This window comes from Pseudorhizobium sp. NPDC055634 (genome assembly GCF_053618655.1).
Window position 1 is genome coordinate 56,026 of the sequence record NZ_JBSHHW010000011.1, and the last position, 56,896, is coordinate 112,921.

At 65.2% G+C, this 56,896-nt stretch carries 51 protein-coding genes (2 of these 51 running past the window's edge); 29 read left to right on the forward strand and 22 right to left on the reverse strand.

Translation table 11 applies throughout. The features are described from left to right. Nucleotides 1-1,352: the 3' portion of a putative bifunctional diguanylate cyclase/phosphodiesterase gene (locus tag ACWGPT_RS17145; protein WP_452606842.1), read on the forward strand. It extends 1 nt beyond the left edge of the window; the window shows 1,352 of its 1,353 coding nt (coding positions 2-1,353); its start codon straddles the left edge of the window (only 2 of its three bases are visible, at nt 1-2); it ends in the stop codon at nt 1,350-1,352. Between the two features lie 93 nt (nt 1,353-1,445). Here the strand turns inward: ACWGPT_RS17145 and ACWGPT_RS17150 are convergent, their stop codons facing one another. Next, complete coding sequence (locus ACWGPT_RS17150; protein WP_452606843.1) at nt 1,446-2,096, reverse strand: PRC-barrel domain-containing protein; 651 nt, start codon at nt 2,094-2,096, stop codon at nt 1,446-1,448. A 182-nt stretch (nt 2,097-2,278) separates the two neighbouring features. Further along, nucleotides 2,279-3,163, reverse strand: a complete 885-nt coding sequence (locus ACWGPT_RS17155; RefSeq protein WP_452606844.1) for an SMP-30/gluconolactonase/LRE family protein — start codon at nt 3,161-3,163, stop codon at nt 2,279-2,281. A 253-nt stretch (nt 3,164-3,416) separates the two neighbouring features. On the opposite strand from ACWGPT_RS17155, the gene ACWGPT_RS17160 reads away from it, so the two are divergent. The 9 genes from ACWGPT_RS17160 (at nt 3,417) to ACWGPT_RS17200 (ending at nt 12,013) form a co-directional block, all read left to right on the forward strand. Further along, the gene (locus tag ACWGPT_RS17160; protein ID WP_452606845.1) at nt 3,417-4,148 is read left to right on the forward strand and encodes a helix-turn-helix transcriptional regulator; all 732 of its coding nucleotides are present in this window, start codon (nt 3,417-3,419) and stop codon (nt 4,146-4,148) included. A gap of 318 nt (nt 4,149-4,466) precedes the next feature. Further along, nucleotides 4,467-5,639, forward strand: a complete 1,173-nt coding sequence (locus ACWGPT_RS17165) for an Mrp/NBP35 family ATP-binding protein (RefSeq protein ID WP_452606846.1) — start codon at nt 4,467-4,469, stop codon at nt 5,637-5,639. Between the two features lie 265 nt (nt 5,640-5,904). Beyond that, complete coding sequence (locus ACWGPT_RS17170) at nt 5,905-7,806, forward strand: potassium transporter Kup (RefSeq protein ID WP_452606847.1); 1,902 nt, start codon at nt 5,905-5,907, stop codon at nt 7,804-7,806. Between the two features lie 140 nt (nt 7,807-7,946). Further along, nucleotides 7,947-9,092, forward strand: a complete 1,146-nt coding sequence (locus tag ACWGPT_RS17175; RefSeq protein WP_452606848.1) for a cell wall hydrolase — start codon at nt 7,947-7,949, stop codon at nt 9,090-9,092. Nucleotides 9,093-9,357: 265 nt separating this feature from the next. Continuing rightward, entirely contained in the window at nt 9,358-9,711 is a 354-nt protein-coding gene (locus ACWGPT_RS17180; protein ID WP_452606849.1) for an AtpZ/AtpI family protein, read from the forward strand. Between the two features lie 54 nt (nt 9,712-9,765). After that, nucleotides 9,766-10,518, forward strand: a complete 753-nt coding sequence (locus ACWGPT_RS17185) for a F0F1 ATP synthase subunit A (RefSeq protein ID WP_452606850.1) — start codon at nt 9,766-9,768, stop codon at nt 10,516-10,518. A 69-nt stretch (nt 10,519-10,587) separates the two neighbouring features. Further along, nucleotides 10,588-10,815, forward strand: a complete 228-nt coding sequence (locus ACWGPT_RS17190; protein ID WP_010026583.1) for a F0F1 ATP synthase subunit C — start codon at nt 10,588-10,590, stop codon at nt 10,813-10,815. A gap of 82 nt (nt 10,816-10,897) precedes the next feature. After that, nucleotides 10,898-11,524: a F0F1 ATP synthase subunit B gene (locus tag ACWGPT_RS17195; protein ID WP_452606851.1), complete on the forward strand. Its 627-nt coding sequence runs from the start codon at nt 10,898-10,900 to the stop codon at nt 11,522-11,524. 3 nt (nt 11,525-11,527) lie between these two features. Further along, the gene (locus ACWGPT_RS17200) at nt 11,528-12,013 is read left to right on the forward strand and encodes a F0F1 ATP synthase subunit B (RefSeq protein WP_452606852.1); all 486 of its coding nucleotides are present in this window, start codon (nt 11,528-11,530) and stop codon (nt 12,011-12,013) included. 88 nt (nt 12,014-12,101) lie between these two features. Here ACWGPT_RS17200 and ACWGPT_RS17205 read toward each other — a convergent pair whose 3' ends face one another. Continuing rightward, nucleotides 12,102-12,767, reverse strand: a complete 666-nt coding sequence (locus ACWGPT_RS17205) for a ribonuclease HII (RefSeq protein WP_452606853.1) — start codon at nt 12,765-12,767, stop codon at nt 12,102-12,104. A 154-nt stretch (nt 12,768-12,921) separates the two neighbouring features. Beyond that, entirely contained in the window at nt 12,922-14,079 is a 1,158-nt protein-coding gene (locus ACWGPT_RS17210) for a PA0069 family radical SAM protein (RefSeq protein WP_452606854.1), read from the reverse strand. 130 nt (nt 14,080-14,209) lie between these two features. Here ACWGPT_RS17210 and ACWGPT_RS17215 point away from each other — a divergent pair, with 130 nt between their 5' ends. Further along, nucleotides 14,210-14,728, forward strand: a complete 519-nt coding sequence (locus ACWGPT_RS17215) for a glycosyl transferase (protein ID WP_452606855.1) — start codon at nt 14,210-14,212, stop codon at nt 14,726-14,728. Nucleotides 14,729-14,731: 3 nt separating this feature from the next. Here ACWGPT_RS17215 and moaB read toward each other — a convergent pair whose 3' ends face one another. From moaB to ACWGPT_RS17235, 4 genes are all read right to left on the reverse strand, one after another. Then, nucleotides 14,732-15,280 carry a molybdenum cofactor biosynthesis protein B gene (gene moaB / locus ACWGPT_RS17220; protein ID WP_452606856.1) on the reverse strand — a complete coding sequence of 183 codons (549 nt, stop codon included), beginning with the start codon at nt 15,278-15,280 and terminating at the stop codon, nt 14,732-14,734. 1 nt (nt 15,281) lies between these two features. Further along, the gene (locus ACWGPT_RS17225; RefSeq protein ID WP_452606857.1) at nt 15,282-16,193 is read right to left on the reverse strand and encodes a 4-(cytidine 5'-diphospho)-2-C-methyl-D-erythritol kinase; all 912 of its coding nucleotides are present in this window, start codon (nt 16,191-16,193) and stop codon (nt 15,282-15,284) included. A gap of 5 nt (nt 16,194-16,198) precedes the next feature. Continuing rightward, on the reverse strand, nt 16,199-18,028 hold the full coding sequence (locus ACWGPT_RS17230) for a tetratricopeptide repeat protein (protein WP_452606858.1): 1,830 nt from the start codon (nt 18,026-18,028) through the stop codon (nt 16,199-16,201). Nucleotides 18,029-18,126: 98 nt separating this feature from the next. Beyond that, the gene (locus tag ACWGPT_RS17235) at nt 18,127-19,143 is read right to left on the reverse strand and encodes a polyprenyl synthetase family protein (protein WP_452606859.1); all 1,017 of its coding nucleotides are present in this window, start codon (nt 19,141-19,143) and stop codon (nt 18,127-18,129) included. 98 nt (nt 19,144-19,241) lie between these two features. Between ACWGPT_RS17235 and ACWGPT_RS17240 the strand changes: the two genes are divergently transcribed. The 9 genes from ACWGPT_RS17240 (at nt 19,242) to glyS (ending at nt 28,128) form a co-directional block, all read left to right on the forward strand. Beyond that, nucleotides 19,242-19,472 (forward strand): putative signal transducing protein, encoded by a 231-nt coding sequence (locus tag ACWGPT_RS17240; RefSeq protein WP_452606860.1) that lies wholly within the window; start codon nt 19,242-19,244, stop codon nt 19,470-19,472. Next, the gene (locus ACWGPT_RS17245; protein ID WP_452606861.1) at nt 19,469-20,248 is read left to right on the forward strand and encodes a tRNA1(Val) (adenine(37)-N6)-methyltransferase; all 780 of its coding nucleotides are present in this window, start codon (nt 19,469-19,471) and stop codon (nt 20,246-20,248) included. The genes ACWGPT_RS17240 and ACWGPT_RS17245 overlap by 4 nt, the downstream gene beginning before the upstream one ends. A gap of 77 nt (nt 20,249-20,325) precedes the next feature. Then, the gene (locus tag ACWGPT_RS17250) at nt 20,326-21,183 is read left to right on the forward strand and encodes a S49 family peptidase (RefSeq protein WP_452606960.1); all 858 of its coding nucleotides are present in this window, start codon (nt 20,326-20,328) and stop codon (nt 21,181-21,183) included. A gap of 28 nt (nt 21,184-21,211) precedes the next feature. Beyond that, on the forward strand, nt 21,212-21,406 hold the full coding sequence (locus ACWGPT_RS17255; RefSeq protein ID WP_452606862.1) for a hypothetical protein: 195 nt from the start codon (nt 21,212-21,214) through the stop codon (nt 21,404-21,406). 123 nt (nt 21,407-21,529) lie between these two features. Continuing rightward, complete coding sequence (locus ACWGPT_RS17260) at nt 21,530-22,087, forward strand: TRADD-N-associated membrane domain-containing protein (RefSeq protein WP_452606863.1); 558 nt, start codon at nt 21,530-21,532, stop codon at nt 22,085-22,087. 125 nt (nt 22,088-22,212) lie between these two features. After that, nucleotides 22,213-23,169 (forward strand): glycine--tRNA ligase subunit alpha, encoded by a 957-nt coding sequence (locus ACWGPT_RS17265; RefSeq protein WP_452606864.1) that lies wholly within the window; start codon nt 22,213-22,215, stop codon nt 23,167-23,169. A 74-nt stretch (nt 23,170-23,243) separates the two neighbouring features. Next, complete coding sequence (locus tag ACWGPT_RS17270; RefSeq protein WP_452606865.1) at nt 23,244-23,795, forward strand: LemA family protein; 552 nt, start codon at nt 23,244-23,246, stop codon at nt 23,793-23,795. Between the two features lie 12 nt (nt 23,796-23,807). Further along, complete coding sequence (locus ACWGPT_RS17275; protein WP_452606866.1) at nt 23,808-25,730, forward strand: DUF2207 domain-containing protein; 1,923 nt, start codon at nt 23,808-23,810, stop codon at nt 25,728-25,730. A 115-nt stretch (nt 25,731-25,845) separates the two neighbouring features. After that, on the forward strand, nt 25,846-28,128 hold the full coding sequence (gene glyS, locus ACWGPT_RS17280; RefSeq protein ID WP_452606867.1) for a glycine--tRNA ligase subunit beta: 2,283 nt from the start codon (nt 25,846-25,848) through the stop codon (nt 28,126-28,128). Nucleotides 28,129-28,223: 95 nt separating this feature from the next. On the opposite strand, the gene ACWGPT_RS17285 is transcribed toward glyS, so the two are convergent. Continuing rightward, entirely contained in the window at nt 28,224-28,664 is a 441-nt protein-coding gene (locus tag ACWGPT_RS17285; protein WP_452606868.1) for a plant virulence effector HPE1-like domain-containing protein, read from the reverse strand. Between the two features lie 88 nt (nt 28,665-28,752). After that, a complete protein-coding gene (gene purD / locus ACWGPT_RS17290; RefSeq protein WP_452606869.1) occupies nt 28,753-30,021 on the reverse strand; it encodes a phosphoribosylamine--glycine ligase in 1,269 nt (422 codons plus the stop codon). A 145-nt stretch (nt 30,022-30,166) separates the two neighbouring features. On the opposite strand from purD, the gene ACWGPT_RS17295 reads away from it, so the two are divergent. The 3 genes from ACWGPT_RS17295 to ubiA all read left to right on the forward strand — a co-directional run bounded on the left by ACWGPT_RS17295 (nt 30,167) and on the right by ubiA (nt 34,928). Further along, nucleotides 30,167-32,473 carry a Tex family protein gene (locus ACWGPT_RS17295; RefSeq protein WP_452606870.1) on the forward strand — a complete coding sequence of 769 codons (2,307 nt, stop codon included), beginning with the start codon at nt 30,167-30,169 and terminating at the stop codon, nt 32,471-32,473. 154 nt (nt 32,474-32,627) lie between these two features. Then, nucleotides 32,628-33,884, forward strand: coding sequence for a class I SAM-dependent methyltransferase (locus tag ACWGPT_RS17300; RefSeq protein ID WP_452606871.1), 1,257 nt, complete (start codon nt 32,628-32,630; stop codon nt 33,882-33,884). A gap of 90 nt (nt 33,885-33,974) precedes the next feature. Continuing rightward, nucleotides 33,975-34,928: a 4-hydroxybenzoate octaprenyltransferase gene (gene ubiA / locus ACWGPT_RS17305; protein WP_452606872.1), complete on the forward strand. Its 954-nt coding sequence runs from the start codon at nt 33,975-33,977 to the stop codon at nt 34,926-34,928. Nucleotides 34,929-34,987: 59 nt separating this feature from the next. Here ubiA and ACWGPT_RS17310 read toward each other — a convergent pair whose 3' ends face one another. After that, on the reverse strand, nt 34,988-35,554 hold the full coding sequence (locus tag ACWGPT_RS17310; protein ID WP_452606873.1) for a DUF6101 family protein: 567 nt from the start codon (nt 35,552-35,554) through the stop codon (nt 34,988-34,990). Nucleotides 35,555-35,830: 276 nt separating this feature from the next. On the opposite strand from ACWGPT_RS17310, the gene ACWGPT_RS17315 reads away from it, so the two are divergent. Further along, nucleotides 35,831-38,155, forward strand: coding sequence for a DUF1217 domain-containing protein (locus ACWGPT_RS17315; protein ID WP_452606874.1), 2,325 nt, complete (start codon nt 35,831-35,833; stop codon nt 38,153-38,155). A 27-nt stretch (nt 38,156-38,182) separates the two neighbouring features. Here the strand turns inward: ACWGPT_RS17315 and ACWGPT_RS17320 are convergent, their stop codons facing one another. Genes ACWGPT_RS17320 through ACWGPT_RS17330 form a run of 3 tightly spaced genes read right to left on the reverse strand, consistent with a single transcriptional unit; the run spans nt 38,183 to nt 41,259 of the window. Continuing rightward, a complete protein-coding gene (locus ACWGPT_RS17320) occupies nt 38,183-39,616 on the reverse strand; it encodes an FAD-binding oxidoreductase (RefSeq protein ID WP_452606875.1) in 1,434 nt (477 codons plus the stop codon). Nucleotides 39,617-39,629: 13 nt separating this feature from the next. Beyond that, on the reverse strand, nt 39,630-40,607 hold the full coding sequence (locus ACWGPT_RS17325) for an L-threonylcarbamoyladenylate synthase (protein WP_452606876.1): 978 nt from the start codon (nt 40,605-40,607) through the stop codon (nt 39,630-39,632). A gap of 46 nt (nt 40,608-40,653) precedes the next feature. Beyond that, entirely contained in the window at nt 40,654-41,259 is a 606-nt protein-coding gene (locus tag ACWGPT_RS17330; protein ID WP_452606877.1) for a DUF6656 family protein, read from the reverse strand. A 151-nt stretch (nt 41,260-41,410) separates the two neighbouring features. On the opposite strand from ACWGPT_RS17330, the gene ACWGPT_RS17335 reads away from it, so the two are divergent. From ACWGPT_RS17335 to ACWGPT_RS17350, 4 genes are all read left to right on the forward strand, one after another. Continuing rightward, nucleotides 41,411-41,908: a BA14K family protein gene (locus tag ACWGPT_RS17335; RefSeq protein WP_452606878.1), complete on the forward strand. Its 498-nt coding sequence runs from the start codon at nt 41,411-41,413 to the stop codon at nt 41,906-41,908. Between the two features lie 157 nt (nt 41,909-42,065). Continuing rightward, a complete protein-coding gene (locus ACWGPT_RS17340; protein ID WP_452606879.1) occupies nt 42,066-42,536 on the forward strand; it encodes a BA14K family protein in 471 nt (156 codons plus the stop codon). Between the two features lie 183 nt (nt 42,537-42,719). Continuing rightward, nucleotides 42,720-44,501, forward strand: a complete 1,782-nt coding sequence (locus ACWGPT_RS17345; RefSeq protein ID WP_452606880.1) for an acyl-CoA dehydrogenase — start codon at nt 42,720-42,722, stop codon at nt 44,499-44,501. Between the two features lie 11 nt (nt 44,502-44,512). Beyond that, nucleotides 44,513-45,268, forward strand: a complete 756-nt coding sequence (locus ACWGPT_RS17350; RefSeq protein WP_452606881.1) for a crotonase/enoyl-CoA hydratase family protein — start codon at nt 44,513-44,515, stop codon at nt 45,266-45,268. Between the two features lie 47 nt (nt 45,269-45,315). On the opposite strand, the gene ACWGPT_RS17355 is transcribed toward ACWGPT_RS17350, so the two are convergent. From ACWGPT_RS17355 to ACWGPT_RS17365, 3 genes are all read right to left on the reverse strand, one after another. Further along, the gene (locus ACWGPT_RS17355) at nt 45,316-46,896 is read right to left on the reverse strand and encodes a peroxidase family protein (RefSeq protein ID WP_452606882.1); all 1,581 of its coding nucleotides are present in this window, start codon (nt 46,894-46,896) and stop codon (nt 45,316-45,318) included. Between the two features lie 128 nt (nt 46,897-47,024). Then, complete coding sequence (locus ACWGPT_RS17360; RefSeq protein ID WP_452606883.1) at nt 47,025-48,269, reverse strand: class I SAM-dependent RNA methyltransferase; 1,245 nt, start codon at nt 48,267-48,269, stop codon at nt 47,025-47,027. Beyond that, a complete protein-coding gene (locus ACWGPT_RS17365) occupies nt 48,266-49,018 on the reverse strand; it encodes a TlyA family RNA methyltransferase (RefSeq protein ID WP_452606884.1) in 753 nt (250 codons plus the stop codon). The genes ACWGPT_RS17360 and ACWGPT_RS17365 overlap by 4 nt, the downstream gene beginning before the upstream one ends. 198 nt (nt 49,019-49,216) lie before the next feature. Between ACWGPT_RS17365 and ACWGPT_RS17370 the strand changes: the two genes are divergently transcribed. Next, a complete protein-coding gene (locus ACWGPT_RS17370; RefSeq protein WP_452606885.1) occupies nt 49,217-51,292 on the forward strand; it encodes a methyl-accepting chemotaxis protein in 2,076 nt (691 codons plus the stop codon). Between the two features lie 81 nt (nt 51,293-51,373). Here the strand turns inward: ACWGPT_RS17370 and dxs are convergent, their stop codons facing one another. The 5 genes from dxs to ACWGPT_RS17395 form a co-directional block, all read right to left on the reverse strand. Then, nucleotides 51,374-53,293 (reverse strand): 1-deoxy-D-xylulose-5-phosphate synthase, encoded by a 1,920-nt coding sequence (dxs, locus tag ACWGPT_RS17375; RefSeq protein WP_452606886.1) that lies wholly within the window; start codon nt 53,291-53,293, stop codon nt 51,374-51,376. A 90-nt stretch (nt 53,294-53,383) separates the two neighbouring features. Continuing rightward, complete coding sequence (locus ACWGPT_RS17380; protein WP_452606887.1) at nt 53,384-54,307, reverse strand: pirin family protein; 924 nt, start codon at nt 54,305-54,307, stop codon at nt 53,384-53,386. A gap of 65 nt (nt 54,308-54,372) precedes the next feature. Then, the gene (locus ACWGPT_RS17385) at nt 54,373-55,479 is read right to left on the reverse strand and encodes a hypothetical protein (RefSeq protein ID WP_452606888.1); all 1,107 of its coding nucleotides are present in this window, start codon (nt 55,477-55,479) and stop codon (nt 54,373-54,375) included. A gap of 79 nt (nt 55,480-55,558) precedes the next feature. Next, a complete protein-coding gene (locus tag ACWGPT_RS17390) occupies nt 55,559-55,954 on the reverse strand; it encodes a DUF1850 domain-containing protein (RefSeq protein WP_452606889.1) in 396 nt (131 codons plus the stop codon). After that, nucleotides 55,951-56,896 carry the end of a TRAP transporter permease gene (locus ACWGPT_RS17395; protein WP_452606890.1) on the reverse strand. The gene runs 1,163 nt beyond the window's last position, so 946 of the gene's 2,109 nt are visible here — the last part of the coding sequence; its start codon lies off the right edge, out of view; its stop codon occupies nt 55,951-55,953. Before ACWGPT_RS17395 ends, ACWGPT_RS17390 begins: the two co-directional genes overlap by 4 nt.

The following is a 56,896-nucleotide window of genomic DNA, read 5'->3' on the forward strand; positions in this document are numbered from 1 at the left end:
TGACGTCGGCCGGGAAGCTGTTGCCGCAGGCCAGCCAGAATGAACTGCAGGCAATGGCATACAGCGATCCGCTTACGGGCCTCGGCAATCGGTACCGGTTGCGCGACAAGGTCCGCCTGCTGGCCGCCGAACGCGCCCAGGATCCGGCCCCCTTCACCATCTGCATCGCAAACCTCGACGGTTTCAAGCCGATCAACGACCTATTCGGCGTCAATGCCGGCGACGAGATCCTCTGCCAGGTGGCCCATCGGCTGAAGGCCTGCATTCCGGAAGGCGCCACCGTCACCCGTCACGAAGGCGACGAGTTTGCCTTCGTCCTGCCGCTGGTCTTCGAGAGAACCGGCGCGGAGCGGATCGGGCAGATGATCAGGGACGTCCTGTCGGCACCCTACGACCTCGGTGACCGGAACGTGCGCCTTTCGGCCTCCTTCGGCTTCGCCATCTACCCCTTCGCGGGCGAAGAGTTCGAGGACCTGCTGAAAAGCGCCGAGACCGCGCTCTATCGCTCGAAGCGCCGGGGCAGGGGGCAGATCACCGTCTATTCCCAGGAGATCGCGCTCGAGATGAAGCGTGCGACGCAGCTGGAACAGGCACTGCGCACGGCCGTCATCGCCGATGCGGTCGACGTGCATTTCCAGCCGATCGTCCGGCTGGAGGATGGTGCGGTCCTCGGCTTCGAGGCGCTCGCGCGCTGGATAGACGCCGACCTCGGCTTCGTCTCGCCGGCCGTCTTCGTGCCGCTCGCCGAGGAACGCGGCTTCATCGACGCCCTTTCCGAAACCCTGTTGAGGAAGGCGGCGGAGGCGGCGCTCTCGTGGCCGCGCGACCTCTTCCTGTCGTTCAACCTTTCATCCGTGCAGCTCATGGACCCCGGCACGACCGATGTCGTTCTCTCCATCCTCAATCGGGTCGGCCTTCATCCCGCCCGGCTCGAACTGGAGATCACCGAGACCGCTATGATGACGTCGGCCGAAACCGCCCACCGGATCATCACCGATCTCCGGGCGGCGGGCGTGAAGATCTCCCTCGACGACTTCGGAACGGGACAGTCCAGCCTGGGCCGTCTTCGCGAGTTCACCTTCGACAAGGTGAAGATCGACCGGGCCTTCGTCTCGCAGATCACCACCGACCGTACGTCGGAGCACATCGTCAAGGCGATCATCGCCATGTGCGACGGGCTGGACCTGCAGGTCGTGGCGGAGGGTATAGAGGAGCAGGCCGACGCGGAGAAGCTGAGGACTCTTGGCTGCGGAATGGGGCAGGGCTATTACTACGGCAGGCCCGCCGATAGTGCCGCGACCCAGCGCTACCTGCAGGAGCAGGAACGGCACCTGGCCGTTGCGCGGCGGTGATTCTCACATCCGTTGGATCGGATCGCCGACGAAAAAAGGCGGCACCGCGGTGCCGCCCCTTCTTGATGCCTCAATGCGTCACACGCTCCGGGCTTAGTTGTCTGCAGCCGTCGGCGGGTTAGTCGCATCGCCGGGCAGCGGCTTCGGCTCGCCCGTGGAAGAGGTGGTGGTCGTATCGGTCACCGCGGAGTCGGCAGCAGCCTGCTGGTCGTCAAGGGTCTGGAACTCCGGTGCTGCACCGAGTGATTCAGCGGTTTCCGTGGTCGTCAGGCGAACTTCGTTGTTGTTTTCGACGTCGGTCGTCATGGTGATGTTTTCCATCGGAACCGCGACGTCCTTCTCGCCGATGCCGAGGAAGCCACCGACGCCGATCACGGCTGCAACGATGCCGCCATCCTTCTCGAGGATCAGGTCATTGATGTCGCCAACGCTCTCGTCCGCCGAATTGTAGACCGGCTTGCCGATATAGTCGTTTGCGCTGATCTGGGTTTCCGACTGCTCGGTCAGGTAAGCACCGGGAGCAGCGGCAACGTCACCGGAAGTATCGGCGGTCGGTGCGGCTGCACTGTCCGGCGACCCGACGGGTGCGGCATCACTGCCGGTCATCGGCTTCATGGCCGGATCTGCCGGAGCAGCCGGGGATGCCGGCGAAGCCGGATCGGTCGTCTGGGCCATGGCCGGTGCGAGTGCAGTAGAGGCCATCAGGACAGCTGCGGCGGCCATCGTGCTGAGAGTCTTCTTCATGTCGTACCTACCTTCCTATTGTTATCGATGCTGAACGCGCAGCCCGTGTTTCGGCCACGCCGGTTCGATCAGACAATGGATCGGCGGCAGGTTTAGTTCCCCTGCAATTGCCATTTATGGGGTCGATTCCTCCGCAGCCGCGCCTCAAAAGGGCTTCCGGAAGGCCGGGCAGCCAGGAGTTTTCAGACCCGGAATGCGGGCTCGGGAATGCCGACGGCGCCGGTCGCCAGGGCGAAGAGACGACCGGCCTGAGGGTCCCGCTCGCGTTGTTCGGTGCTCAATCCTTCCCAGGCGGAGGTTACCGCCAGCCGATCCCGGGCCGGCCCGAAGAAGACCGGGCAGGTCGTCTGTTTCGCCGGCACTCGGTGGCGTTTGAGAAGGGTTCCGTCGGGCGCGTAGCAATCGACCGACCCGGCGCCCCATCGCGCGTTCCAGATATTGCCCTCGCGATCGCAGACCGATCCATCCATTCCGCCGGCCTGGTCGCTCGTATCCGCAAGCACCATGGGCTCCCCGGTCGGCAGGCCCGTCCCTGCATCGAGGGTAACCCGCATCAGCAGGTTCTTGGTCGTATCCACGAAATAGCCGGTCGATCCGTCCGGCGAGAAGCAGATGCCGTTGGGAATGCTGATGCCGCCGTAGAGCCGGGTCACGGTCTTCCCCGCCACGTGATAGATCGCGCCGGCGCCTTCCTCGGCGCGCTTGCCCATCGTCCCGATCCAGAGGCTGCCGCTCGGATGAAGCCGCCCGTCATTGGACCGGTTTGCCGTGTTCCCCGGCTCCAGCTCGCAATAGGGGGAAAGCGAGCCGTCCCGCCGCTCGCGAATGTAGAGCCCCAGTTCGGTGGCCAGGATCTGCCGTTGCGAATCGATGCGCGCCACGACGCTCGCCATGAACGGCAATGGGTGGTGCCGCTCGTCCCCGGTCGCCATGTCCCGCTCGTGGAGCGTTTTCCCCAGGATATCGAACCACCAGATCGTATTCGTCTCCGCTTCGAAACTGGGCCCCTCTCCGAGCTCGCAGACGGTGTCGGACAGGAAAAAAGCCTCGGACGTCGTATCGTGCATGGTGAACTCCGGAAGAAGGGTTGGGCAGGGCTGGTGAAGCGCCGCAGGGGGCGCGATGCCGTTCTGACTTAGTCTCACAATGGCGATTGCGTTTGCTGCGGTTTCGTCATACCTGTCTAAATCATCCTATGTGAGGACAAGATTCAACTGTCGGTTCGTGTAAGCCGGCAGGCCCACTCCGGAGCATCGAACTGCTCCATCTGGAACCGCCCAGTTACTTCGTGCCACGCTAGGAAATCGAGAAAATCGCCCTATGCCGCTTGTGGAAAAGAGCTTCGATAACGGTTCGACCGGAGAACAGGCACTGGAGATCAAGGGACTGAAGACGCAGTTTGACGTCTTCCGGTTCATGAAGCGGATTACCGAGGCCTATGGTGCCCGCGCCTTCATGGTGCTCAATATGCCGGGGCCGACCTCCCTGACGCTGTCGAGCCATACGGTCATCACCAACTGGCCGGCGGATCTCATCACCCACTTCGACCGGCAGGGGCTCCTTGCCTCAAGCCCCATCTTCCGGCAGCTGCGCGAAACCGTGCTGCCGACCCAGTTTGAAGTCGAGGCCTTGAACAAGGAACGCGGCAATACCGTATCCTCGGACCTGTTCCTGCCCTACCGCATGGTTCGCGGCGCCTATTTCCCCGTTCACGACAGCACCGGCATGCGCGGCACGCTGTCCTTGTGCGGCGACGGAGCCCCCTTCACCCATCAGCAGATGATGGAACTGACCTATCTCGCCATCCACGTCTACGAGCGGCTGGGGCAGATTCGCACCCTGACCACCCGCACCGTCGAGACGCTGACCGAGCGTGAACTCGACTGCATCACCTGGACGGCCGCCGGAAAAACCTCCGCCGAGATCGCCGAAATCCTCGGGCTGTCTGAGCATACGGTGAACCACTACCTGAACCGGGCAGCCAGGAAGCTGGACAGCGTCAACCGCACGCAGGCCGTGGCCACTGCCTTCCGGCTGGGCCTGATCTGCTGAAGGCTCAAGGCGGGGACGGGTCGCTGCCCATTAAGTGACCAGACCGCCTCCGGAAACATCTCCCGAACATCTATAGAGTATCTCGCAACCCTGTCAGGCCCGCCGTCGGCGATCTGGCACGGTCCATGCATTCCAGATTGTCGGTCCAGAGGGGACTGAAAGCGTCCGACAGAGACGCGATGGGAAACAATGCTGCCCGGGTGGCCGTCAGGCGGGCCCGGGCGGCATTGTTATTCGATGTTGCAGCATCCGCCGGCCAACTCCTATAAAGGCTGCCGAACCGTCGCCCGCGACCGGTTCGCCACAGGAGTATGACCGATGACGGACGTGACCAAGGAACAGGTTCTGGCGGCGCTGGCCAAGGTTCGGGGTCCGGACCTCGACAGCGACATCGTCTCGCTGAAGATGGCTTCCGACGTCTTCATCTCCGACGGCAAGGTGTATTTCTCCATCACGGTGCCGGCCGAACGCGCCGAGCAGCTTGAGCCTCTGCGGGTTGCGGCGGAGCGAACGGTCAAGGCCGTGCCGGGCGTCAAGGGCGCGCTGGTGACCCTGACGGCCGATCGAAAGGCCGGCGCTGCCCCTGCCGCCCCCGCTACCCCTCCGGCTCGTCCGCAGCCTGCCGCTGCACCCCATGCCCATGCCCATTCTCACGCCAACGCCCCCGCCGCCCCGGCCCGTCCGGCCAAGGCGGGCGTGCCCGGCGTGGGTGCCATCATTGCGGTCGCTTCCGGAAAGGGCGGGGTGGGAAAATCCACGACCGCCGTCAACCTCGCCCTCGGCCTGCAGGCGATCGGGTTGAAGGTCGGCATCCTGGATGCCGACATATACGGGCCGTCCGTCCCGAGGCTCCTTAAGATTTCGGGTCGGCCGCAGCAGATCGAGAACCGTATCATCCGCCCCATGGAGAATTACGGCCTCAAGGCCATGTCCATGGGCTTCCTCGTCGATGAGGAAACGGCAATGATCTGGCGCGGGCCGATGGTCCAGTCCGCGCTGCTGCAGATGCTGCGCGAAGTCGCCTGGGGCGAACTCGACGTTCTGGTCGTCGACATGCCGCCCGGCACCGGCGACGTGCAGCTCACCATGGCGCAGCAGGTGCCGCTCGCCGGTGCCGTGATCGTTTCGACCCCGCAGGACCTGGCGCTGATCGATGCCCGCAAGGCGATCGCCATGTTCCGCAAGGTCGAGGTGCCGCTCCTCGGCATCATCGAGAACATGAGCTACTTCGTGGCCCCCGATACCGGCGCGCGCTACGACATCTTCGGCCACGGCGGCGCCCGCGACGAGGCGGCGCGGATCGGCGTGCCTTTCCTGGGCGAGGTGCCCCTGACGATCGACATCCGCGAAAAGTCGGATGCCGGTACCCCGGTCATGATCGCCGATCCGGAGGGCGCGACTGCGAAGATCTATCGGGACATCGCCGCCGCCGCCTGGGCGCAGCTTCAGGGGCAGACGACGCGGCCGGCCCCGGCCATAGTCTTCGACTAAAGTCTCGGCGCGCGAGGCCTGCCGCACAGCTTGAAGCGGCGGCGGAGCTCACTATATGCCCTTGCCGCTAAGGTCGAGGGCCTGACGAGGCGGAACCCGGGACGAGGTTCGGCGTTCAGGCGGAGAAACTCGCCCAACCATGGAGCCAGAAGGGGCGTATCCTGATCGCCCTTGCGCCCGGCCGACCCCATCCAGTGCGTCGGCAAGCATCAGACCTCTTACATCATCGTTGCTAGAAAGGCTGGCGCACGCGCCAGGCGCAGCTATGGCAATTGCAACCGATACCGATTCCTCTCCCGCTTCCTCCCGGCAGAAACTGTTCGCACTCGCGCTCGGCTCCGTCGGCGTCGTCTACGGCGACATCGGCACCAGCCCCCTCTACGCCTTCCGGGAAGCGCTGAAGCCGCTCGGCAGCGACGGGGTCACGCGCACCGAGGTCATCGGGGTGATCTCGCTGATAATCTGGTCGCTGACCATCGTCGTGACCCTCAAATACGTGCTCTTCCTGCTGCGTGCCGACAATGATGGCGAGGGTGGAACGCTGTCGCTACTGGCCCTCCTTACGAAGGGTGCGAGCAAGCACCGCGCGGGACTGATGGTGCTCGGGCTGATCGGCGCCGCCCTCTTTCTCGGCGATGCGATGATCACGCCGGCACTTTCCGTCCTTTCGGCCGTCGAAGGCCTGAAGCTGGTGGCGCCGGCCACCGAGCCGATCATCGTGCCGCTCGCCGTTGCCATCCTCGCCGCGCTGTTTGCGATCCAGTCGAAGGGAACGGGGCATGTCGCGCGGTTCTTCGGCCCCATCACCGCGCTCTGGTTCATCGTCATGGGCGCGGGCGGCATCGTCCACATCTCCGACGACTTCGGCATCCTCGCCGCCTTCAATCCGCTCTATGCGGCTGAGTTCATGATCCGCGAAGGGTTCCTCGGTATCGTGGTGCTGGGGGCGGTTTTCCTGACCGTGACGGGCGCCGAGGCGCTCTATGCCGATCTCGGCCATTTCGGCCGCAGGCCGATCCAGTGGGCGTGGTTCACCCTGGTCTTTCCGGCGCTGACGCTCAACTACCTGGGGCAGGGGGCTCTCGTCCTCAGCCATCCGCAGGCCATGTCCGACCCGTTCTACCTCATGTTCCCCAGTTGGTTCCTGCTCCCCGTGGTGCTGCTAGCCACCGCCGCGACGATCATCGCCAGCCAGGCCGTCATCACCGGCGCGTTTTCTCTCGTCCGGCAGGCGATCCACCTGAGGTACCTGCCGCGCATGCAGATACTCTTCACCTCCGAAACCAATACCGGGCAGATCTTCCTTCCCTCGGTCAACTCGCTGCTCTTCATCGGCGTGATCGGCCTGGTGATCAGCTTCGGCAGTTCCGAGGCGCTCGCCACCGCCTACGGCATCTCGGTGACAGGCGCGATGGTAGTCACCACCATGATGGCCTTCGAGCTGGTGCGGCTTCGCGGAAAATGGCCGCCATGGGCCGCCTACGCACTGCTCGTGCCCCTGCTTGCGCTGGAGCTCGTCTTCCTCGGCGCCAATCTCCTGAAGCTGCAAGACGGCGGCTATGTCCCTGTGCTCCTTGCGGCGGGCTTCACGATCATCATGTGGACATGGAGGAGAGGCAGCACGATCCTCTTCGAAAAGACCCGCAAGGTCGATGTGCCGCTGGAAACCTTCGCCCCGATGATCGAGCGCAAGAGCAAGAACGGACCGGTCTTAGTCCCGGGCGTCGCCATATTCCTGACCAGCGATTCGCAGACCGCGCCGGCGGCGCTCCTTCACAACATCAAGCACAACCACGTCCTTCACGAGAAGAACGTGATCCTCACCGTGCAGACGGTGAAGCAGCCGCGCGTCGCCGCGGAAGAGCGCTTCCGCATCACCCGGCTGTCGGAACGCTTCACGCTCGTCGAGCTGCGCTTCGGTTTCATGCAGAGCCACAATGTCTCGCAGGCGCTGGCGCATCTGCGCAAGAACGGCGTCAAGTTCGACATCATGGCGACCTCCTTCTACCTCGGCCGCCGCAAGCTCGTCCCGGGGGCCGAGTCGGGCATGCCCATGTGGCAGGACCGGCTGTTCATCGCGCTCGCGAGCTCCGCCGCCGATCCGTCGGACTATTTCCGCCTGCCTGTCAATCGTGTCGTCGAACTGGGCTCGCAGGTGATCATCTGACATTTATGTGAAGTCGCTAAATTCTCCGGCGATACGGGGATATGGCGGGCGCCTGTTAACCGCCCATCAAGGTTAATGATCAATTCTCCACGGGTCCCTTATTGCCCGTGGAGTCTTCCGTTTTGCGTTCGAGATTTGTTTTGAGTCGCAAGTCCCGCATTCGCCTCAATGCCTGGACTGCACCTGTCCTTTTCGGACTGACGTCCTGGCTGGCCTTCCCCTCGGCGGCCGCCCACGGTGACCTTTCCGCTCTCCTCTCGGGACTTGACGCAAGCCATAGGTGGCGCGTTGTCCTCACCGCATCTCCGGCCGGGTCGATCCACGCATCGGAAATCGCCTTCCCGGAGATGGAGAGGCTGATGCCGGTCAATGCCGGCGTCGTGCTGCCCGATGGCGAGAAGGTGGCGTTCGCGCGCGGTACGGCCGGCGACGAGGTGACGCCGGACGAGGACCGGGTCAACCGCAAGGCGAAGAAGGGCCGCATCGTCGCCGTCGAGCCGATGCAGCCTCCCAGGGCGTTCACCGCCGGCTCGGTCCTGCAGCGCCACAGCGCCCTGACGCTGCCGCCGCAGGGCGGGCAGGAGCTTGCGGGCTTCACCAAGGCCGGAAAGGCCGCCAGGGAAGTCGAGCTGGCCTCCTTCTATTTCCGCAAGGAGCAGAAGCACGACACCGGCGTTTCCCCGATGATCGCCAATCTCGTGACCAATGACAGGCCGGATGTCCTGGCGACCGCCTACGCCCCGCCGGAGCCGGATTTCGCGCGCGTATCGCCCTTCGACGCCATCCTGAAGAAGCCCGAAGCCGGCCGGTTCATCCCGCCGATCGGCAGCGACGATCATGCATGGGCCGCAACCCCGCTGCCGGCGGAAGCCTTTTCGGCCCGCGAGCAGCAGTGCCTCGCCTCCGGCATCTATTTCGAGGCCCGCGGAGAATCAGCCCGCGGGCAGGCCGCGGTGGCCCAGGTGATCCTGAACCGCGTCCGCAACCCGGCCTATCCGGGCACGATCTGCGGCGTCGTCTACCAGAACGAAGACTGGCGCAACCGCTGCCAGTTTTCCTTTGCCTGCGACAACATCCGTGACCGTGTCCGCTCCCAGTACCACTGGAAAATGGCCCGGGAAGTCGCGATGGCCGTCACCGCCGGCAAGATCTGGCTGAAGGAGGTCGGATCCTCCACCCACTACCACGCGGTCTACGTTCGTCCCAAGTGGGCCCGGTCGATGAAGAAGGTCGGGCGCATCGGCCTTCACATCTTCTATCGCACCTACGGAGGCGGCTGGAGCTGATGCGGCCATGCGCCGCTGCCGGTGATTCCGTCGGAAGTTTACGCCGATAGTAGTGGAATGCTCCTAAATATGTGGAATTTATAGGGAAAATGCCTGAGCCGCATATCGCCCCTACGCCTTGACTATGCAGGCGCTCAAAACTATGTTGCGCCCGACTTGAAAACGGGCCGGAAGGCGCGAAATCCCTAGCAGTCAGCATGTTTCGCATACGGATCGGACGGTCGATGCACCGTGGGATACGCGAAGACGGCAAGGGAGGACGCGAATGACGGACAATCGGGACGAGAGTCTGGAGCAGCGCCGCAGGCGCCTTTCCGCCGCCCTGGCGGAACGGGATGCCGATGAAGCGGCGGAAGCAAAGAGGGATGCGCAGAGCGAGGAAAGCCGTCGTGGGATGGCTCTCGGCCTGAAGATCTCCTCGGAGTTCATCGCCGCGATCGCGGTGGGTGCAATGCTCGGCTATCTTCTCGACCGTTTTGCCGGTACGGGGCCATGGGGCATGATCATCCTGCTCCTGCTCGGCTTCTGCGCCGGCATACTGAATGTCCTGCGTGCCGTGGGGATGGTTGCAACGCCGCCGTCCCTTGTTGGTGGCCGGAATAAGAAGCGAAAGCCCTGACGGGCGCCTGAGCGGCGATTGTCTGGGCGAATGTAGGAAGAAAGAAGGTAGACGGTGGCCAACGATCCGACCCATCAGTTTCAGATCAGCAAGATCGTCCCGATCGAAATCGGCGGCATCGACTTCTCCTTCACCAATGCATCGCTCTTCATGGTCGCGACGGTAGCGTGTGCAACCGGCTTCCTCTATTTCGCCACGTCGCAACGCGGGCTGATCCCGGGCCGGGCCCAATCCGTCGCCGAAATGTCCTACGAGTTCATTGCCGGCATGCTGCGCGAAGGCGCCGGTAGCGCGGGAATGAAGTTCTTCCCGCTGGTCTTCACGCTGTTCATGTTCGTCCTGACGGCGAACATGCTGGGCATGTTCCCCTACTTCTTCACCGTGACCAGCCAGATCGTCGTCACCTTCGCGCTCGCGCTGCTGGTGATCGGCACGGTTCTCGTCTACGGCTTCTACAAGCACGGCTTCCACTTCCTGAGCGTGTTCGTGCCGAGCGGCGTTCCGGGCGTGCTTCTGCCGCTCGTCGTCGCGATCGAGGTCATCTCCTTCCTTTCCCGTCCGATCTCGCTGTCGGTGCGTCTCTTCGCCAACATGTTGGCAGGGCACATCACGCTGAAGGTCTTCTCGGGCTTCGTCGCCTCGCTGGGCGCGCTCGGCGCACTCGGCATCGGTGGCGCCATCCTGCCTCTCATCATGACCGTCGCATTGACGGGTCTCGAATTCCTCGTCGCCTTCCTCCAGGCCTACGTATTCGCGGTGCTGACTTGCATGTACCTGAATGACGCGGTCCATCCGGGCGGGCACTAAGGAATATCCACATTGGCGCCCGCGGGCGCCAGTCATCTGCCGCAACAACCATTTCGAAGGAGTTCATTCATGGAAGCGGAAGCAGCAAAGTTCATCGGCGCAGGTCTCGCTTGCTTTGGTATGGCCGGCACGGCTCTCGGCCTCGGCAACATCTTCGGCAACTACCTGTCGGGTGCCCTGCGCAACCCGTCCGCCGCTGACAGCCAGTTCGGCCGTCTGGTATTCGGCTTCGCCGTTACGGAAGCTCTGGGCATCTTCTCGCTGCTCGTTGCTCTCCTTCTCCTGTTCGCCGTCTAATTTCGGCATCGGGTACGGGATCACGGCCGTCTCCAATGACGTGCCGTGATCTTTCGCATTTGATATCCCCTTGGAGGTGATGATGTTCGTGACTTCGGCACTTGCGCAGACCGCGCCGGAAGCCACAGAGACGCATGAAGCACCGGGCGCAGCGCCCGCGGGCGAAGTGCACACGGAAACCGGTGTCGCTCACGACGACGCGCACGCCACGGGGCCTTTCCCGCCTTTCGACGCATCGACCTACCCGTCGCAGCTTCTCTGGCTGGTCATCACCTTCGGCCTCTTCTACCTTCTGATGAAGAGGGTCATCGTGCCGCGCCTGGGAGGAATCCTCGAGCAGCGCCACGACCGTATTGCCCAGGACCTCGACGAGGCCTCCAGGCTGAAGTCGGAGGCCGATGCGGCCGTCGAAACCTATGAACGCGAACTGGCCGCGGCCCGTGCCAAGGCGCACACGATCGGCGAGACGGCCCGCGAGGCTGCCAAGTCGAAGGCTGCCGGCGACCGCGCCGCCATCGAGGCCGAGCTTGCCGACAAGCTCTCGGCTGCCGAGGCCCGCATAGGCGACATCAAGGCTCAGGCCTTCGCCCAGGTCGGCGCCATCGCCGAAGAAACGGCATCCGCCATCGTCAATCAGCTGATCGGCGCCAAGGCCAATGCCGAGGAAATCAAGTCCGCCGTTGTTGCGGCATCTCCGAAGGAGGCCTGATCCATGGCTTTGGACGCCACTTTCTTCGCCCTCGTCGGCCTCATCCTCTTTTTCGTCCTGCTGGCCTACCTGAAGGTGCCCGGCATGGTCGCCAAGTCGCTCGACCAGCGCGCCGAAAACATCCGCAGCGAACTGGCGGAGGCCAAGCGCCTTCGCGAGGAAGCGCAGCAGCTGCTGGCCGAATACCAGCGCAAGCGCAAGGAAGCCGAGGCGGAGGCAGCGCAGATCGTTGCTGCCGCTGAACGCGAGGCAGCCATGCTCACCGAGGAAGCTCGCCAGAAGACCGAGGAATTCGTCGCACGCCGCAATGCCCTGTCGGAACAGAAGATCAGGCAGGCCGAGGCCGACGCGATCTCCGCTGTTCGCTCCGCAGCAGTCGACCTCGCGGTTGCCGCCGCAGAGAAGGTGATCGCGAAGAAGGCCGATACCGGCACGCAGGAAGCCCTGTTCAAGGATTCGGTTGACAAGGTTCAGACACGCCTGAACTGAGCGGCAAAAGCCCGGATACAATCGGAATAGAATCAAAAGGGCCGTGCATCGCGCGGCCCTTTTTTCGTGCGCCGGTTATGCTTTCGGACTATTCGGCGGCCTCATCCCTGCGGAGCGGGCGAAAGCTCATCCGATGGAGCAGGCAGGGTCCATGGGCTTCGATCCCGGCGCGATGCTGCGGCGTCGCATAGCCGGCATGGCTGTCGAAGCCGTAGAGCGGGAAGACCTGGTGGGCGCGGGTCATCATCCGGTCGCGCGTCACCTTTGCGATGATCGATGCGGCGGCAATCGATACGGACCGCGAATCGCCCTTGATGACCGCCCGGCCGGGGCAGCAGAGACCCTGGGGCACATCCCGTCCGTCGGCGAGCACATACGCGGGCAGGATGGAAAGCCCGGCCACGGCTCGGCGCATGGCGTCGAGGCTTGCGCGCAGGATGTTGCGTTCGTCGATATGGCGTGGACCGGATGCGGCGATCGAGACTTCGGCGGTCGCCATGATGACCTCGAAGAGCTCCTCCCGGCGCGCCGCCGTCAGTTGCTTGGAATCGTTGAGGCCATCGGGAATGTTGTCCGGATCGAGGATCACGGCTGCGGCGACCACGGGACCGGCGAGCGGCCCGCGGCCCGCCTCGTCGGTTCCCGCGACCGGCCAGTGGCCGGCCTTGCGGGCGACAAGTTCCAGGCTGAAGTCCGGGACGAGCGGGACGTCATCGAACAGCATCGGAGAATCGGGGGACGTGCGAGCCAACATGGCGGCAGACTCGCACGTCCGCCCGACTTCCTGCAAGCCCCGGCCGGTGTGATGCGGCACACTGTCCCGCCACGGGGAGGCGGGGCCGGGGCGTTTCGGTCGCGGGGGAGGCGGTACCCGCGCCGAAATCCTGGATGGGCCAGGAACGCGATCGCTAGAGCAGCGAAAGCTGGATGCCGCCACCATCCGGGCGGACAAAGAGATCATCGCGAAGCGGCAGGCCGCGCCGGCCCATTCCGAGCCGCTTGGTGGTCATCTCGAAACGGCGGCCGATCTGCCATGCATAGGGGCCGGAGCCCTTCATCCGCTTGCCGAACTCGGCGTCGTAGTCCTTGCCGCCGCGCATGGAGCGCACCAGCGACATGACGTGCCGGTAGCGATCGGGATAGTTGCGAAGCAGCCAGTCGCGAAACAGCGGGCTCACCTCCAGCGGCAGGCGGAGAAGGACGTAGCTCGCCTCCCGCGCACCGGCCGCGTGACCGGCGTCCAGGATGCGCTCGAGTTCGTGATCGTTGAGCGCGGGGATGATGGGGGCGACCATGACGGCGGTCGGCACACCCGCATCGTTGAGTGCCTTGATCGCCTCCAGGCGCCTGGTCGGCGTCGAGGCGCGCGGCTCCATGGTGCGCGCCAGCTTCCGGTCCAGCGTGGTGACGGAAATGCCGACCTTCGCCAGCCCCTTTGAGGCCATGTCGGAGAGAATGTCGAGGTCGCGCATGATCAGCGCCGACTTCGTTACGATCGCGACCGGATGATTGGCCTTCTGCAGCACTTCGAGGATCTGCCTCATGATGCGCCATTCCCGCTCTATCGGCTGGTAAGGATCGGTATTGGTGCCGATCGCGATCGCACGGACCTTGTACTCCGGGCGGCTGAGTTCGCGCTCCAGAAGCTTCGGCACGTCGGGCTTTGCGAAAAGCTTGGCCTCGAAGTCCAGGCCCGCGGAAAGGCCCATGAAGCTGTGGGTCGGGCGCGCAAAGCAATAGATGCAACCGTGCTCGCAGCCGCGATAGGGATTGATGGACCGGTCGAAGGAAATGTCGGGAGAGTCGTTGCGGGTTATCGCGGTGCGAGGCTTTTCCACCTGCACTTCCGTCCGGAACGGCGCCAGCTCCTCCAGGGTCTGCCAGCCGTCGTCGAACACCTCGCGGCGCTCCCCTTCGAAGCGCCCGCTCGGGTTGAGGCCCGCACCACGGCCACGCCGCCGGTCGATCTCGATGCGGAGACCGGAGGACTTTACCAGGCAATCGGCAATATCAGCCGTATGGGCAGGCGCCAAGGCATCCTGCCGCAGATGGGTCAGCTCATTCATGTGACGCTCCGAAGGTGACCTTGCTCCCGGTCTCCTGATTAAATTCCTAGGCCAGAAAAGAGAACATTGCAAGAACAAACTTGGGGAGTGCGCTGTGGAAAAGCAAGCCGCAATGCGATAGAAGCGGATCATGCTGACTGTCGTGATGGAATGCAGGGACAACGAGGCCGAACTGGCACAGACCCTTTCCGGCCTTGTTTCGGGCGCGGTGGAAGGGCTCGTCAGCGATGTCGTGGTTCTCGACCGGGGCTCGTCCGACGGTTCTGCGCGGGTTGCCGATGCGGCCGGATGCAGGTTCTACCGCGAGTGGACGCTGTCCGATGTCCTCAAGGGGGCGAGAGGCGAGTGGATCCTCGTCATCGAGCCGGGCGCACGCCTGCAGAAGGGATGGATCGACGAGGTGATGGAGTACGTCGCGACCGGCAACAGGCCCGCACGCTTTTCCCCCGCCCGCCATTTCCGCCCGCCGTTCCTGAAGCGCATGTTCGCGAGGAGAAAGCCGCTCGAGCACGGCGTCCTGCTGACGAAGCGGCTGGCGCTGGAGGCTGCAGGGCCGGACATGGATTTGGCGGCCCTGGTGGCGGGGCTGAAGGCGGTCACGCTGTCGAGCGAGGTCATCCCCGCCCGGTTCATGCGGTCGCCGGGCTGAGGCTCAGCCGCCGCCCCGTTTCAGGTGCTCGTCGAGCCGCGCCATGATCTCGATGAAGTTGCAGGGCATGTGCCGGTAGTCCAGCTGCGCCTGCAGAATCCCGTCCCAGGCATCCTTGCAGGCACCCGGTGATCCCGGCAGGACGAAGATGAAGGTGGCGTTCGCCACGCCGCCGGTCGCCCGGGACTGGATGGTCGAGGTGCCGATCTTGTCGTAGGATATCCGGTGGAAGACCTCGGAAAACCCGTCCATGCGTTTTTCGAAGAGCGGCTCCAGGGCCTCGGGCGTCACGTCCCGTCCGGTAAATCCGGTGCCCCCCGTGGTGATGACGACGTCGATCTGTGGATCGAGCGTCCACGCCCGAACCTGGGCCGCGATCTTCTCCTTGTCGTCGCTGACGATGGCGCGGGCCTTCAGCACGTGGCCGGCCTTCTCGATCCTCGCGACCAGCGTATCGCCTGACCGGTCGTCCTCCGGCGTGCGCGTATCGGAAACCGTCAGCACGGCGATGCCGACGGGAATGAAGGGGCGGTTTTCGTCGATGCGGTTCATGTCAGGATCCGGCAACCGTTTGTGTCGAGGCGAAGTACCAGTTCGGTCTCGCAGCCTGCAAAGCCGCGGTGGCGCGATCCGCGCTGTCCATGGATGTGAATATGCCAAAATACGTGGCGCCTGACCCCGACATGCGTGCCAGCAAGGCGCCGTAGTCCCGAAGGAGGTCGCAGAGCACGCGGATATCCGGCACCAGTTCGCAGGCGGGGCGTTCCAGGTCGTTGCGAAGGCCGGCAAGCATGGACATCCAGTCGCCGGTCGCGGGCAGGGCGATCCCGGGATTGTTCCGGGAGACGAGCCGCGAAAAGACCTCGGGCGTCGAGACGCCCCGAAGCGGGTTGCCGAGCACCATCGAAAATCGCGGCATGTCCGGCAGGGGCGACAGCTTCTCGCCGATCCCGCCGGCGATCGCCGGCCGGCCGGCAAGGCACATCGGCACATCCGCGCCGAGCGACAGCGCCAGCGTTTCGATTTCGTCCCTGGCGAGATCGCCGGCATTCCAGAGGCGCAGGAGCCCCCGCAATGTCGCAGCCGCGTCCGCGGAGCCGCCGCCGATGCCCGATGCAACCGGCAGGTTCTTCTCCAGATGAATGGCGACGGACGGGGTCTTGATGCCTCGCGCCTGAAGGAGTGCCCGCAGCCCGTCGCGCGCCCGGGCTACGAGATTGTCCGACCCGCCGCCGATGGCGCCGGAAAAACGCCCGGAAAGCGTCAGCCGGTCCTCGTCGGCGGGCCGGAACTCCAGTCGGTCGCCCATGTCGGCAAAGGTGACGATGGTCTCGAGCAGGTGGTAGCCGTCCGCCCGCTGCCCGGTCACGTGAAGCGCGAGGTTGATCTTTGCCGGCGCGAGCTCGCGGACGGGCAGGATCGCTTCATCCTGCCCGGTGTCCGAGGCCTGCGGGAAAGCGTCCACGGCTGTCAGGATTTGTTATTGGCCGGCGCGGGGGCGGGGGCAGGGGCCGCGGGCTCCGGCGAACGGGTGTCGGCGGTAGTCGCGGTCGGATCGAGAGGCGGCAGCCCCTTCTCGATCTTCGCCTTGATCTGGTCGCGGTTGACGTCCTCGCCCTCGGAGATCAGTGCCCGGTTCCACTGATAGACGGCTTCGAGCTTTCGTCCGACCCGCCAGTAGGCATCGCCCAGGTGGTCGTTGATCGTCGCGTCGCCGGCGCGCAGCTGGACCGCGCGCTCCAGTTCGGTCACCGCATCCTCGAATCGTCCCATGCGGAAATAGGCCCAGCCGAGCGAATCGACGATATAGCCGTCGTCCGGCCGAAGCTCGACCGCGCGGCGGATCATGTCGAGGCCTTCCTCGAGGTTGCGGTTCATGTCCACCCAGGAATAGCCGAGATAGTTCAGCACCTGCGGCTGCTCCGGATTGAGCTCCAGCGCCTTCTTGAAGTTCGGCTCGGCCTGATCCCATTTCTTCAGCCGCTCATAGGCGATCGCGCGCTGGAAGAAGATCGTCCAGTCCTTCTGCTTGGGAACGGGGCCGATGATCTCGACAGCCGTGTCGTAGTTCGCCGCCATCTCCTCGTAGTCCTTGGCGTCGGACAGGACGCTGCCATAGGCGAGGTAGCTGCGGATGTCTGAGGGATCGGCCTCGATCAGCGCCTTCAGGTGCTCGCGCGCCTCCTCGGTCTTCTCCGAGCCGGCAAGCGCCAGGCCGAGCTGGAGCTCCGAGATCCGCCGCATCGGCGAGCCCGTCGGCACCTTTTCATAGTAGCTGATCGCCCTTTCGGGCTTTTCCAGCTTCTCGGCAATGCCGCCGAGGAGGATCAGCGTGTCGGCGCTTTCCGGATCAAGCGCGTGCGACACCTGCAGGTAGAGGGAGACCATGTCCTCCGCACCCTGCCGGTTCAGCGCCGCACCGATGGAAAACAGCACGGAGGCGGCGCCCTGCGACGCATCCGTGATCTGCTGGGCGGGCTTCTCGCCCTTCGATATGCTCTCGCGCAGCGCCTTGAGCGGGGCGTAGTTGCTGATCATCCCGTCGCCGACGGAAATGGCGTCGAGCGCCTTCTGGATATTGCCCTCGGAAGCCTCGAGCCGCGCGAGCGCCATGACGGCGCGCATGAATGTGTCCGGCGCCGTTGCGACCGCTTCCTCGTTGGTGATGGCAGCCGTCAGATGCGTGCGGGCAGCAGAGTTATCGCCGGAAACAAGCGCCATCATCCCGAGCTGATAGTCCGTGAACACCTTGAACCAGTCGGGGCCAGTCATTTCCCTGACGGTCTTCAGGGCCTTCTTCTCGTCCCCGGCGCCCACGTCGGCCCAGGCGGAAATCAGCGTATGCGTCAGCTTGTCGAGATCGTTCGGCCCGTCATAGGCGAGCATTTCCTTGGCTTCGTCGAACTGACCGTCCCGGATCGCATCGAGCCCGCGCACGATCGTGGTGATGCGCTCGACCGCCTCATCATCCTTCAGGGCTTCGGCCTCGGCGAGCCCTTCCTCGAACTGGCCGTTCAGGAGGAGCGCGATCATCAGCCGTTCGCGGATTTCCAGGTTGGCCGGATCGAAGTCCAGCGCCTTGCGGTAAAGGGTGATCGCGGTCGGATAGTCATGGTCGACGTCGGCGGTGCGGGCGGCGAGGAAGGCGCCCGCGAACGACTGTACCTTGGCCGGCTCGAAGCTGACCGGCTCCTCGGCGGGCTTTCCCTCGGGCGTCGCCGCATTCGGCGCGGCCGCAAGGAGCAGGGCCGCGGCCAGCGCGGTGCCGCAAAGCAGGGAAAGCTTGGAAATTTGCCGCATTGAGGTGCCTTTCATCAACGTCCTGCATCGAGTGATTCACCGACAGCATGGCTTTTTTGGTACCGGACCGCAATAAAGCCTGCTTTGCGGCGGGCCGCTCAATTCACGCGCTGGATGGAGAAATCGATCACTTCCAGGAGAGCCGCCTTGTGGGGCGATGCGGGCAGGGGAGCGAGCGCGTCGCGGGCGATCGTGCCGTAATGGAGGGCCCGCGCGATCGTGTCGTTCAGCGCGTCGTATTTCTTGATAAGCTCCATCGCCTGCTGGAGGTTTTCCTCCGAACTGTCGCCGCCTTCGATCGCCTTGCGCCAGAATTCCCGTTCGCCGGGCGTGCCGCGGCGATAGGAAAGGATGACCGGGAGCGTGATCTTTCCCTCGCGGAAGTCGTCGCCGACATTCTTGCCGAGATCGGCCGCCGTTCCGCCATAGTCCAGCGCGTCGTCGACCAGCTGGAACGCGAGGCCGAGGTTCATCCCGTAGGACTTCATGGCATTGCGGCCGGCCTTGTCGGCCTCCGCGACGATCGGGCCGACCTCGGCCGCTGCCGCGAAGAGTGCCGCGGTCTTGGCGCGGATGACGGCCAGATAGTCGTCCTCCGTCGTCTCCATGTTCTTGGCGACGGAAAGCTGCAGCACCTCTCCCTCCGCGATGACCGAAGCGGCGGTGGACAGGACGTCGAGCGCATCGAGGGAGCCGACATCGACCATCATGCGGAAGGCCTGGCCGAGCAGGAAGTCGCCGACCAGCACGCTCGCCTGGTTGCCCCAGATCGTCCGGGCCGTCGACTTTCCGCGGCGAAGGTCGCTTTCGTCCACCACGTCGTCGTGGAGGAGCGTCGCGGTATGCATGAATTCGACGCTGGTCGCGAGCTTCACGTGGGCTTCGCCCTCGTAGCCGAACATCGAGGCGGCCGCCAGCGTCAGCATCGGCCGCAGGCGCTTGCCGCCCGAGGAAATCAGGTGGTTCGCGACTTCGGGAATCATCTGGACGTCGGAGCCCGCCTTGGACAGGATCAACTGGTTGACCCTCTCCATGTCGCTCTTGGTAAGATCGACGAGTGGTTTGACGGAAGCCGGCTTCTTCTTGCCTTCTTCAAGCGGTACGACGACGCCCAAGGTTCCGGTCTCCTGTTCAAATTCCCTGATGATCTGTAGAACTGGCCTATACCGTTCCGCGAACGAATTGCCAAACATTCAAATGTGAACAGGGATCAATGCAGGAACTCATCCGCACCAACGATGTCGTGCTTCTCTCCTATGCCGAAAGCCTGATCCGCGACGCCGGCATCCACTGCATGATCGCCGACCAGACCATGAGCATTCTCGAAGGATCGCTGGGGCTGCTGCCGCGCCGTTTTCTCGTCGAGGCGGACCGGGCCGACGAGGCGAGACAGATCCTTAGCGACGCGGGCCTCGGCGGGGAGCTGCGGGAGCCGCAGGCATGAAGGAGACAGTCGACGCGTTTCATCGCGGCCGTTTTCATGTCGTGCAGCCCAAGGGCATCGGGCATCGGTCTGGCGTGGATGCCATGCTGCTTGCGTCCCTGGTCGACGCGGATGGTCCGGTAAGCGTAGTGGATTTCGGTGCGGGCGCCGGCGCGGCGGGCCTTGCCGTCGCCTCCAGGCTTTCGCAGGCGACCGTCCTGCTGGTCGAACGCTCCGAACTGATGGCGTCCTACGCCCGCAAGACGCTTTCCCTGCCGCAGAACGCCATGTTTGCTCCGCGGGTGAGCGTACTTGAGGCGGACGTGACCAGCCGCGGAAAGGCGAGGGTGGCCGCCGGACTGGCGGACGACGCCCATGACCATGTCATCATGAACCCGCCCTTCAACGATCCCTCCGACCGCACCACGCCCGATTCGCTGAAGGCCGAGGCCCATGCGATGGATGAGGGGCTCTTCGAGGGGTGGATCAGGACCGCCGGCGCGGTCTTGAAACCGGGCGGACAGCTGTCGCTGATCGCCCGTCCGCAATCTGTCGCGGAGATCATCGCCGCCTGCGGCCGGCGCTTCGGCGGGCTGGAAATTACCGTCGTCCATCCGCGGCCGGGCGCCGATGCGACGAGGCTTCTCGTGACGGCGATCAAGGGTTCCCGCGCGCGCCTTCTGTTTCGTGCCCCGCTCCTCCTGCATGGAGACGACGGGCATGCCTTCACGGCCGAAGCGGACGACCTGAACAACGGTCGTCGCGTGATCGCCCGCCGAGGGCCCTCCAGGCGCTGAATTACCGGCCCTGCCATTGTGTTTCGCCGAACCGGTCATACATCTGCGACAGTATTGTCATGAACGAAGGGTCTGAAATGGTCGGTCTGTTGTCGCGCGTCTTGCCCAAGCGATTCCGCAAGGAAGGTATCGCCATCCCCGTCGTCCGGCTCCAGGGCGTCATCATGACCGGCGGCAGCCAGCTTCGCCCGACACTGAACCTCGCATCCGTAGCGCCGGTGCTTGAGAAGGCCTTTTCGAGGAAGGACGCCCCGGCGGTCGCGATATCGATCAACTCGCCGGGCGGTTCGCCGGTCCAGTCGCGGCTCATCTACCAGCGCATCCGCGCGCTCGCCGAGGAAAAGAACAAGAAGGTGCTGATGTTCGTCGAGGACGTCGCGGCTTCGGGCGGCTACATGATCGCGCTTGCCGGTGACGAGATATTCGTCGACCCGACATCCATCGTCGGTTCGATCGGCGTCGTGTCGGGCGGCTTCGGCTTCCCCGAACTCCTGCGCAAGATCGGCGTGGAGCGCCGCGTCTATACCGCGGGCGAGAACAAGGTGATTCTCGACCCCTTCCAGCCCGAGAAGGAAGGTGACGTCGAATACCTGAAGACGCTGCAACTGGAGATCCACAAGGTCTTCATCGACATGGTCAAGGCCCGCCGCGGCAGCCGGCTTGCCGATGACGACACGATCTTCTCCGGCCTGTTCTGGACCGGGGTGAAGGGCCAGCAACTCGGGCTCGTCGACGGGATGGGCGAGATGCGGGACACGCTGAAGCGCCGCTACGGCCCCAAGACGCGGTTGGAACTGATCGGCGGCGCCCGCAATATCTTCGGCCGCAGGCTCCCCGGTGTCGTATCCGGCGCGGGCGAGATGGGTGCCGGCGCGGTGGCCGGTCTTGCCGAAACGCTCGAGGAAAAGGCATTGTGGAGCCGATACGGCCTCTGAGAGACCAAGGCCGGAGGGCGAGGGGACCATGGTACAGCTCATATTCTTCATCCTGATCGTCGGCGGTGGCTGGCTGCTCTACCGCCGCTTCGTCAGCGACGCCGAGAAGCTGACGAAAAGGGCGAGGGAGCGCGAGAAGGAGCGCGAGACCGGTGCGCTGGGAACGCTGGTGAAGGACCCTGTCACCGGCGAGTACCGCGTCAAGCGCGACGAGGAGGATTAGGAAGCCGCTCGAGAACATCCGTCGGTTATGAACAGCTTAATCACCCCATTCGTCCGTCATAGGTTGAGCCCCTGAAAATCAGGTGTTAACGAAAGCCAACTTGTGGCGCCTCTGGATGTGCAAATGGAGCGGAGTGCTTTTATCGACGGGCTCGAAACTTCGGTTCTCATTGCAATCCTGCTGTTTGCATGCGCCTGCATCGTCTATTTCCTCGTGTTGGCCATGAAGAAAACGCCCTACGCCTACCCCGAGCACAATGGCTACATGCAGGCGCCGGTCCCGGCCCCGGTTGAAGCGGATCCGTTCGGTCGGTTCGACGAACTGGTGGACGGGCAGGTCCGCAGGGCGAACCTCAGCCTGTATTTCAGCCTGATCGTCTCGATCCTCGGCCTGCTGATGATCGTGTTCTGCATCATCGGCGTCGCCCGCTATTCGTGGGAGGAGAACATCCTCCGCCTGCTGGGCTCCCTTCTTGTCGAGGTGGTTGCCGCGGTCTTCTTCCTGACGTCCCTGCGGGCGCAGCGCGAGATGACCGAAGCCATAAAGACCGAGCGCGACACCCGCATGACGAGCGATATCATCGGACTGGTGGCGAAGATCTCCGATCCCAACCGCCGCGACCAGATGATCTCGCAGCTGATCATGAAGCGTTCGGGACTGACGGGACAGCGTCTGGCCTGAATTGCCTATCCCCGCCGGGCCGATCCCCCGCCGGGCCTATCGCCGCCCGCGCGCCGCGCGGGCCTTGACCCTCGCCGCATCGCGTGGCACTCGTCCGCATCGAAATCCACGATCGCGGCGATGCAATGACCGACCTTCCTGACCACATGTCCCCGACCCGCTCCTTCCAGGGGCTGATCCTCGCGCTCCACAACTATTGGGCCGACAAGGGCTGCGCCGTGCTACAGCCCTACGACATGGAGGTGGGTGCCGGTACCTTCCATCCCGCCACGACGCTGCGGGCGCTCGGGCCGAAACCGTGGAAGGCCGCATATGTGCAGCCTTCGCGCCGCCCGTCGGACGGGCGCTACGGCGAAAACCCCAACCGGCTGCAGCACTATTACCAGTACCAGGTGATCCTGAAGCCCAACCCGTCCAACCTGCAGGAACTCTATCTCGGTTCGCTGAAGGCGATCGGGCTCGATCCGCTGCTGCACGACGTGCGCTTCGTCGAGGACGATTGGGAAAGCCCGACGCTCGGCGCCTGGGGTCTCGGCTGGGAATGCTGGTGCGACGGGATGGAAGTCTCGCAGTTCACCTATTTCCAGCAGGTCTGCGGCATCGAGTGCTCGCCGGTCTCCGGCGAACTCACCTACGGCTTGGAGCGCCTGGCCATGTACGTCCAGGGCGTCGACAATGTCTACGACCTGAACTTCAACGGCCGCGAAGGCGACGAGAAGATCACCTACGGCGACGTCTTCCTGCAGGCCGAACAGGAATATTCGCGGCACAACTTCGAGTTCGCCGATACCGCCATGCTGCACCGTCACTTCGTCGATGCGGAGAAGGAGTGCCTGGCGCTTCTCGCGGCGGGTGCTCCCGGCGACAATTCCAACCAGATGCTGCACCGGTGCGTCTTCCCCGCCTACGACCAGTGCATCAAGGCGAGCCATGTCTTCAACCTGCTGGATGCACGCGGCGTGATCTCTGTCACGGAGCGGCAGAGCTATATCCTGCGGGTCAGGACGCTCGCCAAGGCCTGCGGCGAGGCCTTCCTGCTGACCGATGCAGGCGGCGCGCAGATGGGCCGCGAGGCAGCCTGACAGCGACCGTTTGACGCTGTCTGAAAAGCTTTCTAGTGTCCGCCCAAACCACTGTTTTTTCGGGGGACACTCGGATGTATATCCTGCTCGCCATCGTCGTACTGGTCGTCCTGTACGGCATCTTTCTCTACAACGGCCTCGTCAGGTCGCGACAGATGGCGGAAGAGGCCTGGTCGGGCATCGACGTCCAACTCAAGCGCCGCGCCGATCTCATCCCCAACCTGATCGAGACCGTGAAGGGCTATGCCTCGCACGAGAAGTCCACGCTTGAGGAAGTGGTGGAACTGCGCAACCGCGCCCAGGCGGTTCCCGCCGGTGACGTCGCTGGTCGTGCCGCGGCGGAAGGAATGCTCTCCCAGGCGCTCGGCAAGCTCTTCGCGCTCGCCGAAGCCTATCCGGATCTCAAGGCCAACCAGAACTTCCTCGAACTGCAGAATTCGCTGGAGACCATCGAAAGCGAGATCCAGATGTCGCGGCGTTACTATAACGGTGCGGCCCGCGACCTGAACGTCAAGGTGGAGAGCGTTCCCTCCAACATCATCGCCAGCCAGTTCGGCTTCTCCAAGCGGGAATATTTCGAGATCGAAGATCCTGCCGATCGCGCCGTCCCGGCCGTCAAGTTCTAGATCGGTAAGCCCGTGCGCCTGCTGTTTTCGGCCCTTGTCTGGCTGGCCCTCGTCCTTCCCGCTGCGGCGGCGGAGGTCATTCTCTCCTACCACTCGGATATCCAGGTGGCGGCGGACGGGGAGTTGACGGTCGCCGAAACGATCACCGTCAATGCCGAGGGGCGGGATATCCGGCGCGGCATCTTTCGCGATTTCCCACTGACGATGGAGGACGACGAAGGGCGCACGGTGCGTGTCGGCTTCGACGTCCTGTCCGTCACGCGCGACGGGGAGCCGGAGAACTGGCGCACGGAAAGCATCACCGGCGGCATCCGCATCTATACCGGCTCCGAGGACGTGTTCCTCGACCGCGGCGAGCATACCTACGTCATCACCTACCGGACCGATCGCCAGATCCGCTATTTCGACGATCACGACGAACTCTACTGGAACGTCACCGGCAACGGCTGGAGCTTCCGCATCGAACAGGCTTCGGCGCGGGTAACCCTGCCGGAGGGCGCGCGAATAACCGACACGGTCGCCTATACGGGTCCGCGCGGCGCCGCCGACACCGACGTCACGATGCGCGTGAGGGACAATTCCGCCGTCTTCGCCACCACCCGGCCTCTGGCGCCGAACGAAGGCCTGACGATCGTCGTCGGCATCGAGAAGGGCGTGATCGCCCCGCCATCCGCAGACGACCTTCGCAGCTGGTGGTTCCGCGACAATATCAACGCCATCCTCGGGTTCGGCGGACTGGCGCTCGTCGCGCTCTACTACGCGCGCAACTGGTTGCGCGTCGGGCGAGACCCGGCCGGCGGAATCGTGGTGCCGCGCTGGGACCCGCCCGAGGGCCTTTCGCCGGCTCTGGTGAACTACGTAGACAACAAGGGCTTTTCCGGCGCCGGCTGGACGGCTCTTTCGGCCAGCGCACTCGACCTCGCCGTCAAGGGATACGTCACCCTCGACGACCTGAAGAACTCGATCATAATCCGCCGCACCGACAAGATCCCTGCAAAGCCGCTGCCGGCAGGGCAGGCCGCGCTCCTGAAGGATATCGGCGGGCCCGGCGAGGAACTTGTCATCGACAAGGAGAACGGCACGCGGGTGCAGACGGTCGGCAGCAACTTCCGCGCCGCGATCGAGAAGGAGCATCGCGGCAGGTACTACCGCTCGAATGCGGGATACGTCACGGGAGGCGTCGTCCTCAGCCTCGTCGTGCTCGGCGCCCTTCTCCTGTTCGGCAACGTGGAGCCGGACCTGCTCTTCATTCTGGCGGTGCCGGTCTTCTTCGCCGCCGTCTTCGGCCGCGTCGCCGTCAAGATCGGACGCGGGCTGCGACGGGGCGGATCGCTCCTGTCGAAGATCGTCAGCATCGTCCTCGTCGGCGTGTTCGGCTTCATCGCGATCTCGGTCATCTCCGGGGTCCTGCTGGTTGCACTGACGGAGTTTACGGCCGACACCCATTGGCCCGCGCTCGTCGCGGTGGGCGGCATCGTCCTGATCAACGTCATCTTCTTCTTCCTGATGGGCGCTCCGACACCCCTCGGCCGCCGGCGCATGGACGAGATCGAGGGTCTGCGGATCTATCTCACGCTGGCGGAAAAGGACCGGATGAACATGCGCGGCGCGCCGGAAATGTCGCCGCAGCATTTCGAAACCCTGCTTCCCTACGCGGTCGCGCTGGGAGTTGAGAAACCCTGGAGCCGCACCTTCGAGACCTGGCTCGCTACGGCGGCCGCCGGCGCCGCTGCCGCGTCCTATACGCCGACATGGTACAGCGGCGACAGCGCCACCGGGTTCGGTGACCGCATCGGCGGCTTTTCCTCCTCCATGGCCTCCACCATCGCCTCGACCATTCCCGCTCCGGCAGCCAGTTCGTCGTCCTCCGGTTTCTCCTCCGGCGGCGGCTTCTCGGGTGGTGGCGGCGGCGGTGGTGGCGGCGGCGGCTGGTAGGTACACCTCTGCCCGCAGCCATGCCCTGCGGCCCGGTTTTGTCTATCCTGATGATGACATTTCCGGGCAGGCTTGCTAAGTCCGGCCCACCCTATCCAGCGTAAAGATATTCATCATGCCCGATCTGCTTCTCGAACTCCGCTCCGAGGAAATCCCCGCCCGCATGCAGCGCAAGGCGGCGGCTGATCTGAAAAAGCTCGTCACCGATGCTCTCGTCGAGGCAGGCCTTACCTATGAGGGCGCGCGCGAATACTGGACGCCCCGCCGCCTGACGCTCGACATCCGCGGGCTCACGGCGCGCTCGGCGGATCAGCGCGAGGAGATCAAGGGGCCGTCGACCAAGGCGCCCGAGCAGGCGGTGCAGGGTTTCCTGCGCAAGGCCGGCCTGTCCTCGGTCGATGAGGCGCAGGTCGTCAGCGACCCGAAGAAGGGCGAGTTCTACGTGGCCGTCCTGTCGAAGCCGGGCCGTCCGGCGGAAGAGATCATCGCGGATGTCATGCCGGGCATCATCCGCACCTTCCCCTGGCCGAAGTCCATGCGCTGGGGAGCGGCCTCCATGCCGAAGGGCACGCGCTACGGCGGCGTCGAGGGCAAGGGCTCCGAGAGCCTGCGCTGGGTCCGCCCGCTGCAGTCGATCGTCTGCGTCTTCGGGCCGGAGCACGATGAAACCCAGGTCATCGCCTTCGAGATCGACGGCCTCGTCGCCGGCAATGTCACCTATGGCCACCGCTTCCACGCGCCGGAGCCCATCACCGTGCGCCGTTTCGAGGACTATGTCTCGAGCCTCGAGAAGGCGAAGGTCATGCTCGACGCGGACCGCCGCAAGGACGTGATCCTGCATGATGCCCGCGACCTTGCCTTTGCGAACGGGCTGGAACTGGTCGAGGACGAGGGCCTGCTCGAAGAGGTATCCGGCCTCGTCGAGTGGCCGCATGTGCTGATGGGCGAGTTCGAAGAGGAATATCTCGGCATTCCCGCTGAAATCATCCGCCTGACGATCAAGACGAACCAGAAGTGCTTCGTCACCCGGCCGCAGGGCGGTGAAGGCCTCTCCAACCGCTTCGTCCTCGTCGCCAATATCGACGCCAGGGACGGCGGCAAGGAAATCATCCACGGCAACGGCAAGGTCGTGCGGGCGCGCCTCTCGGATGCCCAGCATTTCTGGACCCGCGACCAGGGCGACCTGCCGGACCTTCAGGACCTCACGGCGTCCGCGGAGAAGTTCGGCCTCGACCTGAAGAAGCCGCTCGACCAGCGGATGGCCAAGCTCGATGCGCTGAACGTCACATTCCATGCCAAGCTCGGCACCCAGGGAGAGCGCGTTGCCCGCATACGCGCGCTGGCCAGGGAACTGGCGCCCGTCGTCGGGGCCGATGCCGCGCTGGTGGATCGCGCAGTGGTCCTCGCCAAGGCGGACCTGCGCACCGAGGCCGTGGGCGAATTCCCCGAACTGCAGGGGCTGATGGGCCGCCGCTACGCGCTCCTCCAGGGCGAAAACCCCTCCGTCGCGGCCGCCATCGAGGATCACTACAAGCCCCAGGGACCTTCCGACCGCGTGCCGGACGACAAGGTGGCGATCACCGTGGCGCTCGCCGACAAGCTGGATACGCTGGTCGGCTTCTGGGCGATCGACGAAAAGCCGACCGGTTCCAAGGACCCCTATGCTCTGCGTCGCGCGGCGCTGGGCGTCGTACGCATCCTGCTGGAGCGCGGAGTAAGGCTCAACCTGTTGCAGGTCATGGGCGCGGCGCTTCCCTCGGCACGGTCCGCCCCGACAACCTCTGCCGCCGACCAGGGTTCGGACGAGGCAAGGGCGTTCGCGGACAATAGCTCCATCAACGAGACATTTCCGGTGGTCGACGCGTCAGCCGACGTGATTACCGACCTGCTCGCCTTCTTCCACGACCGCCTCAAGGTCTACCTGCGCGACCAGGGCGCCCGCCACGACATCATCGACGCCGTACTGACGCCGGATGCCGACGACCTGCTGATGGTCGCCCGCCGCGCCGAGGCGCTGACCGCCTTCATCACCTCCGAGGACGGCATCAACCTGCTCGCCGGCACCAAGCGCGCGACGCAGCTTCTTGCCGCCGAGGAGAAGAAGGGCACGGTGGTGGCCGATGGCGTCTCGGACGAACTCCTGCGCCTCGATGCGGAGAAGGCGCTGTGGAGCGCGATATCGGCCGCATCCCGCGAGGCTTCGCAGGCCGTGGCGCGCGAAGACTTCCGCGCCGCCATGCAGGCCCTGTCGATGCTGCGCGCGCCGGTGGACCGTTTCTTCGAGGACGTCCTCGTCAATGACGAGGATACGGCGATCCGCGCCAACCGCCTGGCTCTCCTGAAGGCGATCCGTGAAGCGACGGCGACGGTCGCGGACTTCTCCAGGATCGCCGGCTGAGGTCACGTCACGAGCTGAGAAAGCCGCCGGTCGATCCGGCGGCTTGCCCGCCTGCGGTCCGGTTGAACCCGAAAATCAGGATCAGGAGCGCCCGCTTACGGCGCGCCGGGGCGCAGCGTGAAGGCCTCGGGGTCAAGCGCTGCCGGCGGAGCCGTCGTTCCGGCTTCTACCGCACCCACGGTGGCGTCAAGGTCGATGCCGTCCTGCCCGGCGCTGCCGGCGATCGCCGTCGGTTCTCCGAGCATCCATTCCTGCATCTTGCTTACATGCACGACCGGCGAGCCGCCCAGCCAGGCGTCGGTGCGAACGATCTTCTTCTCGCCGTTGATATCGACGATCTCGGTCTTCTGCGGTCCTGTCTCCAGAACCGGTACCTTGTAGCGGGAAAGGTCCTCCCTGGGCCTTGGAGGCGGGCAGCCCTCGCAGTGCTTGACGATGACGCTGTGGCGTTCGCCATGGCTGTCGAGAGGCGTGATCGACGAGGCAAGCGCCGGGGCAGCCGCCAGGATCAGGGCACTCGTTAGCAGATGACGCATGGCACAGCTCCTCTCATGGTCGAGGAAATCTATCGCGCCAGGGATTGCGATCCCGTCAGCAAAACTGGTTAAGCTCAGGTAAAGAAGATCAGTCGCGGCGATCGATCGCCCGCCAGCCGATGTCGCGGCGGCAGAAACCGTTCTCCCAGGAGATGCGGTCGACCAGCGCGTATGCCTTCGCCTGCGCCTCGGCGACGGTCCTGCCGAGCGCCGTCACGTTCAGCACGCGTCCGCCTGTCGCCACCAGCCTGCCGTCCTTCAGCGCCGTGCCCGCATGGAAGATCATCTCGCCGCTGCCGGTCGCGGGAAGCGGCCCGATCGGCGTGTCCTTCTCGTAGGAGCCGGGATATCCCTTCGACGCCATTACCACCGTGAGTGCGGCATCCTCCGACCATTCAGCGCCGACCTGGTCGAGCGTGCCGGTCGCGGCCGCATGCAGGATCGGCAGGAGGTCGCTCTTCAGGCGCATCATCAGCACCTGGCATTCCGGATCGCCGAAGCGGACATTGTATTCGATGAGTTCCGGGCCCTTGGCGGTGATCATCAGCCCCGCGAAGAAGACGCCGGTGAACGGATGCCCCATCTCCGCCATGCCGCGGATGGTCGGCTCGATGATTTCCTTCATCGTCCGCTCGACCATATCCGGCGTCATCACCGGGGCCGGGGAATAGGCGCCCATGCCGCCGGTATTGGGGCCGGTGTCACCGTCGCCCACGCGCTTGTGGTCCTGCGCGGTGGCAAGGGCCAGCGCCGTCTTGCCGTCGCTGAGGCAGAAGAAGCTCGCCTCCTCGCCATCGAGGAAGGCCTCGACGACGACCTCGGCGCCAGCCGCGCCGAAGGCGCCGGAGAAGCAGTCGTCGATCGCGGCGAGCGCCTCGTCGAGTGCCATCGCCACCGTCACGCCCTTGCCGGCCGCGAGCCCGTCGGCCTTGATGACGATCGGCACGCCCTGGTCGCGCACATAAGCCTTGGCAGCCTCTGCCTCGGTGAAGCGCCGGTAAGCGCCGGTGGGGATGTCGTAGCGGGCGCAGAGGTCCTTGGTGAAGCCCTTGGAGCCTTCGAGCTGTGCCGCCGCCGCCGAGGGCCCGAAGGTCGCGATGCCGCCCTTCCGCAGCCGGTCCGCAAGCCCCGCGACGAGCGGCGCTTCCGGGCCGACGACCACAAGATCGATGCCTTCTTCCCGGCAGAAGGACAGCACGTCGTCCTGGCGGTCGATGTCGAGCGGGACGAGTTCGGCATGTTCGGCGATGCCGGGATTGCCGGGCGCAGCGAACAGCCTGGTCAGTTTCGGCGATTGGGCAAGTTTCCAGGCCAGCGCGTGCTCGCGTCCACCGGAGCCGATCAGCAGAACCTTCATCTCTTGCCCTCTCTTGATGTTTCATCGGCGGTTAAGGGGAGGGGGGACAAAGGTCAAGCGCATCCTGTGGAATCGCCGCCTCCCGGCGTTGCCATGCCGCAAAGTTTGATTATGGTCGCGCCTCCCTGAGAACTGTGAGACTGCCATGGCCGCCGACATCCGTTTCCTCTCCGCCGCGATCGCCGCTGAAATCAACGCCCGGCCGGAACAGGTCACCGCCGCCATCGGCCTCGTCGACGAAGGCGCGACGATCCCCTTCATCGCCCGCTACCGCAAGGAAGTGACCGGCGGCCTCGACGACACCCAGCTGCGCACCCTTGCCGAGCGGCTGGTCTACCTGCGGGAGCTCGAAGCACGCCGGGCAACCGTCGTCGACTCCATCGCCTCGCAGGGGAAGATGACCGATGAACTGGCGGCCAGGCTTGCCAGCGCGTCCACCAAGGCGGAACTCGAGGATCTCTATCTTCCCTACAAGCCGAAGCGGCGCACCCGCGCGGAGATCGCACGGGAGCGGGGCCTTGGCCCGCTGGCGGAAGCGATCTGGGCCGATCGTACGGCGGACCCGGCACGCCTCGCGGAAGCATATGTCGCCGGGGAGGTAACGGACGTGAAGATGGCGCTCGAAGGCGCGCGCGACATCGTCGCGGAGACGATCTCGGAAAATGCCGATCTTCTCGGACGCCTGCGCCAGCACATGCGCGAACGCGCCCTGCTGCGGGCGAAGGTCGTCGATGGCAAGCAGGAGGCCGGCGCCAAGTTCGCGGACTATTTCGACCATTCCGAACGCTGGGCGACGGCGCCGGGCCACCGGGCGCTCGCCATGTTGCGCGGCTGGAACGAGGAAGTGCTGACGCTGTCCATCGACGTCGACCAGGATGATCCGTCGCCGGTCAAGCCGGCGCAGCGCATCATCGCCGCCGCCTTCGAGATCGGTGACAAGGGCGCGGCCGACCGCTGGCTGATGGACGTTGCCGGCTGGACGTGGCGCGTGAAGCTCTCGACCTCGCTTTCCCTCGACCTCATGCGCGAACTGCGCGAAAGGGCCGAGGAGGAGGCGATCCATGTCTTTGCCCGCAACCTCAAGGACCTGCTTCTGGCGGCGCCGGCCGGCTCGCGCGCGACCATGGGCCTCGACCCGGGTATCCGAACCGGCGTCAAGGTGGCGATCGTCGACGGCACGGGCAAGCTGCTGGAGACCACGACGGTCTATCCCTTTCCGCCGCGCAACGACGTCCGCGGCACGCAGGCGGAGCTTGCCTCGCTCGTTCGCAAGCACAAGGTCGAGCTGATTGCGATCGGCAACGGGACCGGCAGCCGCGAGACCGAAAAGCTGGTCGCGGACATGCTGGCGAGCCTGCCGGCTCCTAAGCCCACCAAGGTGATCGTCTCGGAAGCCGGCGCGTCGGTCTACTCGGCCTCCGAAACCGCCGCCGCCGAATTCCCCGGACTCGATGTCTCGCTCCGCGGCGCCGTGTCCATTGCCCGTCGCCTTCAGGATCCGCTGGCCGAGCTTGTGAAGATCGAGCCCAAGTCCATCGGCGTCGGCCAGTACCAGCACGATGTCGACCAGGGGAAGCTGTCGCGTTCGCTCGACGCCGTGGTCGAGGATGCGGTGAACGCGGTGGGCGTCGATCTGAATACCGCGTCCGCGCCGCTCCTCTCGCGGGTCTCCGGCCTCAGCCGCTCGATTGCCGATGCCATCGTCCTGCACCGCGACCAGAACGGTCCCTTTGCAAGCCGCAGGGAACTTCTCAAGGTCGCCCGCCTCGGCAACCGGACCTTCGAGCAGGCGGCAGGCTTCCTGCGCATCCCGGACGGCAAGGAGCCGCTGGATGCGTCCGCCGTGCATCCGGAAGCCTATGGCGTCGCCAAGAAGATCGTCGCCGCCTGCGGTCGCGACCTGCGCTCGCTGATGGGCGACAGCGCCGCCCTGAAGAAGCTCGACCCGCGACAGTTCATCGACGAGCAGTTCGGCCTGCCGACGGTGAAGGACATCCTCGCCGAGCTGGAGAAGCCCGGCCGTGACCCGCGCCCGAGCTTCAGGACTGCCACCTTCGCGGAAGGCGTCGACGAGATCACCGACCTCAAGCCGGGCATGCTGCTGGAGGGAACCGTCACCAATGTCGCCGCCTTCGGGGCCTTCGTCGACATCGGCGTCCACCAGGACGGGCTGGTGCACGTGTCCCAGCTGGCCGACCGTTTCGTCAAGGACCCGCATGAGGTCGTCAAGGCCGGCGATGTCGTCAAGGTTCGCGTCGTCGAGGTGGACGTCAAGCGCAAGCGGATCGGATTGACCATGCGCCGGGATGGCGGCGAGGCGGCGCCGGCGCCTCGCGGGCCGCAGCGCGATGCGCAACGTCCCAATCCGCGCCAGATGAAGGCGGAGCCGAAAGCATCGTCTTCGCAGGGCGCCCTCGGTGCCGCGCTCGCCGAGGCGTTGAAGCGTCGGTAGCAGGTTTTCCCTCCTCGCAGAAAACAATGCCGCTCAACCACGTTGGACGGCATTCTTTTTCGTGCGATCTTTTTTGCGTTCACGTTCTTGTCACCCGGTCGAAGGCGAGTATTTCCTTGTTATCTGCAAGTTAGACTTCGTTCGGAGGTGAAATATGGCCTCATCCCTGCGTCGACTTCTCGCCAAGATCATCCGGAAGGGAAGAGTGACTGTCAGCGGCCCGGAGGGTACGCAGGTAATCGGCGGTGGAGGGGGGCGGTCGGTCGCGATCCGCTTTACCGATACCGAGGCGGAAGAGGAAATCGCTTCCGATCCCCAGTTGAAGCTGGGGGAAGTCTACATGGACGGCCGTCTCGTTTTCGAGGAGGGCGACATCTACGAACTGCTCGCGGTCGTCAAGGACAACACCCTGAGCGAGGGCCTGACGCCGGGAATGATGTGGCGCGGGCTACTGCGGATCGCGGAGGCGCGCGTCCGGCACGGCGTCCCGATCAACCGCAACCAGCGCAATGTCGCCCACCACTACGACCTCAGCGCCAAGCTCTTCAATCTCTTCCTCGACGAGGACTGGCAGTATTCCTGCGCCTATTTCAATCCCCCCGGCATCGGCCTTGACGAGGCGCAGCTCGCCAAGAAGCGGCACATTGCGGCGAAGCTTCTCGCCGAGCCCGGCCAGAAGGTCCTGGAGATCGGCTCCGGATGGGGCGGAATGGCGATGTACCTCGCCGAATCGGCTGGCGTCGACGTCACCGGCATCACGCTGAGCCAGGAGCAGTTGCGCGTCTCCCGCGACCGCGCGGCGAAGCGGGGTCTTTCGGACAAGGTCCGCTTCGAGCTTCAGGACTATTACTACCTGTCGCCAGGCACCCGCTACGACCGCATCGTCTCCGTCGGGATGTTCGAGCATGTGGGCCGGATGAACTTCGGGCGTTATTTCCGCAAGGCCCGCGAGGTTCTCGATGAAGACGGGGTGATGCTCCTGCATTCCATCGGCCAGCCCTATCCGGCGCGCTACAACAACCCGTTCATAGAGAAGTACATCTTCCCGGGCGGCTATATTCCCTCGCTCGCGGAAGTCATGCCCGCCGTCGAGCGTTCCGGCCTTCTCGTGTCCGACGTCGAGATCTTGCCGATGCACTATGCCCACACGCTGCGTATGTGGCGCGAACGCTTCATGGCGAGGCGCGAGGAGGCGGCGGCCATCTATGACGAGCGGTTCGTGCGGATGTGGGAATTCTACCTGGCGGGCGCCGAGATGGCCTTCACCCACGAGAACTTCTTCATCTTCCAGATGCAGCTCACCAGGAAGCGCATGGCCGTGCCGGACAATCGCGACTACATCGCCGAGCGCGAGGCGCAGCTGAAATCGTTCGAGGCCACCCGCGCCCCACTGGAGCCGGTGGCCTTCTAGGAAAGGGGGCTGGAAACGGGCAGGGCCAGGGAACGGGCAGGCGCTGTTGCCGCCCTTGCGGTGGCTCGGGAGGCGGGTTACGACCGGCGCATGACGAATACGGACGATCTCAATGGCCGCGTTTACGACGCGCCCTCCGACAACTGGGTCTATCGCGTCTTGCCGAGGGCGGCATGGCCCTATGCGCAGCTCGCGCGCTGGGACCGGCCGATCGGCTGGCAACTGCTCATGTGGCCCTGCTTCTGGTCCTCGGCGCTCGCCGCGAACGTTGCCGCGGGCCGGGGAGAACTGCCCCTCGGTCTATTCCTCTTTCATTTGGCGCTGTTCTTCGTCGGTTCCGTCGCCATGCGCGGCGCCGGCTGCACCTATAACGACCTCGTCGACCACGACATCGACAACGCCGTTGCCCGGACCCGCTCGCGGCCGCTGCCGTCGGGCAGGGTGAGCCGCTTCGAGGCCAAGGTCTTCCTCGTCGTCCAGGCGCTTGTCGGCCTGCTCGTGCTGCTGCAGTTCAACGGCTTCTCGATCCTGCTCGGGATACTGTCGCTGGCAGTCGTGGCGATTTATCCCTTCGCCAAGCGGTTCACCGACTGGCCGCAGTTCTTCCTCGGGCTCGCCTTTTCCTGGGGTGCGCTGATGGGCTGGGCAGGGCTCTTCGGGAGCCTGTCATGGGCGCCCGTCCTGCTCTATTTCGGTTCGGTCGCCTGGACGATCGGCTATGACACGATCTATGCGCATCAGGACAAGGAAGACGACGCCCTGGTCGGTGTCCGGTCCACCGCCCGCCTGTTCGGCGCCAATACCCGGGCCTGGCTCATCGGCCTCTACGCACTTACCCTGGTTCTTCTGCTTGCGGCCTATCTCGGGGCGGGCGCGGGCCTGATCGCCTATCTCGGCCTGCTGGTCGCCACGGTGATGTTTGCCTGGCAGATCCTCGTCCTCGACATCGACAATCCGGACCAGTGCCTGCAACTCTTCAAGCTCAACACGCGGGTCGGCGCGGTCATCTTCGCGGGCCTGGTCCTGGCGCTGCCCTTCGCCTGAAACGCAGGAACCCGGCTCGGCGCCGGGCTCCAGCATCAACGCGGGCGGCGGTGGATCGGCTAGCGTCGCGCGATGATCTCCTTGCCCTCGATCTTCATCGTCACCCCGAGCTTTCCGGTGGTCCGGCGGACCAGGAAGCGCGGGCGACGGGCGGCAAAGTAGGAATGGCGGCGGCGCGGTCTTGCGTCCTGCGTGCGCACATCGCCGAGGTGGTTTTCGAGCGGACGGGCAACCCCGTCGGCCTCCACCATCAGCATGGGAATGCGGAAGGCCTCCGACCAGCTGCGCCAGTCGGCCGCGATGTCGCAAAGGTCGTGGGCGACCAGCAGCGGAATGCAGAGTTCGGCATCCTCGTGATGCAGTTCCAGGGTAACGGTGACCTGGCCGTCGCCATGGTCGATGGCGCGCGCCGCGACACCCTTGAAGGCGCGGGCGGGAAGGGCGAAGGAAAGCGGCAGCCCGCTCGACGGCAGCGTCTTGCGCAGCACCGCACCCCGCGAGTCGATGGTGATCACGACATCGCCGGCCGTATCGCGCATGGCATAGGTGACTTGTTGCGGAAACCGCGTCGGGTCGAGCCTGAGCGTGGAGCCTGCCCAGGCAGGCTTCAGAACCGTGTTTGTCATCTTGTATGCTACCCTTGTTTTACCTGAGAGCCGTTTCCGGATTCTCGTGCGGGACTTTTGTCCTCTAATCGGCAGACCATACGGGCGGCTCCATGCGAGACCGCTTAAAAATCGCGGTTAAGGAAGTTTTGCCTCGGCGAATGGTTATCAAAGGCCAAGCCTGCTGGGTTTCCAGAAGGTGAACGGGCCTGGTGCGCGCCGGTCGGCTTGCAAAAGCCCCGGGCAAGCAAGGTCGGGCATGCTGCGGTCGGCAATACTGTGACCGGAGCGCTGTCCATGGTTTCGACATATCTCAGCTACGACCTCGTCAACCGCGACATGTCCAAGACCCTTCAGCGTGTCGCAAGTCGGGACATGGTGGCGCGCGAAGCGGCCTACTACGCGGAAAACATCGGCAATGTGAAAACGATCGACGAATTCCTCGGCGACTACCGGCTCTACTCCTACGCCATGAAGGCCCACGGTCTCGAGGAGATGACCTACGGCAAGGCCTTCATGAAGAAGGTCCTTGAAAGCGACCTCTCGGACGAGAACAGCTACGCCAACTTGCTCACCGACGACCGCTACAAGAATTTCGCGGCCGCCTTCAACTTCTCCTCCGGCGACAAGGCGATCGCGCAGTCGGTCTCCCAGCGCGACGAATTGCTGGACCTCTATGATCAGTACATCGTCTCCATGCAGGACGAAGTGGCGGAGGAAACGCGCTACTACAAGGTCATGATGGCGCAGGTTGATCATGTCGACGACATCCTGCGGAACGACAGGCTCCGCCGCTATGTGTTCGATGCGGTGGGGATCGACGATTCCGTCTTTTCCTACGATGTCGTCCGCAAGGCCATGTCCAGCGACAAGAACGACCCTGCGAGCTACACCAACACCGTGATGCGGGATCAGATGGCCTATCTGACGGCCAAGCTGGTGACGGCGCAGGCCGACCTGACGGCGCTTGGGACCAATCCCAAGGAGCATATCGAGAAGAAGGCCTCGCTGAAGCTCGAGATCGCCGCCTACCAAAAGGCGATCGCCTCCACCCAGGCGCATATCGACCTAGCCGGCGCCTTCGAGTTCGCCGCTGACGGCACATCGACCAAGGGAGCGGCCCAGACCGAGGCACAGCTGACGGCGACCACCGACCTCTACCTGCTCGGCCAGCCGCGCCAGACGCGGGCCTCGGCCATTCGCGAGCGGGACTATTTCGAGGGCAAGATCGCCACCGTCACCAGCGTGACCGATCTGCTGAACGACCCGCGCATCTACGACTATCTGCGCAAGGCCTTCGACCTGAACGAAGTCTACGTGGTCAAGTCGACGCTCGAACAGATCCTGACGAGCGACCTGGCCGATCCGAACAGCTATGCCAACCTCTACGCCAAGGAGCGCCCCCAGTACCTGGAGCTTGCCAACGCCTTCAACTTCAACACCGACGGCAGCCTGAAGGGGCCGGTCGCGCAGACGGCGGGGCAGACCGCCGTGACGTCCAGAAACTACTTCAACCGCTACGACGACAAGCAGGAAGAGGCGGACGAGAAGGCGATCAAGCTCTACAAGTCGGAAATGGCCGCCGTCACCTCGGTGGAGGATTTCCTGTCCGACAAGGCGATCTATGGATTTGCGCTGAAGGCGGTCGGCATCGATCCCGATACCGTTTCGATGCTGACGCTGAAGAACGTCCTCAAGAGCGATCTCTCCGATCCCAAGAGCTACGTGTACCGGCTGAAGGACGAACGCTTCCTGACGCTGGCGCAGGCCTTCAACTTTACGAAGGACGGCGGGGTAGGGGCGCCGGTCCAGGCGCAATCGACCCTGACCATCACCGAGACCGCGAAGGCCTATATCGTCGAACAGACGCGCTTCCTGAAGGGCGACGAGAAGGTCGCGGCGCGTGAGAAGGCCGACGCGGAATCGAGCTACTACACCCAGACCATGAGCGGCATCAAAACGCTGGGCGAGTTCCTCGCCGACCGCCGGCTCGTGGATTTCGTCCTGACGGCGAAGGGCATGGATGCCTCGACCCTCACGGACGACTTCCTGAAGCAGATCTTCACGTCCGATCTCGATGATCCGAACAGCTTCGTCAATCAGCAGCCCGATACCGCGTTCGCCGAACTTCTGGGCTCGTTCAACTTCGACGAATACGGCAATCTCGATCGCAACGGAAAGGCCGGCATCCAGGGGCGCGGGAAGGAGATCGAGACCCATAACCTCTACCTGCGCCAGACGCTGGAAACGGAGCAGGGCCAGGAAAACGCCGGCGTGCGCCTCGCGCTCTACTTCGAGCGGATGGCTGAATCCATCACCGATCCCTACGCCATCCTCGGCGACGAGGCGCTGACCGAGTTCTTCCGGGTGGCCTTCAGCCTGCCGACGGAGCTCGGCTCCATGGACATCGACAAGCAGGCGCTGCTCGTCGAGAAGAACCTCGACCTGAACGACCTCAAGGACCCGGAAAAGGTCCGCAAGATGATCCAGCGGTTCACCATCATGTACGATCTGGAGAACGGGTCGATCGGCCCCTCGCCGGTGGATATCCTGGCCGGGAACGGCGCCTATACCGGCATCAGCGCGGAAACCCTCTGGGCGCTCTCCCAGGTGCGGCGCTGACCGTCAACGCCCGGGCCGCCGCCCGCCTCACTCGATGACGAGGACCTTGCCCGGGTTCATGATGTTGGCGGGATCGAAGGCCCGCTTGATGCGCCGCATCAGGTCGATCTCAATCGCCGGCCGGATGCGGGCCAGTTCGTCGCGCTTCAGCTGGCCGATGCCGTGTTCGGCGGAGATGGAGCCGTTGAACGACAGGACGATCGCGTGGACGATCCCGTTGATCTCGTGCCAGCGGGCCAGGAAGGCGGCCTTGTCGGCGCCGACGGGCTGCGAGATGTTGTAGTGGATGTTTCCGTCGCCCAGGTGCCCGAAGGCGCAGATGCGCGCCCCCGGCATGGCGGCCATCACCGCGGCGTCCGCCTCCTCCATGAATTTCGGGATGCTGGAAACCGGAACCGAGACATCGTGCTTGATCGAGCCACCCTCGGGCTTCTGCGCGTCCGACATGCTTTCGCGCATGTGCAAGAGCGCCTTCTGCTGCGCCACGGAACTGGCGATGACGGCGTCGCGCACGAGCCCCGTCTCCAGGCCCCATTCGAGCAGCGCCTGCACCATGGTCTCGGCGGTCTGTGCGGAGTCGGAGGTGGAGATGTCGATCAGTGCGTACCAGGGATGGGGCTCGGCAAGGGGATCGCGCACGCCTTCGATATGGCGCGTCGTGAACTCGACCCCGAGACGCGGCATCAGCTCGAAACCCGTCAGCGACGTGCCGCACAGGTTCGATGCCTTCTCGAACACGCGCAGGGCATCGGCGGGCGAATTCAGCCCCGCGAACGCGACCTGCCGGCCGATTGGCTGCGGGAAAAGCTTCAGCACCGCGCCGGTAATGATGCCGAGCGTGCCCTCCGCGCCGATGAAGAGGTCGCGCAGGTCGTAGCCGGTATTGTCCTTCTTCAGCCGCCGCATCCCGTCCCAGATCTCGCCGGTCGGCAGCACGACTTCGAGGCCGAGGCAGAGCTGGCGCGCGTTTCCGTAGGCAAGCACCGCCGTGCCGCCCGCATTCGTGGAAAGGTTGCCGCCGATCCGGCAGGAGCCTTCCGATCCGAGCGACAGGGGAAAGAGGCGCTCCACGCCCTCGGCCGCCTTCTGCACGTCCGCGAGGATGGCGCCGCCTTCCGTGGCGAGCACATTCGCCACTGGATCGACGTCGAGAATGCGGTTCATCCGTTCGAGCGAGACGATGAGGTCGCTCCCTCCTTCCCGCGGCACCTGGCCGCCCACGAGCCCGGTATTGCCCGTCTGCGGCACGATCGGCGTGCGGGTCTCGGTTGCAAGCCGGAGGATGTCGGAAACCTCGCGCGTCGAGCCCGGCCGCAGGATCATCGGGGACGCGCCCCGATAGAGGCCGCGGTTTTCCACAAGCCGCGGCGCGATCTGTTCCGGGTCGCGCAAGGCATTGGCCGGGCCGACGATGGCGGCAAAGCGTTCCAGGATGTCGGCGGGTGTGCGGGGCGTATCCATCCGGGCTTCCTCGCTAGCCTCGGGGCGCCGCGGCGCGCGCGAGACGATCGTTGATGGCCTCTCCCAGTCCCTCCTCGGGGATCGGGGCCACGGCGATCCGGCGGGGTGCCACCGCATCGGCCTTCTTCAGGTAGTCGAAAAGATTGGCGGCGGCTTCTGCCAGGTCGCCGGCCGGGCTGAGGTTGACCACGGCCCGGGCCTTGTTCTGCCCGGCGACGTCCCGGGCCCCGAAGGCGATCAGCGCTTCATCCGGCTCCACATCGACCGCATTGAGCCGCACCGGCGCGCCGGGGGCGTAATGCGAAACGAGCATGCCGGGTGCCTCGATCGTCGTTGCCGGTCCTTCCGGCCTGACGATCGGCATCCCGGTCACCGCTTCGATCTCGTCGGCGGAGATCCCGCCCGGACGCAGTAGCCGGACTGTGTTTCCCTCGACGCGGACGATCGTCGATTCGACGCCCACCGGCGCCGCGTCGCCGTCGATGATCAGCGTCAGCTTTTCGCCGAGATCCTCGTCCACGTGCTGCGCGCTCGTCGGGCTCACCTTGCCGGATGTATTGGCGCTCGGGGCGGCAAGCGGCCTGCCGAGCCGGCGTATGACCGCGCTCGCAAAGCCGACGGGAACCCTCATCCCGACCGTATCGAGCCCGGCCGTCGCCAGGGGGTGGATCGGCGTCCCCTCCCTCAGGGGCAGGACCAATGTCAGGGGACCAGGCCAGAAATGCTCGGCCAGCAGTTGCGAGATCGGGTCGAAGACCGCGTGCTCCCGGGCCATCGCAAGATCCGCCACATGGCAGATCAGCGGATTGAAGCGGGGCCGCCCCTTTGTCTCGTAGATCCGCGTCAGCGCCGTGGGATTGGTGGCATCCGCCGCAAGGCCATAGACGGTCTCGGTCGGGAGAGCGACCGGCAGACCTTCGGCCAGCGCATCCGTCGCCTCCTGCAGGGCGCGTTCCTCGTCGGTTGCCAGATGGATGATCCTTGCCGTCATGTCCGCGTCCTAACGCGTAACGCCCGGCGTCGGCAACGCAAAATTGCTAGAGCTTCTCGATCATCGCCCGGAGCGGCTGGTTCGGTGCGCCAAGCAGGAGAAGGTTCTTCATCGCCTCGCGCGGATCGTCCGTCCGGAAGAGGAGCCCGTCCTTGCGCAGCGACCGGTCGATGCGGAGCGTATCGCCGGCGGCCTTTTCGTATGCGACGGCAAAATACATGCGCGCACTGCTGATGCGGATGTTCTCGAAGAACGGATAGCTCTCGCTGATGTCGGAGGAGAAATTGGCAATGTAGAAGGACCAGTGGACCGGTCCCCTTTGTTTGAAGCGCGTGCTGGACGTGGTGACGTGGCAGTAGCCCAGATGCGGTATGTCTTCGAACACCCGCGAGAAGATCACCTTCGGGAAGCGGATGGACTTGTGGAAGCCGTTGATCCGTTCGTGGGTCGTCTCGCCCGCCCGCACCAGCTTCCGGTTCGTGCTCTCGGCCACATCCTCGAACGTGATGTATCGCTTCGTGTCGCGGTCCCACGTCGGCCCGCGTTCGATTTTGCCCGTCCGCAGGAATTCGGAATGGGGTGCCACGCTGGTGGGGGAAGGGCGCCGCGGCGCCGCTTTCTGGTAGTAACGCCGCTTCGCGCTTGCCTGCACCGTCTGCTTCCTTCGGTCTGCTCGCACGATGCTAGCCGCTTATGGTTAACCATGCGTATCGCCGCAGGAAGCATCCCCTCGCTCGAGAGGGGAACGATGGTGCGCCTCCCCCGTTTCCCACCCATTGAAGAAAAAGAGGAGACAGCCACTCATGGGAAAACTCACGTTTCGCCTCACCACGGTGGTCGCGGCACTGGCAGTGACCGTGACAAGCTACGTCCCGGTTCAGGCCATGCCGTTGCCCGCCGCTCCGGTGGCCGCGGCCCAGGGCGTCGTTACCGACGTCCAGTACAATAGTCGTTTCGAACGCCGGCTTGACCGCCGCCTGGACCGCCGCTTCGACCGGCGGCTTGACCGCCGGGATCCGCGCCGGGACTTCCGTGTGGAGCGGGGCGGCTTCTATAACGGCTACCGCGGCTATCGCGACCGTCGCCCGGGCTACCGCTATCATAACGGCTACTGGTTCCCGATGGCGGCCTTCGCTGCCGGCGCAATCATCGGCGGTGCGACCCAGGCACGACCGAGCGGTAGCCACAGCGCGCGCCATTACCAGTGGTGCGAGAGCCGGTATCGTTCCTACCGCGCCTCGGACAATACCTATCAGCCGTATAATGGACCGCGTCGCAGATGCAATTCGCCCTACTCGTAATGGCTGATGCCATGAACCGCCTGCCGTCCCCATCCCGGGGGGGGCTTTCTCGTTCCGTCCCGACGTCCCGTTGACGTTAATCGAGGGTTCAGCTTGCCGTTCGTAACCCTGCGCAGGTCGATGGGAACGCAGACAGTCAACTTGAATGGAGAACACGATGAAAATGCTGTTCAGGAAAGTCGCGATCGCTGCCCTTTCGGTTGCGGCCGTCGGCACGACGTTCATGCCCGCCCAGGCGGCCATGCCGGTCGTCGCGGCTCCGGCCGCGAAGATCGAGATGAAGTCGGATGTGACTGAGGTCCGCCACCGTGGCGGCCCCCGCGGCTATTACCACGGGCATCGCGGTTACCGCCATCACCGGCCGGGCTACCGCTATCATGACGGCTACTGGTTCCCGCTTGCCGCCTTTGGTGCCGGGGCGCTGATCGGCGGCGCGCTCGCGGCACCGCCTCGCTACGCGGATCCGCTGCCGCCGCCCCCGCCCCCGCCGCCGGCCTATGGCGCGAGTGGCATCAATCCCCGTCACTATGAGTGGTGCCAGGCGCGGTATCGCTCCTACGATCCGTATTCGAACACCTTCCAGCCCTATAACGGCCCACGGCGGCAGTGCTACTCGCCCTACTACTGAGTTCGCGGGTGGTCCTGCGCACCATAAAACGAGGCCCGTCCGGCGTTCCCGGGCGGGCCTTTGCCGTTTGTTTACCGGCTTGCCTTCGGGCAACTCCATTGACAAGTCGATTTACGTTTACGTAAAAAGCAGGGGAGTTTTTCCGGCCGGTTAAGGCCCGTCGGCCCATGAGGAGGATGCACCATGTACAAGGCTCCGGTCGAGGAGATCGCCTTCACCCTGAACCACGTCGCCGGCCTTGCCGGCGCTGTCGAGGCAGGCAGGCTGGGCGATCTTTCCGCTGATCTGGTGGAGGCCATCCTCGAGGAGGCGGGCCGCTTTGCCACCAACGAGATGGCACCGCTCGGCGAGGTCGGCGACCGGCAGGGAGCCCGGATTTCGGACGGCGTCGTCACCACGCCGGACGGCTGGGCCGACCTCTATCGCAACTGGCGCGAAGGCGGCTGGAACGGGCTGATCGCGCCGGAAGCCTACGGCGGCCAGAACCTGCCGCACATGCTGAACGTCGCCGCGCTGGAGATGTGGAACTCGGCCTCGATGGCCTTCGCGCTCGCGCCGACGCTCACCATGGGCGCGATCGAGGCTCTCGAAAAGCACGGCAGCGACGCCCTCAAGGCCAGATATCTCGAAAAGCTCGTTTCCGGCGAGTGGACCGGGACCATGAACCTGACCGAGCCCCATGCCGGTTCCGACCTCGGCGTCCTCAAGACGCGCGCCGAACGCCGCGACGACGGCACCTACCGTATCTTCGGCCAGAAGATCTTCATCACATGGGGCGAGCACGACGCGGCCGAAAACATCATCCACCTCGTGCTGGCGCGTCTTCCCGATGCGCCGGCCGGCACGCGCGGCATCTCGCTCTTTCTCGTGCCGAAGTTCCTCGTCGAGGAAGACGGCTCGATCGGGGCCCGCAACGACGTCTTCTGCCATTCCATCGAACACAAGCTCGGCATCCACGGCTCGCCCACCTGCACGATGATCTACGGCGACGGCAGGTTCGGCGATGAGAAGGGCGCGATCGGCTGGCTGGTCGGCGAGGAGAACAAGGGTCTCGCCTGCATGTTCACGATGATGAACAATGCCCGTCTCGCGGTCGGCATGCAGGGCGTCGCCATTGCGGAAGCCGCCACCCAGAAGGCGATCGAATATGCCCGCGAGCGCACCCAGGGCAAGGCGCCCGGCTGGACGGGGACCGGCATGAGCCCGATCATCGAACATCCCGATGTCGCCCGCATGCTGCTGACGATGAAGGCCCTGACCCAGGGCTCGCGCGCGATCTGCTATGCCTGTGCCCACGCCATCGACATGGCTGGCCACGCCGAAGGCGACGAGGCGAAGACCTGGGGCGAGCGCGCAGCACTGCTGACGCCGATCGCCAAGTCGTTTGCCACCGATGCCGGCGTGGACGTCGCCTCCCTCGGCATCCAGGTCCATGGCGGCATGGGCTTCATCGAGGAGACCGGCGCTGCCCGCTATCTCCGCGACGCCCGCATCGCCCCGATCTACGAAGGCACTAACGGCATCCAGGCGATCGACCTCGTGGCCCGCAAGCTGCCGCTCTCGGGCGGGGCGCAGGTGAGCGGCTTCATCGCGGAACTGAAGGACATTGCCGAGCGCGTCGCCGCCTCCAACGAGCCGGCTTTCGGCGCGACGGCCGAGCGCCTGCGGGAGGCGATCGCCGATCTCGAGACCGCGACCGGCTGGCTCCTGAATGCGCAGTCGGAAGGACGCGTTGCGGAAGCGCTCGCGGGCGCGACGCCCTACCAGCGCCTGTTCGGCCTCGTTCTCACTGGCACCTATCTTGCCAAGGGCGCGCTTGCGCCTTCCGACGACGGCCGGAAAGGGCCGCGGCTGACGCTCTGCCGCTTCGCCGTGGAGAACCTGCTGCCGGAAACGGCGGCGCTGAAGCGCCAGGTGGTCGAAGGTGCGGCGAGCCTCGAGGCGGCCCGCGCCGCGCTCGCCTGAGGAGAGACGTCATGAGCGACAACCACATCCTCGTCGAGCGGCCCGATCAGCAACCCGGCGTCCTCGTCATCCGCTTCAACCGGCCGGAGAAGAAGAACGCCATCACCACCGCCATGTACGGGCGGATGACGGAAGCCCTGCGCGAGGCTGACAGCCACGACGGCATTCGCGCCGTCGCCTTTCTCGGGACCGACAACTGCTTTTCCGCCGGCAATGACATGGGCGACTTCCTCGCCTACGCCATGAGTGGCGGCGGTCGTCCCTCGGCCGCGGACTTCCTGCAGGCGCTTGCCACCTGCGGCAAGCCCATGGTCTCCGGCGTGGACGGCCTCGCGATCGGCATCGGCACCACGATCCATCTCCACTGCGACATGACCATCGCGTCCGATCGCGCCCATTTCCGCACGCCGTTCGTGGACCTTGCGCTCGTGCCGGAGGCTGCCTCCAGCCTGATCGCGCCGCGCGTCATGGGCCACCAGCGCGCCTTCGCACTGCTCGCTGCCGGCGAAGGCTTCTCCGGCGAGCAGGCCCGCGAGGCCGGCATCGTCTGGAAGGTGGTGCCGCAGGATGCCGTCGAGACCGAGACGCTCGCGCTTGCGGCGAGCCTTGCCGCCAAGCCGCCGCATGCCATGAAGATCGCCCGCGACCTCATCCGCGGAAACGGCGACGACGTTTTGGCGCGCATGGACGAGGAACTGGTGCACTTCACCGCACAGCTTCGCAGCGCCGAGGCCCGCGCCGCTTTCGAGGCCTTCATGCGCCGTTGAGGCGGCGCATGGCCGTCCACGCCTGAAGCACAGGTTGGTTCGGCTGTTCAGGGCCCGAGCGGGTTGATGTCGCCCACGAAGCGGATGAGGTCCGCCATCGTGAAATGACCCTCCTGCTTGCACGGCAGTTCCGGTTTCCAGTTGGACCTCTTCCAGAGGAAGGACTCGTGGTCCCCGTGGACCAGGCCGAGGAAGGTCTCCGCCACGATGGTCGATGCCATCGGACCCAGGCGCTTTCCGTCATGGTAATGCTGCGCCTCCTTCAGGACGTAGTACCAGAGCGGCGTCTCCTCGTGCAGGCCGTGCTTTTCCGCGACCTTGCCATCCGGCCCGGTGGCGATCTCGACCGGTGTCATCGGCTGGATCTTCATCGCGCGACAGACGGCCTGGCCCGAAGGCAGGCCGATCTGTACGCCGCGCCGCAGATTGCGGAAGGGAAGGTTCGCATCCCGCTGCTGCTGCTCCGTCGGGTCCTCGCGCAGGCCCGGCAACGTGTGCAGCGACGGCGCGATGAACGGATCGAGCTTTCGCGAGAAGTTGAAGGTGAAATCCGTCCCGCCCTGGCCGACCACGTCGAAGAACCGCCGCCAGTCGATCACCCAGTTCGAGGGCAGTTCCGCAAGCGGGGGAAGAGGGGGCGGGGGCGGAGGAGACACCGGGGCCAGCTCGCCGACGATCTTTCCGGACTTGCCGGTGAAGAAGAACAGCGCCTGCAGGCTGCCATTGGCAATCCGCGGGCTTCCGGGATGGAAGGCGCGATTGTGGCTGTAGGTCTCGCGAACCATGGAGTGTCCGAGCCGGTAACACCCCGCGGCAAACTCTGCCGGCATGTAGGGACGCCTCTTGAACCGGTAGAATTCCCGGCCCTTGTTCTTGATGCGGTTGATCAGGCCCGGTTCCGTCAGCCGCTCCACGAAGTCGAAGAGGACGATCCACTGGTAGTGCCAGGTCACGATCCGGCGCGCCTCGAGAAACAGGGCGCCACCGGTCAGCGGCGAGCCGTTCTTCTGCAGCCAGTCGACGACCGCGTTGTGGAAGCGGAGCATCAGCAAATGCGTCTGCGCCACCAGCAGGTTCTCGTCGTTGCGTTCGTCGAAGATCAGCGCATGGCCCACCTGGTTGCGCGGCAGGTCGTGCCGGAGCGAGGGGATGGTCTCGCCGAGCTCGTTGTCCGACGCGCCCGTCTTGCCGATGAGGAGCAGCGGCGTGATGTCGAACGTCGTCTTGTCGCGCTGGTAGAGGTAGGGATGGATACCCGGTCCGTCCCCATAGAGTGAATCGAGATCGAGCGCCGGCGTCCGGAAATTGTCGGTCGCCTTGGGATCGGCCTTCTGCTGCTCGAGAGGCGTCGTGTCCAGCGTGATGTCGTGGTCGATGAACTGGCCGAGATAGGTATAGCCGGCCGGGATGTTCTCGTTGTCGCCGCCGGGATCGGGGTCGGCGCCCACCGCGCCCTGGTCCCGCATAGCCTTGGCAAGTTCGAACAGTGCATCGTCGTCCGCATAGAGCGGCAACAGGTTCGGAAACATCACGCCGAATTTTCCGGGGTCGCCGATCCCGTTGAAGGAATGCAGCGTCTCGCGCTTCATGCCGCGCACACCATGTCCATGCATCGCAATGTTAGTCATGACGTCCCCTCCTCGTGCAATCCACGATTATCTTCGCTCTGGAATAATCGCTATGATTGCATCGAGGGTTGCCGGACACAACCAACCGCTGACTCAATCTGCGGCTGCACGGGGTTGTCCGGAGCGTCTCAGCGCTGGAGAAGGGCGACGGCTTCCACATGCGGCGACCAGAGGAACTGGTCCACCGGCACGACCGAGCGGATCTCGTAGCCGCCATCGACCAGCAGCCGCAGGTCGCGCGCCAGGGTGAGGGGGTTGCAACTGACCGCCGCCACCTTCCGGACGCCGGAGCGGGCCAGTTCCCTGACCTGCGCCTCCGCGCCGGCGCGTGGCGGGTCGAAGACGACCGCGTCGAAGACCTTCAGCTCCTGGGTCGTCAGCGGCCGGCGGAAGAGGTCCCGCTTTTCCACCGTCACGGGCTTGAGGCCCTGCGTCGCGCGGGCCGCCTGGTCGAGTGCTCGCAAGGGCTTGTCCTCTCCTTCCACGGCATGGACACGGGCCGCCCGCGCCAGGCGAAGCGCAAAGGTCCCGGAGCCGGCGAAGAGGTCCAGCACGCGTTTCGACTTGCCGACATGGGCGGACACGAGGGCGGCCATGGCGTCCTCCGCCTCCTTCGTCGCCTGCATGAAGGCGCCGGGGGGCGGGGTGACGAGTGCACCGCCGAAATCGACCAGCGGCTTGCGCGGCTCGATGAGGATCTCGCCGTTCACGGAAACCCGGGCGATCGCGCCGAGACGCATCACCGTCTCAATCGCCGCCCGCCGTCGCTTGTCGTCGAGGGGCTTCACGCCCTCGGCCGCCACGTCTAGTCCGGAAAGCGTATTCAGCACCGTCAGCCGGAAACTCTCCGAGCCCCCGGCAATGGAAGCCGCAACCGATCGCAGCGCGTCCAGTTGCGCGACGATCGCAGGGGCAGCGACGGGACATTCCTCGATCGAGACGATGTGATTGGTCTCAGCCCGGTTGAAGCCGAGAAGAAGGCCCTTGTCGGTCCGGCGCGCCGTGAAGACCGTGCGCCGCCGCTGGCCGAGCCCGCAGGAGACGAGCGGTTCCACCTCCGGCGCCAGGCCCTTGCTTCGCAAGGCATCGACGATGAGGATGCGCTTGAAGGCTCGGTACGGTGCCTCGGCCAGATGCTGCAGCGAGCAGCCGCCGCAGGCGTCCCGGTCCGGGTCGAAATGGCGACAGATGGGCGCCACGCGGTCCGGGGAAACGGCGCTCGTCGAAAGAAGGGCGCCATGGCTGCCGTTGCGGGCAATCGCCACCGTTTCTCCAGGCAGTGCGTGCGGCACGTAGACCGGCCCCTCTGCCGTGCTGGCAATTCCGTGCCCCTGGGCGCCAAGCCTGTCGATGGTGACCGTCAGCGTGCTCATCTGTCTTTCATTCCTGCCAGCAGGTATTCCTGGTTGCCGTCGCCGCCGGATATGGGGGAGGGGATGAGGCCGAGGCTGCGCCAGCCCATCTCTTCCGTCAGCCAGGTGTCCAGCGTTGCCGCGACCGCGGGTCCGCTCTCCGGTTCCTTCAGGAGGCCGCCCTTGCCGATTGCCTCGCGGCCCGCCTCGAACTGCGGCTTGACGAGAAGCACGCATATGGCCCCGGGCTCCGCCAGTTTCAACACCGGCGGCAGGGCGAGCCTCAGCGAGATGAAGGAGACGTCGGAGACGACGAACTCGATCGGCCGGCCATCGAGGTCGTCCGGGCAAAGGGCCCGTGCATTGAGGCCTTCGACGTTCGTCACCCGCGGATCGGTCGCAAGCGAGGGATGCATCTGCCCGTGCCCGACGTCGATCGCCGTGACATGCGCCGCCTCCCGTTGCAGCAGGACCTGCGTGAAGCCTCCGGTCGAGGCGCCCACGTCGAGGCAGTTGCGTCCCGATGGGTCGAGCCCGAAATGATCGAGCGCCGCCACCAGCTTCAGGGCGGCGCGGGAGACGTATTCCTGGGCAGGGTCGTCTATCTGGATTTCCACATCGTCGGCAAAGGTCTGGCCGGGCTTGCTGGCGACCTGGCCGTTCACCCTCACGGTCCCGCGCACGATCGCGTCGCGCGCACGCGAGCGGCTGGCGAACAGGCCGAGGGTCAGCAGGAGTTGATCGAGGCGTTGCGGCGGATGATGGGACATGCGCCCTCCATGGAGCCCTTTCGGTCGGGATGCAAGCAGCGCGGGCCGACGGGTCAAAGGTTGGAGCGAATATCAATCGAATTTTAAGCCGCATCCGGTTGACTGTCGGGAACGCCATTCCCGGCGCTGCCGTCGTCAGGACGGCCCGAAATGACTTCGGCTCCTCAAATCCCTGCTCAGTCACGTAACGGGAAGGCCATGTCGCTCAATAATCTCTCCCTCAACAAGAAACTCATCGGCACGTTTTTTGCGGTCATGTCCGTCTGCCTGCTCGCCTCGGCGATCGTCTTCTGGCAGGTCGTGAAGTCCACCCGCGCCTCCGGAGAGCAGACGCGGGCGCAGGAAATCCTGCACCAGGTGGACAATGCCCTGGAGGCCATGCTCGAGCAGGCCGTCAACCAGCGCGGTTTCCTGCTTTTCCGCAGCGACAGCACCTATAACGAGGTCTTTGCCCAGCGCGACAAAATGATCGCCGCGATCGAGGAGGCCAAGAAGGCCGCAGCCGGGCAACCGGGCTTGATCGCATCGCTCGACCAGATGCGCGCCGCCGCGGACGTCTTCCACACGCAGCTGAGCGAGCCGCAGCTTGCCGCCCGCAGAAGCACCGAGGCGCCGATCGAGGAGATCATCGAGATCGGCAGGAACCAGTCGAGGGGCCAGCTCGACGCCTTCCGCGAAACCGCCGCGAAGATCAAAGAGGACGCCGGCGTGCTCGTCGCCTCGCTGCAGGAAAACCAGGAACGCGCCCAGTGGGACATCATGCTGGCGCTGCTATTCGGCGGCGCTGCGGCGGGCCTGATCGCGACCGGCCTGGTATGGGCCCTGTCGCGGGCGATCGTCACCCCGATCGTCGGCATGACGAGGGCGATGACCGAACTCGCCTCCGGCAACAACGACATCGAGGTCCCGGCGCTCGGACGGGGAGACGAAGTCGGCGAGATGGCGAAGGCCGTCGCAGTCTTCAAGGATTCCGCCATCGAGAAAATCCGCATCGAGCAGGAAAGCGAGGCGATCCGCGCCGCCGCGGATCGCGAGCGGATGAGCAATGACGAGATCAAGACGCGCGAATCCGGCCAGATCGAGTTCGCCGTGAACGCGCTGGCGACCGGGCTTTCGAGCCTCGCGAACGGCGATGTCGCCTACCGGATCGACACCCCCTTCACCGGCAATCTCGATCGCCTCCGCGTCGATTTCAACGAGGCTGTGGCGAGGCTCCAGGCAGCACTCCAGTCGGTCGGTGCGAATGCGGCGGCCATCAACGCAGGGGCAGAGGAAGTTCGCACCGCCGCCGACGATCTGGCGCGTCGTACCGAACAGCAGGCCGCTTCCGTAGAGGAAACCGCAGCCGCCCTCGAACAGGTCACCACCACCGTCAAGGATGCCGCCAAGCGCGCCGAGGATGTCGGCGAACGCGTCGAGCGCGCCCGTGTCGGTGCCGAGAAGTCCGGCGAGGTCGTTCGCAAGGCGGTTTCCGCAATGGAACAGATCTCCAAGTCTTCGAGCGAGATCATCAACATCATCAGCGTCATCGACGACATCGCGTTCCAGACGAACCTGCTGGCGCTCAATGCCGGAGTGGAAGCCGCTCGCGCCGGCGAAGCCGGAAAGGGCTTCGCGGTCGTGGCGCAGGAGGTGCGCGAACTCGCCCAGCGCTCGGCCAATGCGGCGAAGGAGATCAAGTCGCTGATCACCACGTCGGGCGAACACGTGGATTCCGGCGTCGCCCTGGTCGGCCAGACGGGCAAGGCGCTTGAGGCGATCGTCGGCGAGGTCCAGGAAATCGACGAACACATCCGGGCGATCGTCATCTCCACCCGGGAACAGTCGACCGGCCTCCAGGAAATCAATGTCGCCGTCAACACCATGGACCAGGGCACGCAGCAGAACTCCGCCATGGTCGAGCAGCAGACCGCCGCCAGCCATTCGCTGGCACGGGAAGCGGAATCGATGAACTCCCTGCTGCGCCAGTTCAACCTCGGAGGCGGGGCGGCCGGCAGCGTGGCGCGCGGTGCGGCGCCAGGTGCTGCCACAGCCGCGCCGTCGCGGTCCCCGGTCCAGGCGCCGGCTGCCTCCATGGCGGCTCCCGCACGCGCGGCAGCACCGGCATCCCGGCCCGCGATCGAGCCGGCGTCGGGACGTAAGCCTGCCCCCGCGACACCTTCCTCGCGGCCCGCGCCGTCACCGGCGAGCGCCCTGCACGGGAAGCTGTCCGCAGCCTTCGGTGGCGGGTCAGCTGCCGCGAACCCCAGTGCCGACAGCTGGGAGGAATTCTGATCCTCGCGGGCATGGAGAAACGCAAAACGGCCGGGTCATGCCCGGCCGTTTTGCTGTCCAGAAGATGAAGGGCGGGTCAGTTCACCCCGCCGCCCCGACGTCCACGCCCTTCTGTCCCAGCGCGCTGAAGACGGTGGAGACGATGCCGGCACGGTCGAGGCCGGCCCTGGCATACATTGCGTCCGGGCTCGCCTGCTCCATCCAAAGATCGGGCAGGACCATCGGCCTGACCCTGAGACCCTGGTCCAGCAGAGCCTCGGAGGCCAGGAAGTGCATCACATGCGAGCCGAAGCCGCCGATCGCACCCTCTTCGATGGTGATCAGCACGTCGTGATGGCGGGCAAGCTGGCGGATGAGGTCGCGGTCGAGCGGCTTGGCGAAGCGGGCGTCCGCCACCGTCGTGGAAAGGCCCGCCGCATCGAGGTCTTCGGCCGCCAGCAGACAGTCGCGGAGACGGGTGCCGAAGGAAAGCAGCGCGACCCTGGTCCCTTCCTTGACGATCCGGCCCTTGCCGATCTGGAGGATCTGGCCGCGTTCCGGCATTTCGACGCCAACACCCTCGCCGCGCGGATAGCGGAAGGAGATCGGGCCCTCGTCGTAGGCGGCGGCCGTCCGCACCATGTGCTTCAGTTCCGCCTCGTCGGCTGCCGCCATCACCACCACGCCGGGCAGGGTGGCGAGGAAGGTCGTGTCGAAGGAGCCCGCATGCGTCGGACCGTCGGCGCCGACGAAGCCCGCCCGGTCGATCGGGAAGCGCACCGGCAGGCCCTGGATCGCCACGTCGTGGACGACCTGGTCGTAGCCGCGCTGCAGGAAGGTGGAATAGATAGCGCAGAAAGGCTTGAACCCTTCCGCCGCAAGCCCGGCCGCAAAGGTCACCGCATGCTGCTCGGCGATCCCGACGTCGAATGTTCGCGACGGGAAGACCTCAGCCAGCTTGTCGATCCCGGTGCCGTTCGGCATGGCGGCCGTGATGCCGACGATCTTCTCGTCGAAGCGCGCTTCCTGCACCAGCGATTCGCCGAAGACGCTGGTATAGCTCGGCGCGTTGGGCTTGGCCTTGGCCTGGGTTCCGGTGATGACGTCGAACTTGTTGACGCCGTGATACTTGTCGGCGGCGGCCTCGGCGGGCGCGTAGCCCTTGCCCTTCTGGGTGCAGACATGGATCAGCACGGGACCCTGTCCGTTGTCGCGCACGTTGCGCAGCACCGGCAGAAGGTGCTCGAAGGAATGCCCGTCGATCGGGCCGATATGGTAGAACCCCATCTCCTCGAACATGGTGCCGCCGGTCACGTAGCCGCGGGCGTGCTCCACGGCGCGGGTGATGGCGCGGTCGACGCCCTTGCCGAGATAGGCCGTCAGCTTCTTGCCGATTTCCCGCACGCCCATGTAAGTGCGCCCGGAGGCGAGCCGCGCCAGATAGGCGCTCATCGCCCCGGTCGGCGGCGCGATCGACATGTCGTTGTCGTTGAGGATGACGATGAGGCGTGCGTCGAGCGCGCCCGCATTGTTGAGCGCTTCATAGGCCATGCCGGCCGACATCGCCCCGTCGCCGATCACCGCGATGACGTTGCGCTTCGATCCGCTGAGGTCTGCGGCAACCGCCATGCCGAGGCCCGCCGAAATCGACGTCGACGAATGGGCGGCGCCGAAGGGGTCGTATTCGCTTTCGGCCCTGCGGGTGAAGCCGGAGAGCCCGTTTTCCTGGCGCAGCGTGCGGATACGGTCCCGCCGGCCGGTCAGGATCTTGTGCGGATAGCACTGGTGCCCGACGTCGAAGATCAGCCGGTCGTCCGGCGTGTTGAAGACCTTGTGGATGGCGATGGTCAGTTCCACCACGCCCAGTCCGGCGCCGAGATGCCCGCCCGTCTTCGAAACCGCATCGATCATCTCGTCACGAACTTCGCGGGCGAGTTGCGGCAGGTCGCGATCCTCGATCATCCGGAGGTCGGCTGGGAACTTGACCGCGTCGAGCAGGGGAGTCTGGGGTGGGGATGTCACGGAGTCTGGCCTTTTCTGCTCTTTCCGGATGCTGCTGTTCTCCAAAATGAGGAGGAACGAGGCTTTTTCAAGTAAGTGCCTTAGCGGATTTCACATATTGGGCAAGGGTACAAACTCCTCTTCGTCCCCAGGTACGATGTCGAAGCGCCCGGTGCGCCACTCTTCCTTCGCCTTCTCGATCCTGTCGCGGGAGGAGGAGACGAAGTTCCACCAGATGTAGCGCTTGGAATTGAGCGCCGCGCCGCCGAACAGCATCACGTGACAGCCCTGCGGCCCTGCCTCCAGGGTGATCTCGTCGCCGGGGCGGAAGACGAGCAACTGGTCCGCCGCGAACCGGTCGCCCGCAATCGCGAGTTCTCCGGACAGGATGTAGACCGCCCTTTCCTCGTGGGCCGCCGGAAACGGAAAGCGCCGGCCCGGCTCGAGCCGAAGGTCGACATAGAGCGTGTCGGTGAGGACGGGCACCGGCGAGGAGAGGCCGGCGAAGTCGCCGATCACCACGCGACCGCTCGCGCCGCCGCTGTCGATGAGGGGCATCGCCTCGAAGCCCGTGTGGGAGAAGGCCGGGTCGATCTCCTCCCGGTCGTCGGGCAGGGCGAGCCAGGTCTGCAGGCCGGAAACGGAAAGCGGCCGCCCGCGCAGGTTCTCCGGGGTGCGCTCCGAATGGACGATCCCGCGCCCGGCGGTCATCAGGTTGACGTCGCCCGGCCGGATGACCAGTTCCGTCCCCAGGCTGTCGCGATGCTTGATCTCTCCGTCGAAGAGATAGGTGACCGTCGACAACCCGATATGCGGATGCGGCTTGACGTCGAGCGCCTCGCCGGCGCGCAGCAGCGCGGGGCCCATGCGGTCGAAGAAGATGAAGGGGCCGACCAGCCTCCGCTGGCGGCTCGGCAGGGCGCGGCGGACGGCAAAGCCGCCGATGTCGCTCGACCGCGGGATGATGAGGTTCTCGATGGCGTCGCAGGCAAAGCTGTCGCCGGCCTGCGGATCTGTTCCGGGGAAGAAGGACATGAAGGTCTCCTGTAGCGCCAAGCCTAGCGGAAGGCGACCCTCTTTGCCAGTTGGGCGTGTTCCGGTTAGCGGCCAGCCCCGCCGATCAGCCGGCTCCATTGCTCGCCGGCGAGCCCGTTGAGGAAGGCCTCGCCGGAACGCACCCTCGCAAGGATGGCCTCGTCGCTGGAATGAACGATGCTGGAACCGGTGTTGACCAGCGCAAGCCGGCGCCCCAACATGGCGTCCATGAAGGCGGGCTGCATGCGTCCGCGCACAAGGCTCGCCCCGCGCGTTGCGGCATCCGCCAGGAGCGCGTCGAGCACCGCTCCTTCCTGTCCCGGCAGGGCGAGGAGTTGCAGTACCCGGGCGCTGGAGTTCGGTCGCAGGTGGTAGAAGCCGGCGCCGATGGCCGCCTGCATGCGGTCGAACATGCCGATGATGACCGGCTGGCCGTAGGCGGGCTTCGCCATCGCTTTCTGTGCCAGACGGAGGGTCTCTTCCTCGCTCCATCCGGGCCGCAGCGGGAAGCGCGCGATACAGGCTGCAAAGACAGCCGCGAATTCTTCCGCGCTGATCGCTCGCGTGGTGACCGCTTTCGGGTTGCCCGCAAAGACCGTCCAGCGGAGTGCGTCGTTCTTCACGCGACCACGGATCCGGCGTCCCGCCATTCGCGCCAGGGGTCTGAGGTGCTGAAGAAACGGAAAGCGGTATGCCGCGCCGTCCAGCAGGGCGACGGCCGGATCGATGATGCGCACCCAGTCGAGGCTGTGCGAGGGCAGGACGACCCCGCCAAGGCCCCGCCACATCCGAAGGGAAACGTCGCTCGCGGTATCGGTGAAGGAGAAATCCTGCGGCCCTTCGAGCGCCGCCTTCAGCAGCTTCGCGCCGGTAAGCGGTCCCGTTTTCTCGCGATCGACCATGATGGAACTGCAAAGCGCCATGCGAAGCGGCCGGCCGTCGAGCGTCATGGGAAGCGCGTGCCGCCCGATGAAGCCGCTCGGTGTCCCGTCGTCCTCGACATGGACGAGGGACGGAAGGTCACGGCCGCAAGACTCGTCCTCAAGGTAGACGGCGCGGATGTCGGCGAGGAGTGCGGCGGGGGGCGGCGTCGCCCGTCTTCGGAAGATGCGCTGGAAGAGGGCTGCGACAGCGCCCGCGTCGTCCTCCGTCAGTGGTCGAATCCTGCCCATCCGGCTCCTGCATCCTGTTCTGGCCAAGCCTTACGGGCGGCACCTCAATATCGGGTTCACGCCTCACCGGGATTCGCGGTTATGGTGAAGAGGGGGTTGCCTTGTCGTCGCCCGGGTCGTCGCAGGGTTCGATGACGGCGGGTTTGCCGGCTTCGGTTCCGACCTCCAGGCAACCGGCGTCGTGGCAGAGCCTCCAGCCGCCTCCCGTTGCACCGGAGGCCGCAAGCACGATGCGTGGCTGCGCCGCCAGTTTGGGAGCCCAGACCCACCACCCGTCGCGGAGCAACGCATCGGGCCCCGGTTCCATGCCGGCCCCCGAGCCCTTGACGGCCGCCTCCGCCAGGACCAGTCCTGCTGGGGTCACCTCCCAGCGCTCCCTCCACTCCGTCTTCTGGACCGAATGCGTCCAGGAGAGGGAGAAGGCGGAGATCGCAAGCGCCAGCGTCTTGCCGCCCGCCAGCAGGCAGAGGCTCATGGGAGCGCGACGGAGCGGGTCTTGCGTGCCCGCAGCCAGTGCTGCACGACGACGAAGGCGCCAAGCGCCCAGCCGATCTCGTCCGTCCACGGCAGTGCGAGGACGACGGCGAAGCCGGCCGCGAAGGCGAGCAGCCGTTCCCAGACCGCCAGAGGCGCGAAGAGAAAGCCGACGACGGCGACGCCCCAGAGCGCGATGCCGAAACACGCCTTTGCGAAGACGTAGGCGACCTCAACCGGATAGCCCCAGGCCGCGGCGATCGCTCCGCCATCCTGCAGCATCAGTGCCGGTGTGTAGACGGCCATGAAGGGCACGACGAAGCCCGCCGCCGCAAGCTTGGTGGCCTGGATCGAGATTTTCAGCCCCGACGTCTTGGCCATCGGCGCGGCGGCGAAGCAGGCAAGCGCCACGGGAGGCGTCAGGTCGGCCATGATCCCGAAGTAGAAGACGAACATGTGCGAGACCAGCAGCGGCACGCCGAGCTCCAGCAGGGCAGGGCCCGCAAGCGACGAGGTGATGATGTAGTTGGGGATCGTCGGAATGCCCATGCCGAGGATGAGGCAGGTGATCATCGTCAGCACCAGCGACAGGAAGAGATTGTCCTCTCCCACCCGGATGATGAAGCCGATGAAGGTCGAGGCGATCCCGGTCAGCGTCAGCGTGCCGATGACGATGCCGACGATCGCGCAGGCAATGCCGACCGGCAGTGCGTTCTTGGCGCCCTCGGCCATCGCGTCCCGGCAGATCCCGAGCGTCTCGCGGCCGCCCTTGACGAAGAAGCAGCCGGCGATCAGGGCGATGATGACGATCGCCAGGAAGTTGACGCCGAATTCCAGGAAGGAGGCCGCGGCCAGTCCGACCACAAGCCAGAACACGACCCGGAAGGCGAAGGGGCCGATCGAGGCCGCGAGCGGCATGCCGAGGATCAGCACGACGACGAGC

Bases quoted from the DNA above. Each gene is read 5' to 3' on its own strand.
- ACWGPT_RS17335 (WP_452606878.1), top strand. From the start codon at position 41,411: ATGGGAAAACTCACGTTTCGCCTCACCACGGTGGTCGCGGCACTGGCA.
- ACWGPT_RS17320 (WP_452606875.1), bottom strand. From the start codon at position 39,616: ATGGATACGCCCCGCACACCCGCCGACATCCTGGAACGCTTTGCCGCC.
- ACWGPT_RS17365 (WP_452606884.1), bottom strand. From the start codon at position 49,018: ATGTCCCATCATCCGCCGCAACGCCTCGATCAACTCCTGCTGACCCTC.
- ACWGPT_RS17205 (WP_452606853.1), bottom strand. From the start codon at position 12,767: ATGTTGGCTCGCACGTCCCCCGATTCTCCGATGCTGTTCGATGACGTC.
- ACWGPT_RS17200 (WP_452606852.1), top strand. From the start codon at position 11,528: ATGGCTTTGGACGCCACTTTCTTCGCCCTCGTCGGCCTCATCCTCTTT.
- ACWGPT_RS17195 (WP_452606851.1), top strand. From the start codon at position 10,898: ATGTTCGTGACTTCGGCACTTGCGCAGACCGCGCCGGAAGCCACAGAG.
- ACWGPT_RS17190 (WP_010026583.1), top strand. From the start codon at position 10,588: ATGGAAGCGGAAGCAGCAAAGTTCATCGGCGCAGGTCTCGCTTGCTTT.
- ACWGPT_RS17345 (WP_452606880.1), top strand. From the start codon at position 42,720: ATGTACAAGGCTCCGGTCGAGGAGATCGCCTTCACCCTGAACCACGTC.
- ACWGPT_RS17310 (WP_452606873.1), bottom strand. From the start codon at position 35,554: ATGACAAACACGGTTCTGAAGCCTGCCTGGGCAGGCTCCACGCTCAGG.
- ACWGPT_RS17340 (WP_452606879.1), top strand. From the start codon at position 42,066: ATGAAAATGCTGTTCAGGAAAGTCGCGATCGCTGCCCTTTCGGTTGCG.
- ACWGPT_RS17285 (WP_452606868.1), bottom strand. From the start codon at position 28,664: ATGCGTCATCTGCTAACGAGTGCCCTGATCCTGGCGGCTGCCCCGGCG.
- ACWGPT_RS17240 (WP_452606860.1), top strand. From the start codon at position 19,242: ATGCAGGAACTCATCCGCACCAACGATGTCGTGCTTCTCTCCTATGCC.
- ACWGPT_RS17230 (WP_452606858.1), bottom strand. From the start codon at position 18,028: ATGCGGCAAATTTCCAAGCTTTCCCTGCTTTGCGGCACCGCGCTGGCC.
- ACWGPT_RS17160 (WP_452606845.1), top strand. From the start codon at position 3,417: ATGCCGCTTGTGGAAAAGAGCTTCGATAACGGTTCGACCGGAGAACAG.
- ACWGPT_RS17255 (WP_452606862.1), top strand. From the start codon at position 21,212: ATGGTACAGCTCATATTCTTCATCCTGATCGTCGGCGGTGGCTGGCTG.
- ACWGPT_RS17250 (WP_452606960.1), top strand. From the start codon at position 20,326: ATGGTCGGTCTGTTGTCGCGCGTCTTGCCCAAGCGATTCCGCAAGGAA.
- ACWGPT_RS17385 (WP_452606888.1), bottom strand. From the start codon at position 55,479: ATGGGCAGGATTCGACCACTGACGGAGGACGACGCGGGCGCTGTCGCA.
- ACWGPT_RS17215 (WP_452606855.1), top strand. From the start codon at position 14,210: ATGCTGACTGTCGTGATGGAATGCAGGGACAACGAGGCCGAACTGGCA.
- ACWGPT_RS17245 (WP_452606861.1), top strand. From the start codon at position 19,469: ATGAAGGAGACAGTCGACGCGTTTCATCGCGGCCGTTTTCATGTCGTG.
- purD (WP_452606869.1), bottom strand. From the start codon at position 30,021: ATGAAGGTTCTGCTGATCGGCTCCGGTGGACGCGAGCACGCGCTGGCC.
- ACWGPT_RS17390 (WP_452606889.1), bottom strand. From the start codon at position 55,954: ATGAGCCTCTGCCTGCTGGCGGGCGGCAAGACGCTGGCGCTTGCGATC.
- ACWGPT_RS17325 (WP_452606876.1), bottom strand. From the start codon at position 40,607: ATGACGGCAAGGATCATCCATCTGGCAACCGACGAGGAACGCGCCCTG.
- ACWGPT_RS17315 (WP_452606874.1), top strand. From the start codon at position 35,831: ATGGTTTCGACATATCTCAGCTACGACCTCGTCAACCGCGACATGTCC.
- ACWGPT_RS17210 (WP_452606854.1), bottom strand. From the start codon at position 14,079: ATGAATGAGCTGACCCATCTGCGGCAGGATGCCTTGGCGCCTGCCCAT.
- moaB (WP_452606856.1), bottom strand. From the start codon at position 15,280: ATGAACCGCATCGACGAAAACCGCCCCTTCATTCCCGTCGGCATCGCC.
- ACWGPT_RS17350 (WP_452606881.1), top strand. From the start codon at position 44,513: ATGAGCGACAACCACATCCTCGTCGAGCGGCCCGATCAGCAACCCGGC.
- ACWGPT_RS17165 (WP_452606846.1), top strand. From the start codon at position 4,467: ATGACGGACGTGACCAAGGAACAGGTTCTGGCGGCGCTGGCCAAGGTT.
- glyS (WP_452606867.1), top strand. From the start codon at position 25,846: ATGCCCGATCTGCTTCTCGAACTCCGCTCCGAGGAAATCCCCGCCCGC.
- ACWGPT_RS17295 (WP_452606870.1), top strand. From the start codon at position 30,167: ATGGCCGCCGACATCCGTTTCCTCTCCGCCGCGATCGCCGCTGAAATC.
- ACWGPT_RS17370 (WP_452606885.1), top strand. From the start codon at position 49,217: ATGTCGCTCAATAATCTCTCCCTCAACAAGAAACTCATCGGCACGTTT.
- ubiA (WP_452606872.1), top strand. From the start codon at position 33,975: ATGACGAATACGGACGATCTCAATGGCCGCGTTTACGACGCGCCCTCC.
- ACWGPT_RS17300 (WP_452606871.1), top strand. From the start codon at position 32,628: ATGGCCTCATCCCTGCGTCGACTTCTCGCCAAGATCATCCGGAAGGGA.
- ACWGPT_RS17260 (WP_452606863.1), top strand. From the start codon at position 21,530: ATGGAGCGGAGTGCTTTTATCGACGGGCTCGAAACTTCGGTTCTCATT.
- ACWGPT_RS17355 (WP_452606882.1), bottom strand. From the start codon at position 46,896: ATGACTAACATTGCGATGCATGGACATGGTGTGCGCGGCATGAAGCGC.
- ACWGPT_RS17270 (WP_452606865.1), top strand. From the start codon at position 23,244: ATGTATATCCTGCTCGCCATCGTCGTACTGGTCGTCCTGTACGGCATC.
- ACWGPT_RS17380 (WP_452606887.1), bottom strand. From the start codon at position 54,307: ATGTCCTTCTTCCCCGGAACAGATCCGCAGGCCGGCGACAGCTTTGCC.
- ACWGPT_RS17180 (WP_452606849.1), top strand. From the start codon at position 9,358: ATGACGGACAATCGGGACGAGAGTCTGGAGCAGCGCCGCAGGCGCCTT.
- ACWGPT_RS17265 (WP_452606864.1), top strand. From the start codon at position 22,213: ATGACCGACCTTCCTGACCACATGTCCCCGACCCGCTCCTTCCAGGGG.
- ACWGPT_RS17155 (WP_452606844.1), bottom strand. From the start codon at position 3,163: ATGCACGATACGACGTCCGAGGCTTTTTTCCTGTCCGACACCGTCTGC.
- ACWGPT_RS17170 (WP_452606847.1), top strand. From the start codon at position 5,905: ATGGCAATTGCAACCGATACCGATTCCTCTCCCGCTTCCTCCCGGCAG.
- ACWGPT_RS17150 (WP_452606843.1), bottom strand. From the start codon at position 2,096: ATGAAGAAGACTCTCAGCACGATGGCCGCCGCAGCTGTCCTGATGGCC.
- ACWGPT_RS17360 (WP_452606883.1), bottom strand. From the start codon at position 48,269: ATGAGCACGCTGACGGTCACCATCGACAGGCTTGGCGCCCAGGGGCAC.